Origin of the sequence: Pseudomonas sp. EA_15y_Pfl1_P101 (assembly GCF_963970835.1) — a bacterium.
Lineage (GTDB): Bacteria > Pseudomonadota > Gammaproteobacteria > Pseudomonadales > Pseudomonadaceae > Aquipseudomonas > Aquipseudomonas tritici.
This window is the reverse complement of sequence record NZ_CAXAPA010000018.1, coordinates 1-57,671: the sequence shown is the minus strand read 5'-3', so window position 1 is coordinate 57,671 and position 57,671 is coordinate 1. Positions and strand designations below refer to the sequence as shown.

Below are 57,671 nucleotides of genomic sequence, written 5' to 3'. Positions count from 1 at the left end.
GCAGCGCGCAGTTCGTGATGCATAACGGCGGCCGCGAAGTAACGGTCTTCGTCGACCCGTATCGCGGCACCGTGCTCGGTGAGCAGGACTCGAAATACAACCTGCAAGCCATCGCCCGTGCGCTGCATGGCGAGCTGATGATCGGTACCGTCGGCGACCGTCTGGTGGAACTCGTCGCAGGCTGGGGGGTGATGCTGGTGGTATCGGGCCTGTACCTGTGGTGGCCGCGCGGCAAGTCTTCGGCAGGCGTTTTGTGGCCGCGTTTCAGCCGTCGTGGCCGGGTGTTCTGGCGCGACATGCATGCGGTCACCGGCTTCTGGGGCGCGTCACTGTTGCTGGTGATGCTGCTCAGCGGCATGACCTGGACCGGCTTCTGGGGCAAGCAATACGCTGACCTGTGGAACACATTCCCGGCGGCCATGTGGAACGACGTGCCGCAGTCCGATCAACAGGCGCGCGTGCTCAACACCGCCACTCAACAGACCGTGCCCTGGGCCCTGGAAAACACCCCGATGCCCATGTCCGGCGACCACGCCGAGCACATGAACCACGGCGCGATGCACTCAGCGCCGGCAGCGCCGACCCTGCGCCTGCAACAGGTGGTCGACCTGGCCACCGCGCGCAAGGTCGAGCCCGGCTACAGCATCACCTTCCCTACCACCGCCGAGGGCGTGTTCACCCTTGCGGTGTTCGCCAACGACCCGCGCAACGACGCCACCCTGCATGTGGACCAGTACACCGGCAAGGTACTCGCCGATGTGCGTTGGGCGCACTACAACCTGGTCGCCCGCGCCACCGAAACCGGCGTGATGCTGCACGAAGGCAAGATGTTCGGCCCGATCAACCAGATCATCGTGTTGCTGATCTGCCTGATGATCCTGCTCAGCGCCGTCAGCGGTGTGGTGATCTGGTGGAAGCGTCGGCCACAGGGTGGCCTGGGAGTTCCGCCGTTACGCCATGACCTGCCGAAATGGAAAACCGCGATGGTGATCATGCTCGGGCTGGCGATCATTTTTCCGCTGGTGGGTGCATCGCTGATCGTCGTGTGGGCGCTGGACCGCCTGGTGCTGTCACGCTTTTTTGGCCAGCATCAACCGGTCTCAGGTTCACGATGAAGCGCACAAACGCCGTCATCAAAGCTCATCTTTTTGATGGCCATACCAGAGCTCGCCTGCATCCGGATCTATCGCTGCCCATTCATCACCCAACGGCCCACGCTTTCTCCAGAAAGCATCAGTGACCAGCACCGACAGGCTGCCCAGTCGCCTCAAACGACTGACCAGCGCACTCGGGGAAGGCGCGGGCCGGGCGCTGAGCATCATCGACTCGGCCGCCGTCAGCGCCGGTATGTACTTGAGTAGGGCCCCCCCCTGGCAGGACAGATAAATACGCCCGGCGTCGGGCTGGTTACTCAGCACCACAGACAGGTAGCTGTTCAGTACGTCGTGGGAGATAAAATTAGGTAACAGGACGAGGTCAAGCGGCTTGAGGTTGGGCCTCGACGGGATTGACTTGTAGAAGGCATGCACCGCCGCAACTTTGTAATTACGCAGCACATTCTCAGCCGGTACGTCGAACCCGGCATGCCCCTTCCAGAACAGCAACTCCAGCGTACTGTTACCAAAACCGGACCGGTCCTCCACGGGATCGATCGCGACAAACCCGGTCATTTTCGCAGGCATCAACACCGCGCCTAAATACGATTTACCGGCAAAGGGCGCGATCAATCGCTGAGCGTAACGGGCTGCGTCATCGGCATAAAAAAACAACGGCCCGCAGAATGAATGGAAATGGGGGTCGGCAGTGAACGAATGCGGCGACCGCTTGGGCCACCATCGCGTCGTGACCCGCTCCTTGCGGCCCCATATTTCACTGGTGAGCCGGATACGCAACTCCCCCATGGCTGCCAGCCGGCGCACATAGTCGCGTACGGTTAATGAGCCATCGCGCAGTCGCGCCGAATCGTGGCTCACATTCCTTGCCCATTCGGACACGGGCGCGGTCTTGGGCACGGTATACCAAAGCAGTGCACGGTCAGCGCATAGCAGGTACAGCGGCAATGCCTCGCCGTTGCGTGGCGTCGTCATGAATGACAACGCTTTGGAGATGACCGGAGGGGCAAAGAAGTGCTGAGCCATTTCATCGTCGGCGGCAGCGATGGTTTCGGTCGACGCACACAGGTACAAACCCGCCAACACATAGCCTTGGGGGAGTTGGCCCTTGACAAAGACCGGTTTCAAATCGTCATAACGGTCTCTGACAAGCGGCAGGGTCGTCATGTACAACTCCTTGCCAAACGCCTTGAGCACATAACCGACGGCAACCTGAGCCTGTGCGTTCCAATTACGGTAGACATGCCGAACCGCATCGAGTGCGCGAGTAAAGATCGGGCCGCACGGTGAGTCGGCTCCAGCATCGCGCACCTCCAATGGGGCAGCGCGGTACTGATTCGGCACAAACCCGATTTGTATCCGCCTGGGACTGCCCCACACTGCATTGCCTTCCACCACACGCAAATCGCCGGCCCGTGCCGCCTGATCGATAAATGCCTGCGGTAGCAGTGCTCCACTGCGCAGTTGTCGTTCGATAGGGTTATCACTCAAGTCGCCAGCGCCAGGGGATGTAGCGGCCAACTTGTTTCTCAACAGCGTTTCCTCGACATCGTTCGTCAACTGGTAACTGAGGATCGTGCCATTTGGCCCGAACACATACTGGCGTTTAACGTGCGCTTCACGGGTCAGCAGCCTGCACAAAACCGCCGTGGGGATCATGCTTTGATAAAGGGCTTTTTGAGACGCCGACAACAGTATCTGCACCTCCTGTTCCATCCGGGACTGATAGAAAGCCGCAAGGGTCGCGCCCCCTGGATAGAGCCCAGTCGCAATCACGGGGTCAGGGTAGATCCAGTCAAGTGTTGGGCCTTGAGCCGGGACCACCAACGGTTCAGTCGCCACAAACAGGCCATTGGTCAGCCTGAGGATGACGCCGCCGTAGGTCCGGCGTTGCCTGCTGCCAACCGCAACCGCGGCATGGCGTGCCGCATCATCCGCTGAGGCAAACGCCGGGCTCAGGCGTCGAGGCGCCAGCGTTTCATAGCCGCTCCACGTCGGCTTGACCTGCCCGCTCGTATCCCAGAGCTGACTGCCGCGCACCACGTAAAGCATGCCCTTGGCGATCCATTCCCGGACAAACTCCAACGCCGTTTTCTTGCCGGACTCCAACTGCATGCTTGCGAGCCCCAGCAGGTTGTCCGCCAGGCCACCGACTTTCACGTCGATCAATGATGGCTGATAGCGCAAAAGCGCACCGTCCAAGTTGGAAAAGTAAACCGGCAGACTCTGCGCTCTATCGCGCAGGCCTTCGGTCAACGCGGCCAGCAATACTCCCGGCCTTACAAAATACAGCGTCAACCACGCATTCGCCCCCTTCAGCCACGGCGGCGACCAATGCTGCGACCGGAACAAGGCGTGCATCTCATAGCCCTCGGGCAATATCGGCTCATTACGTAGGTTGCGAGAGAACAAGCGATTGAACTTAAACAGCTCACCTGCGTTGACGGCGCCTACCGCTTCGGTCGCAATGTACTGCGGCAGGTCTTTATGCTTAAGGATGTACGCATAGCAGGCCGGCTCGGGAACTGTGCGTCCCTGCAAACGCGCATGCAGGTTACGCGCAGCATCATCGCCACTGGAGAACACGGCACTGTAGAGGACGTAATCGAGTGGTCCGAACCTGGCTGCATAGGTGAAGTTGGGCGACCAATCACTGTAGACGGCCCCACGTGGGCCCCACAACTTGTTGCCCTGGATGATTTTGAACTCCCCTGCAACCGCCAGTCTCCGCACCCAATCGGCCGGCCTGATATCACCGCGATCGAGTCGCCGCCCGAGTCGGTTCTCCCCAGCCAGCGGGCCAATATTGGCCAGCAGCAACTTTTCCTGAGGCGAATGATTCGGGGCGAACTCCAACAAACAATCTTGCGCCCCGGACAGGTAGGCCACCCTTTCATCCGAGATGATCGAGTACATCTCGTCATCGGAAAACACTTGCAGGTTGATCAGCGCTTCTTCCTGCGTCCAGCCACGTCGCATAACCCAGTTCGGATGGACCATCGACAGCGCCACATGCGAGCCGTAGCGGGCGTGCAGCTCATAACCCTCCATCGGGATCAGCGCCCCTTGGTCACCCGCGGGAAAAAACAGCGTGGACGAAAACGGATGTCCCATGCTTTCCAGGGGCGGCGTGACCACGAAACGGCCGTCTACCCCCTTGAGCACATACCCGCCGTAATAGAGGCTGCGTCGGCTGCCGATTTGTTCATGGGCGTGCAGAGCCGCATCACGAGCACTGAGAAACGAGCGGCCAAAGGCCGGCGGATACTCCGGGGCCAACAGCGGCGAGTGCGTATCCACGCGCCCGACATCACGCCATAACTTACCCGCCTGCACCACCCACAGTTCAGTGGCTTCGATCACCCTGCGTAAATAGTTGCGCGGTGTCAGCGTACCGGCGACCAGTGCAGCCTGGGCGCCGTTGTCACTGATTACGCCGTCGCTATCTGACTTGAACAGTTCGGTAACCCGTGCTGTCGACGGCACCTTGAGTTTAAGCAACGCGTCGTCATGGGCACGCATGTAGAGGTCAAGACCGCGACTGGGGTTTTGCAGGGCCAGCGTACTGTGCCCCTGACGAATAGCGGCCACCACCTGTGCAGGAGAAAAGAACGCGCTGGCCAGCCAGCGCTCTTTCGCCGCCACGGCATCCTTCTCGTACCAGTCATTGAAGTAAATGGCCTCCAGACGATACTGGGCAGGCAACACCAACGCTCCGCCAGGCCCCTTTGGAAACAACGCATCCAGCGCAAACAAAGGCTCACGCTTGGGCGACGCGAGGGTCGCGATATAACGGTCCTTGCTGATGTGCTTGAGCACAACGCCAACGTGCGGCTCCGCAGGCTGTGCCGACGGTGTAGAGAGCGCCGCCGCCAGCGCCAACGGCACCTGGTCGAAGACGGCAGTGAACAACGGCTGCTCGGTCAGCGCTGATGACGTAAAGGGTTCGAAAACCACCCAATCGGCCGGCACTCGGCCCACGGAGCCACCCCACAATGCGGTAGGCACAACCAGGCTTAACGAGCCGAAGCTGGAAACTTTTTTGACGAACTGATCAAAGCTGCCATACACCCCAACCGGGTTGTTGGGCGGTTTTCCAGCCTGCACCCACAACGCAAAGCTGAACTCCGCCGGTGAACCGGCGGGGGTATGGCAAATCAATGAACCATCCGGGCCGGACAAGTAGGATGACGGGAAAAAATCGCGGTCATGCACATCCCGGTAAAAGTCCACTCCAGACAAGAACCCCAGGAAAGCCTTGGCCATGCGCTCATCAAAACTGGGGTTTTTCTGCAGAATCGCAGCGTGCTGCGCGGGGTGCGAATGGTAGCTGGCGACACAGGTATAGCCCGCTGGCTGAAGATAGTAGCCATCGGCACCGATGCCCAATACCGCGCGCAGATCAAACTGCATCCCCCCACCCGGCACCGGCTGAGTCGCGAAATAGTCACCGGCGGGGTTGCGCACAATCACCCCGCCGTATTCGACGTCGCGCCGGTCGCCGATTGCCTGGTGTGCCCAGTAGGCGGCGTCCGCCTCATTCACAAACGCAGGGCTCAGCGGCGGCAACGTGGCCGCCCCCCGGTTCGAACTCGCAGCGCGTTCTTCACGTGACAATCTGATAGCCATTTCAACTCCTTGAAAGAATGCCTGGGCATAGCGCCCGGCCCCTCATTCTTGCGGCGGGGGGCGTCTTCCAATCGGTAGATAAGTAGCCACCGGGATCAGCGCTCACCGTTGTCCGGGCGTTGGCAGCGCACCATTACGGCACAGACGCGTGCCCAACCGCTGCAACCGGGAGCCACATTGGTGCGCTACGCAACCTTGCGCTACCCCTCCACGCCGTCTGTTCAAGGCTTTTGCGACTTCGGCACACCCCTTGCTATCACCTGTGCAACGTCCCTCATCTGCCACCCATAAAAATATCGGTCACGGAGATCGCACCATGAAGCGTCGCAGCTTGATCAAGGCTTTCACTCTTTCGGCATCCATTGCCGCCATGGGCATGACCTGGACGATCCAGGCTGCCGAGACCATCAAGGTCGGCATCCTGCATTCGCTGTCCGGCACCATGGCGATCTCCGAAACGTCGCTCAAAGACATGGCGTTGATGACCATCGACGAGATCAACGCCAAGGGCGGGGTAAACGGCAAAATGCTCGAACCTGTGGTCGTCGACCCGGCGTCGAACTGGCCGCTGTTCGCCGAGAAAGGCCGCCAGTTGCTGACTCAGGACAAGGTCGCCGTGGTGTTCGGTTGCTGGACATCGGTGTCGCGTAAGTCGGTATTGCCGGTGTTCGAAGAACTCAATGGCCTGCTGTTCTACCCGGTTCAATACGAGGGCGAAGAGATGTCGCCAAACGTGTTCTATACCGGTGCGGCGCCGAACCAGCAGGCGATTCCGGCAGTGGAATACCTGATGAGCGAAGAAGGCGGCAGCGCCAAACGCTTCTTCCTGCTGGGCACCGACTACGTGTACCCACGCACCACCAATAAAATCCTGCGCTCGTTCCTGCATTCCAAAGGCGTAGCGGATAAAGATATCGAAGAGGTCTACACCCCGTTCGGCCATGCCGATTACCAAACCATCGTGGCCAACATCAAAAAATTCTCGGCGGGCGGCAAGACCGCGGTGATCTCCACCGTAAACGGCGACTCCAACGTGCCGTTCTATAAGGAGCTGGCCAACCAGGGCTTGAAAGCGACCGACGTACCGGTGGTGGCGTTCTCCGTGGGTGAAGAAGAACTGCGCGGCATCGACACCAAGCCGCTGGTGGGCAACCTCGCTGCCTGGAACTACTTCCAGTCGGTGGAGAACCCGGTCAACAAGAAATTCGTCGCCGACTGGAAAGCCTACGCGAAGAAACACAACCTGCCGGGCGCCGACAAAGCCGTGACCAACGACCCGATGGAAGCCACTTACGTGGGCATCCACATGTGGGCGCAGGCGGCTGAAAAAGCCAAGTCCACCGACGTCGACAAAGTGCGTGAAGCACTGGCCGGGCAGACCTTTGCTGCGCCGTCCGGCTTCACGCTGACCATGGACAAGACTAACCATCACCTGCACAAACCCGTGATGATCGGCGAGATCCAGGCTGACGGGCAGTTCTCGGTGGTGTGGCAGACCCAGGAGCCGATCCGGGCGCAGCCGTGGAGCCCGTATATCCCTGGCAATGACAAGAAGCCGGATTATGCGGTGAAAAGTAACTAAGCCCGACCCGGTCTAACTGTGGGAGCGAGCAAGCTCGCTCCCACAGTTAGACCACGCATGATCAGGACACTTTGTTATGCCCACTGCCCTCTACCGCTTCATTCTCGCCGCGCTGCTGTTGCTGCCCTTGGCCGCACACGCCAGCGACGCCGAAGACTTCCTGTCTGCCAACCCGACCCAACAAGCCAAGCTCCTGAAGGACTGGGCTGCGCAGCCTGACCCGGCGCGTATCGAGTTGGTGGACGCCTTGCAACAAGGCCAACTCACCGTCAACGGCGAGATCAAAACCGTCCGCCTGAACAACCGTCTGCGCGGCTTGATCGACAACGTACGGGCCAGCCAGCAACTGCTCGCCGCCGACCCCAAGGTGCGCCTCGCCGCCGCGCAAACCCTGCAAAAAAGCGCGCAACCTGCGCAGCTGAAATTCCTCGACAAGCAGGTCGCCGCCGAAACAGACGAGGACGTGCACACGGCACTCAGCCTGGCGTTGGCCAATCTGCAACTGGTCGACCCCGATCCCGTGGTGCGCCTTGCCGCCGTGCGCTTACTCGGCAACACCGGCGACCCGCTGGCCCGCACCCGCCTTGAGGCGCTGCTGGCCCCAGGCGTCGAAACCGATGCCGCCGTGCACACCGCCGCCGAAACCAGCCTGGCCCAGGTCAAACGCAAGTTGATGGTCGGCGAGCTCCTCGGCCAGGCCTTCAGCGGCATGTCCCTGGGCTCGATTCTGTTGCTGGCGGCCCTGGGCCTGGCGATCACCTTCGGCCTGCTCGGCGTGATCAATATGGCCCACGGCGAGATGCTGATGCTCGGCGCCTACTCCACTTACGTTGTGCAAATGCTGATGCAGCGCTACGTGCCGCAAGCCATCGAGTTCTACCCGCTGATCGCGCTGCCGGTGGCGTTTTTTGTCACCGCTGCCATCGGCATGGCGCTGGAGCGCACGGTGATTCGTCACCTGTACGGTCGACCGCTGGAAACCCTGCTGGCCACCTGGGGCATCAGCCTGATGCTGATCCAGTTGGTGCGCCTGGTGTTCGGCGCGCAGAACGTCGAAGTGTCCAACCCCGAATGGCTGTCGGGCGGGATTCAAGTGCTGCCCAACCTCGTGCTGCCGTACAACCGCATTGTGATCATCGCTTTCGCCTTGTGCGTGGTGCTGCTGACCTGGCTGCTGCTGAACAAAACCCGCCTGGGCCTCAACGTGCGTGCCGTGACCCAGAACCGCAGCATGGCCGCGTGCTGCGGCGTACCGACAGGCCGCGTGGACATGCTTGCGTTTGGCCTGGGTTCCGGCATTGCCGGGTTGGGCGGTGTGGCGCTGAGTCAGATCGGCAACGTCGGCCCGGACCTGGGCCAGAGCTACATCATCGACTCGTTCCTCGTCGTGGTGCTCGGCGGCGTCGGCCAGTTGGCCGGGAGTGTCATGGCCGCCTTCGGGCTGGGCATTGCCAATAAGATCCTGGAACCCCAGATCGGTGCCGTGCTCGGCAAAATCCTGATCCTCGCGCTGATCATTCTGTTTATCCAGAAACGCCCGCAGGGACTCTTCGCACTGAAAGGACGGGTGATCGACTGATGAACCAGCCATTGATGCTTACGGCCGCGCAAAAGGCCGGCCCCAAGGTGACGGTTGCCGTCGGCGCAGTGATCCTGACCCTGCTGCTGTCGCTGCCGTTGTGTTCCTTGCTGTCGCCGGAACACCCGCTGCATGTGTCGGCCTACACGCTGACGCTGGTGGGCAAGATTCTCTGCTACGCCATCGTCGCCCTCGCGCTGGACCTGGTGTGGGGCTATGCCGGTATGTTGTCTCTCGGCCACGGTTTGTTCTTTGCCCTGGGCGGCTATGCGATGGGCATGTACTTGATGCGCCAGGCGTCCGGCGATGAATTGCCGGCGTTCATGACCTTCCTCTCGTGGACCGAATTGCCCTGGTACTGGGTCGGCACCGAGCACTTCCTCTGGGCCATGTGCCTGGTGGTGCTGGCGCCCGGTCTGCTGGCACTGGTCTTTGGTTTCTTCGCCTTCCGCTCGCGGATCAAGGGCGTGTATTTCTCGATCATGACCCAGGCCCTGACCTTCGCCGGGATGCTGCTGTTTTTCCGCAACGAGACCGGTTTTGGCGGCAACAACGGCTTCACCAATTTCCGCAGCATTCTCGGCTTTGGGATTACAGAGCCGGGCACGCGGGCGGTGTTGTTTGTGGCAACGGTGCTGCTGCTGGTGGCGAGCCTGTACATCGGCTGGCGCCTGGCCAAGAGCAAGTTCGGTCGGGTGCTGACCGCCCTGCGCGACGCCGAGAACCGCCTGATGTTCTGCGGCTACGACCCACGTGGCTTCAAGCTGTTCGTGTGGGTGTTGAGCGCGGTGTTGTGTGGGTTGGCCGGGGCGTTGTATGTGCCGCAAGTGGGCATCATCAACCCCAGTGAAATGTCGCCGACCAACTCGATCGAAGCGGCGGTGTGGGTGGCCTTGGGCGGGCGCGGGACGTTGATCGGCCCGCTGCTGGGCGCAGGGGTGGTCAATGGCATGAAGAGTTGGTTCACCGTGGCCTTCCCGGAATATTGGCTGTTCTTCCTCGGGGCGCTGTTCATCATCGTCACCCTGTACCTGCCCAAGGGCGTTATCGGTCTGCTGAAGAAATGAGGAACGTCATGCTTGAACCTATTTTCGACGCAGGCAGCGGCCGCGATGCCATCGGCATTGGCCAGGCCGCCGGCAAGGGCCTGAACACCCGCCACGGCACCATCCTGACCCTGGAAGACATCAGCGTCAGCTTCGATGGCTTCAAGGCACTCAACGATTTGAACCTGTACATCGGCGTCGGCGAATTGCGCTGCATCATCGGCCCCAACGGCGCGGGCAAGACCACGCTGATGGACGTGATCACCGGCAAGACCCGCCCCAGCCATGGCACCGCCTGGTTTGGCGAAAACCTCGATCTCACCGGTATGAGCGAAGTGCAGATCGCCCAGGCTGGCATTGGGCGCAAGTTCCAGAAGCCCACGGTATTCGAAGCCCTGAGCGTGTTTGAAAACCTGGAGCTGGCGCAGAAGACCGATAAATCGGTGTGGGCCAGCCTGCGCGCACGCCTGAGCGGCGAGCAGAAGGACCGTATCGATGAAGTGCTCGACACCATCCGTCTCACCGCGTCGGCACAGCGCCCGGCCGGCTTGCTGTCCCACGGCCAGAAGCAGTTCCTGGAGATCGGCATGCTGCTGATGCAAGACCCGCAACTGTTGCTGCTGGACGAGCCGGTAGCGGGCATGACCGACGCCGAAACCGAATTCACCGCCGAACTGTTCAAGCGCCTGGCGGGTAAGCACTCGCTGATGGTGGTGGAACATGACATGGGCTTTGTCGGTTCGATTGCCGACCACGTGACCGTGTTGCACCAAGGCAGCGTGCTGGCCGAAGGGTCGCTGGAGCAGGTGCAGGCCGATGAGCGGGTTATTGAGGTGTATTTGGGCAGATAAATCGGCCAGCTTTGAGTCGCAAGCCGCTTGAAGCCTAACTAACGGAGTTCCAATGCTACAAGTACAACACCTGCACCAATACTACGGCGGTAGCCACATCCTGCGCGGGCTGTCTTTTGACGTGAAGATCGGCGAAGTCACCTGCCTGCTGGGCCGTAACGGCGTAGGCAAGACCACTCTGCTCAAATGCCTGATGGGTCTGCTGCCCTCCAAGGAAGGCGTGGTGAATTGGGAAGGCAAGGTCATCACCGGGGTCAAGCCGCATCAGCGTGTGCATGCCGGGATTGCCTACGTGCCCCAGGGCCGGGAGATTTTTGGCCGGCTGACAGTGGAAGAAAACCTGCTGATGGGGCTCTCGCGTTTTCCGGGCTCAGAAGCCAAGGAAGTGCCCGCCTTCATCTACGAATTGTTCCCGGTGTTGCTGCAAATGAAGCATCGCCGTGGCGGTGACCTGTCCGGCGGCCAGCAACAACAGCTGGCCATCGGCCGGGCGCTGGCCAGCCGTCCGCGCCTGTTGATCCTCGATGAGCCCACCGAAGGCATCCAGCCGTCGGTGATCAAGGAGATCGGCGCGGTGATCAAGAAACTCGCTGAGCGTGGCGATATGGCAATCCTGCTGGTCGAGCAGTTCTACGACTTTGCCGCGGAACTGGCCGACCAGTATCTGGTGATGTCCCGGGGTGAAATCGTGCAGCAGGGCCGTGGTGAAAATATGGAAAACGAGGGTGTACGCGGCCTGGTTACGATCTAACCTGTAGCGTCCTGACGATAAGCACACACCATGAACCTGCCCCTTACTTGCGCCCTGTTCACCCCCAGCTGGCACGCCGAGCTGGAACTCGGCTACGCGCGTTTCGGCGACACCACGCGCCCGGTGATGCGTCGCCACCTCGGCCCGCTGCGCGTGCAAAAACACCTGTACGCCGAAGGCCCCGAGGTGTGCCAGCACATCATCGTGCACCCGCCGGGCGGGATTGCCGGTGGCGATCGCCTGGACATCAGCGCCCACGTCGGTGCCGGTGCCTGGGCGCAGCTGACCAGCCCCGGCGCGGCCAAGTGGTACCGCGCCAACGGGCCGGCGTTTCAGCAGCTCGACCTCAGGGTCGAAGCCGGCGCGACGCTGGAGTGGCTGCCCCAGGAAACCATTGTATTCAGCGCCGCCCAGGCCGAACTCACCACGCGCATTGAGCTGCAAGGCGATGCGCGGCTGTTCTACTGGGACGTGGTCGCCCTCGGTCGCCCGGCCAGTGGCGAGCGTTTTGACCTGGGCCACTTCCAGTCGCACCTGGATATACGCCGCGACGGCCAGTTGCTCTGGCATGAGCGCCAGCGCATTGTGGGCGCCGACGGTTTGCTCGATTCACCTATCGGCCTGGACGGGCAACCGGTGTTTGCCACGCTGTTGCTGACCGCCGATATTGACCCTCAATTACTGGAAACCTGCCGCGCCCTGCCCAACGCGGTACGCGGCGACCTCACCCAATTGCCCGGCTTGCTGGTGGCCCGTTGTTTGGCCAGCGAAGCGCTGCTGGCACGGGGGTGGCTGATCGATTTATGGCGCGTGTTGCGCCCGGCCGTATTAGGCAGGGAAGCGGTATCACCGAGAATCTGGAGCACATGAAGATCAAACATGTGGGAGCGGGCTTGCTCGCCCCCACACGGGATCTCCATTGTTGATAAGAATGCTGCCTAAGAGAGACCTTGAACCATGGACCTGACCCCACGGGAAAAAGACAAACTGCTGATTTTCACCGCCGGCCTGGTAGCCGAGCGCCGCCTGGCGCGCGGGGTGAAGCTCAACTACCCGGAAACCATCGCCTACATCTGCGCCGCCTTGATGGAAGGCGCCCGCGACGGCCGCACCGTGGCCGAGCTGATGCACTACGGTACCACCCTGCTCAGCCGCGAGCAGGTGATGGAAGGCATCCCGGAAATGATCCCGGATGTCCAGGTCGAAGCCACCTTCCCCGACGGCACCAAGCTGGTCACCGTCCACCAACCCATTGCGTAAGAGGCCGGCCATGATTCGTGATGCAACCGAGCAGGACCTGCCTGCGATTCGCGACATCTACAACGATGCGGTGCTGAATACGACGGCGATCTGGAACGAACAACCGGTGGACCTGGCCAACCGTAAAGCCTGGTTCAGCGCGCGCCAGGCTCTGGGATATCCGGTCCTGGTGGCGGTGGAAAACGGCGAAGTCACGGGCTACGTCGCGTTTGGCGACTGGCGCCCGTTCGAGGGCTTCCGCTACAGCGTCGAACACTCGGTGTATGTGCGCAGCGACCAACGCGGCAAGGGCCTGGGCCCGCGCCTGATGGAAGGCTTGATCGAACGCGCGCGCACCTGCGGCAAACACGTGATGGTCGCCGCCATCGAAAGCAGCAACCAGGCCTCGATCCGCCTGCATGAACGCCTGGGGTTCATCACCACCGGGCAGATGCCGCAAGTGGGTATCAAGTTTGGCCGCTGGCTCGACCTCACCTTTATGCAGCTTGCCTTGAATCCGGGCGCAGAACCGCCCCAGGAGTGACATCGATGAACGCGGCTCAACTGCGTCGAGTCCATACTGAAAGTTTTGCCCACTACCGCCTGGGCTTGATCGAGCTGTTGCTGGACGCGGTCAAGCATGGCGCTTCAGTGGGTTTCATGGCCGATTTCGATGAGGCTCAAGCGCGTGCGTATCTGAACGGCGTGCAGGCGAGTATTGAAGACGCCAGCCTGCTGCTGTGGGTGGTGGTGCGCGACGAGCAGGTCATCGCCAGCGTGCAGTTGGCGCTGTGCCAGAAAGCCAACGGCCTGAACCGCGCCGAAGTACAAAAACTGCTGGTGCACAGCCGCGCACGGCGCCATGGCCTGGGCCAGCAACTGATGAACACCCTGGAACTCGCTGCCCGCCAGCACAAACGTGGCCTGCTGTACCTGGACACCGAGGCTGGCTCCGGCGCCGAAGCCTTCTACCAGTCGCTGCGCTACACCAAGATCGGCGAACTGCCCGACTACTGCCAACGCCCGGACGGGCGCTACAGCCCGACCGCTATCTACTTCAAGACCCTGGGGCAACCTGCATGATTCCTGGCGAATATCAGATCCAGCCTGGCGACATCGAACTCAACGTGGGCCGGCGCACCGTCACCCTCAGTGTGGCCAACAGCGGCGACCGGCCTATCCAGGTGGGTTCGCACTACCATTTTTTCGAGACCAATGACGCGCTGACGTTTGACCGCGCGGCAAGCCGTGGCATGCGCTTGAATATTCCGGCGGGAACGGCGGTGCGGTTTGAGCCGGGGCAGGCGAGGACTGTCGAACTCGTCGACCTGAGCGGAATGCGGCGAGTTTATGGGTTTGCGGGAAGAGTCATGGGCGAGCTTTAGGTCGACTGCAAGCATCAAGCTGCAAGCTGCAAGAAAGAGCAGCTTGTGGCGCCACACCTGCTTTTTCTTGAAGCTCGCAGCTTAAAGCTCGCAGCTCATATCCGAGGACCGAGGCTATGAAAATCACCCGTCAGGCATATGCCGACATGTACGGCCCCACCGTCGGTGACAAGGTCCGCCTGGCCGACACTGACCTGTTCGTGGAAGTCGAACAGGACTTCACCGTCTACGGCGAAGAAGTCAAATTCGGCGGCGGCAAGGTCATCCGCGACGGTCAGGGTCAAAGCCAATTACTCGCCCATGAAGTCGTCGACACACTGATCACCAACGCGTTGATCATCGACCACTGGGGCATCGTCAAGGCCGATGTGGGCCTGAAGAACGGGCGCATCCACGCCATCGGCAAGGCCGGCAACCCGGACATCCAGCCCGGCGTGACCATGGCCATCGGCGCCAGTACCGAAGTGATCGCCGGTGAGGGCATGATCCTCACCGCCGGCGGCATCGACAGCCATGTGCATTTCATCTGCCCGCAGCAGATCGAAGAAGCACTGACCAGCGGCGTCACTACCATGATCGGCGGCGGCACCGGCCCGGCCACCGGCACCAACGCGACCACTTGCACCTCCGGGCCCTGGCACCTGGCGCGCATGCTCCAGGCCAGCGATTCGTTTGCGATGAACATCGGCTTTACCGGCAAGGGCAACGCCAGCCTGCCGGAGCCGTTGATCGAACAGGTCAAGGCCGGCGCCATCGGTTTGAAGCTGCACGAAGACTGGGGCACCACGCCCGCGAGCATCGACAACTGCCTGAGCGTCGCCGACCAATACGATGTGCAGGTGGCGATCCACAGCGACACCCTCAACGAGTCCGGCTTTGTCGAAACCACATTGGCCGCGCTCAAGGGCCGCACCATCCACACCTACCACACCGAGGGTGCCGGTGGGGGGCACGCGCCGGATATCATCAAGGCCTGCGGCTTCCCCAACGTGCTCCCCAGTTCCACCAACCCGACGCGGCCGTTCACACGCAATACCATCGACGAACACCTGGACATGCTGATGGTCTGCCATCACCTCGACCCGAGCATTGCCGAAGACGTGGCCTTCGCCGAAAGCCGCATCCGCCGCGAGACCATCGCCGCCGAAGACATCCTGCACGACCTCGGCGCATTCTCGATGATCAGCTCCGACAGCCAGGCCATGGGCCGCGTGGGCGAGGTGATCACGCGCACCTGGCAGACCGCCGACAAGATGAAAAAACAGCGCGGCGCCCTGCCCGGCGACGGCCCCGGCAACGACAACTTCCGCGCCAAGCGCTACATCGCCAAGTACACCATCAACCCGGCGATCACCCACGGCCTCAGCCATATCGTCGGTTCCATCGAAGTCGGCAAATGGGCCGACCTGGTGCTGTGGCGCCCGGCATTCTTTGGCATCAAGCCGACCCTGATCCTCAAGGGCGGCGCGATTGCCTCAAGCCTGATGGGCGATGCCAACGCCTCGATCCCCACGCCGCAGCCGGTGCACTACCGCCCGATGTTCGCCAGCTTCGGCAGTTCGTTGCACGCCACCAGCCTGACCTTTATCAGCCAGGCCGCGCAGGACGCCGGATTGCCCGAAGCCCTGGGTTTGAAAAAGCAGATCGCCGTGGTCAAGGGCTGCCGCGACGTGCAGAAAACCGACTTGATCCACAACGATTACCTGCCGGATATTGAAGTGGACCCGCAAACTTATCAGGTCAAGGCCGACGGCGTGCTGCTGTGGTGTGAACCGGCGGACGTGCTGCCGATGGCCCAGCGGTATTTCCTGTTTTGAACGTCAGCCCAGCGGCTGCACTTCAGCCCGCGATGGGCCGGGCTGGTCCCCGGCCTGGGCCACCACCTCACGTTGCGACAAGTCGAGCAGGGTTTGATAGCGCTCCTCCTCCACCTGACTGTAGAGCGCGTTCAAGGCATTCGTGTAATCCTGATCGAACTGTGGATGGGCGCTTTCCAGTGCATCCAGCCTCGAGTCACGGCTGCGCTGCCACTGCGCGAACGTCTCGGGGTATTTCTGCTGTAAGTAATCAACCCAGTAGCCACGCGCGACCAGTTCGTGGAAAAACGCCTGGGTGCTCTCCGCGGCCAATACGCTCTGGACCGCAGCCTCCAGCTGCTGCCTCGGGAGCGGCATGCCATAGTTCATATGCGCGGGCTGGGCCGGCAGGTCCAGTCTGGACTGCAATCCCACACGGTATTCCAGGCGAATCTCGGCCTCGTCAGGGTGGGCACGCCGTGCAATTTCTGCGGACGCCAACGCTTCAACCTGCCCTAGCCGAAACAATTGCCGGGACAGCTTCAACAGCGCCGGCCCCTTGAGATCCAGCCGCGACGGGTCGATCCCAAACAGAGTGTCGTGCTCGTAAACCTTCACCTCCAGCCCGCTGAAGGTAAGAATACGTCCGTCGACGCAGGTGCCATGAGTATTAGAGATGCCGAATAGGGTTTGCCGCAGCTCAGTGTCAGCGCCCGCGGCCTTGAGTACCCGCCATACGCGTCGTGTCAGGTCGGCGCGAGCCACCCTGAATTCCTTGGTGTCCTGCAACATCTTCAGCAGATTAAAAAACGCCGCGCTGTCCGGCTCCGCCTCTAACTGATCCCAAAGCCCGCGATGTTCTTGCAGCGTTTCAGATTCCAGTGTTTCAAACCACGGATCGCGCTCTGCTGGCGTGGCTTGCACCGGTTCAAGCACTTCATCGGGTTCGGCCGGCGCGTCCTCGTCTTCGCTGCTCGTCGGGCTGTCAAGTTGCTCAAGCATTTGCCGCAACTCGCGCCTGGAAAAGCCCAGCGCATGAGTGCGCTCGGTGCGCTCGGCATAGTCTTGCAGCCGCTCCAGCGCCTCGCGCGGCAGTTGCATGTTGCCGGAAAGATCGGTACCGAACATCAATGCGTCATGGCCACCCTCAAGCGCCAGGGGCGGAATTACATCGATTTCGTTGAGGCTCAGATTCAGTCGGTTCAAGGCCGCATGCTGCAAGACGCCTGCGGGCCAGTCTGTCAGTCGGTTACTGGCAATATCGAGTGTTTGCAGATGCGGGAACGCCTGCATATCGAACGTTTCCAGGTTGCAATGGCTGAGATCCAGCCACCGCAGTTGTGGCATCGTGGCCAATGCGCGGTACAGGCGCGCGGGGTCTATCAGTGGGTTGGTCGACAGTTCCAGGCGCTGCAGATGTTCCATGCGGCTGACAGCCTCGGGCACCTCCACCAGCAGGTTGCCGTTGAGCATCAACGTACGCAGCTGAGGAAATGCGTGCAGAAAACCGTTGGAGCCGTCCTCGGTCAACCTGACGCCCGTCAGGTTCAAGCTTTCAACGTGGGTGAAGCCGGTGGGCAATCCAGGCAAATCGCCGACCTGGACGCCCTCCAGTACCAGCGCGCGCTGAACGGCCTCGCCCGGCAACAGGCTGCTGCGCCAGGACTCAAGAATGCGTTGCGCCGCCCATCGGCGTGTCTGGGACGAAACCCGCCAGCCGTGACCGTGGGCTTCGCGGATAAACATCCAATCATTCAGTTCACGGGTCAACGTCTGCGACGAACGCTCCCACTCCAGAACACGCAAGTGAATGCTCAGCTCGGTGGCGCCATCGGCCTGCAGATGCTGTGCCCAGGCGTGCAAGGCGTCAGGTTGCAGCGCAGGGTTAAGGCGTTGCAGGCGCTGCTCAACCGATAGCGCGCGGCCTGCGGCGTCCGATGGCAGAGGCAGTAACCGCTGGATAACCGTCATACCGGTCTCGATCGGTGGAAACGCGTCCGGAACGTCCTCCAAGGCAAACCGGCCCAGGGCGCCATGCGCCAGACCGTAAGCGTCCTCAACCCGCTGCTGCGCCGCCGCGAATGCCGACTGGGTGGCGGGGTCCAGCGGCGCCCCGGTCAGGTTGCTGGCAATGACCAATCCATCGCGGTCCAGAGCGACCTGCGGCACGTGGGTGAGCTGGCTATCACGCAAATCCAGCCAAGACAGTTGCGTCAGGTTTTGCGCCCCGATCGGCCAACTCTGCAGTTTTGTGCGGCTAAGATTAAGCGCTTGTAAACCCGGCATGGCGCTCACATCCAGCGCGATGATCGGGTTATCTGCCAGGTTGAGGTGCGCAAGCGACGGCAGCGCACCCGGCGCCAGCGGCGACTCGACGAGGGCGCAATTGCTGAGGTCCAGTGTGCGCACGTTGGCAAAATTCTGAATGAACCGGGCCAACTGTGCAGGCGGCACGCGTGCACCGATCAGTTGCAACGTCTCGACATGGGCAAAGCCCTCGGGCGCCAACTCGGGCAGTTCGCTCACGGCCAACGCGCGCACGACCAATTTTGATGACCGTTGCGCGGTACCGAAGCGCTTGAGCAGGCCGTTGTACCAGCACGCCCGCAAAGTGAAGCGCAAATTGGAGCGCCGCATGCCTTCGCCCGAGGTGTCGAGGGTGTGGCTCCAGTCATCCAGTGTGCGGTTCAATTCGGCGTATTCGGTGCTCAAGGCTTCCATGGCATTAAACCGCGCCTGAAAGCCGCTCACCTGTGCCTTGAACGCTTCGAACAATGCCTGACGCTGCTCCATCAGACCCATATAGCTCAGTTCGTCGTGGCCCTGCCATTGCAGCCGGCTCAGTTCGCCCTCGCAGTAACTGCGGACCATTTGCTCCAGGTCCAACAGGTGTTCGGCGTGACGGGTCACGTAGGCGAACGCCGGTAGGAACTGCTCTCGGCTGATGTGCGACCAATTCATGGTCAGCCCCGACCACAGCCGCTCACGCCCCGGCTGGAACATCTCGGGCGGCAGCGTACTGATCGATGAGCTGGAAAAGTCCAGACGTTCCAGCAGAGGCAATTGAAATACGCCGGTCGGGAACCTCCACTGGAAGGCCCTGCCGAGTTTTAACCTGCGCAGTTGGCTCAGACGGCTGACATCCAGCACCTGCCCGGACGTCAACGCACACTCCAGGCTGAGTTCCCGCAAACCGGTGAGATTGCCCAGGCGCATTACCTGCATCTGTTCCAACGGAAAATTCGAGGCGATGCTCAAATTCGTCAGGTGCGGCATGTGCTCCAGCGCCGCGGGAACCGCACTCAGATCGGGAGTGTTGGCCACCAGCCTGAGGGTTTCAATCTGCGGAAAATAGCCGAGCACCTGCTCAACCGTGGCATTGGTGATCCCGCGACCGCTAAGGGTCAAGGTGCGTACATGGGAAAAGTCTGCGGTTAACGCCGGTAAGGGCTCATCGGTAAATATCTCCAGTTCGGCAAAACGCGCTCGCTCGGCCAGGGGCGAACGCCGCCAGCAGGCTTTGATCGCCTGAACGACCTGTCGCTTGCCGCCCATTGCCGCGAAAAATCCCTGCATCAATTCGGCCGAAGGCGCGCCGGCCCATTGGTCGAGGGTACTCTCCAGCGTTTGCCATTCGCGCATACGATTATTGAGCAGGTTGTAGATTTGCGATTCGTCGTCTCCTGCGGTCATGCGCCTGAGGATGAATCCATTGGCTTCGTCCTCCGTGAGTTGTGGATAAACCGCCCGCACCCGGCTGGCCAACGACGCCATCATGCCCTCGCCGCGACCGCTGGCGGGGTAGCCGATCAGCCTCGGCGAAATCCGCTGCGGCGGTTTGAACCAAGGTTGACCTCGCACATGGCCTTCAACGATCTGCGCCGACGCCTGGCGATGCTCCACCGCGTAGTCGATGATTGCTCGACGTAACGCCAGGCTTTGGCTGACCTGCGGCATACCCAGCGCCTGACGCGCATCATCCGGCAAGGCGTGCATGATCGAATCGTAAAAACTATCACCGTGCTGCGTGAGGCTGTTAAGGGCCTCACCGCGCGCGTTGAATGCTTGGTAGCGCGGCCCTTTCTTGACCAAGTATTTGCGTTGCGCGGCGGTCTCGCTGCCGATGCTGTCAAGCAAAGCGCCGTCGATGCTGCCTTCGCGCACCTCAAGTCGCAGTTGGCCCGACCAGCCCGGCAAGTGTCCCAGGGTGTGCAAGGCCAAGCGCTTGCTGTCGGCCGAGGTCAGGTTTTCCATGTGCAGGCCAGCAAACGCGTGGCCGACCCGGCCCTGGCGCACATACCAGCGCGCGCGCTCTTGCATCTCCAACGGCACGCGCCCGGTATCGTGCAGGCGGATCAATTGTTCGGTGTCGGTTTCGTCGAGCAGGGTATGCGCGGCGGATTCGCTCAGGCCAGGGTAAAGCCGTTGCAGTTTGGCCACCCTCGGCGGCGTGCGCCGGGTGCCGGTGTACAAGCTGTCGAATATTGCCGGTTGGCGGGTGCGGGCGTAGTCAGCCAGTTGTTTGCTGAACTCCAATGCGCGGTTATCGCGCACCCGCGCCGGCTCGCTGCCAAGCAGGTCGACCACTTCCGACTCATCCAGCGCCGCCAGGATATGCGACGGTAATTGACCGTTCAGTACGTCGGCACGGCTGATGCGAATCGTCGGTCGCTGCTTCAAGGCATTGTTGATGCGTTCTACACCATAGGTCTGTGAGCGTCCGCTCAGGCCCGGCCCGTCAAACACGCGCAGCGTCCTGCCCGCAGGCCAGCGCGGCAACTCGGTGACCAGTGGCAATACATACAGATAACGGCCATCGACCGCCCGACCGCTGCTCACTTGCTCGATCACTTGTGCCACATCCCGCTCCACGCTGAACAACCGCAAGGCGTCTGCCACTTCAGGCGGCGGCGGTTGGTTGTCCAAGTGCATTTTGCGCAACGTGTGATCGCCGGCCCCAGCGATGTCGGCGATGGCCAACAATTGGTCATCGGTGAAACCGTCCGTCACCGGCCCCATGCGGCGCAACAGCGTGACCCGGTTCCAGCTCGACGGCTGTTCATGGGTCAGGCGCCAGGCCCCGGCGCCATTGTGCGTGAGTGGCGGTTGATAGGCGTCGGGGTCGGCAGGGTGCTTGATCCGCCAGCGTTGCAGGCTTTCGTCGTAGGTTTTTTCGTAGACCTTACCCGACTGACGGATGTAGGTCTTGCCCGCCTGATGATACTGGCCCGCCGCGTTGGGCGCGGCATCCGCGAGCAATACGTCAGGGCTTTCGTAGCCGTCGAATGCAGGTTTCCACAGCCGCCCCTGCCCCCCAGGCAAGGTCACCGGTGCCAGCGCTTCGATCACCGGTTCGGGTTTGGCCGCAAGCAGTTTGCCCGCGACTTTACCGCCTGCCGCCATCGCCCCGAGCAGTGCCAGGTTTTCGGCCACGTCCACCAGGTGGACCTTGGCAGCCTGGCGATCCCCCTCACTCCATTCCAACGAACCTTCAAGCGTTTCGTACAACAACTGGCCCGCCATCACCCCCATCATCACTTCGCCCAGCACCGGGACGAACATCGAGACCGTGTTCAACACCAGCATGCCGATGTTGAGCAAGCGCGCCAGCTTCTCCGAGCGCACCCGCGCGTCCACGTCTGCCGTGGGGACGGCATGGCTGCGCGCGTCGCCGATCATTTTGTCGCGGTGTTGCTCGAAGAGGTAGTGCCACAGGTCGACGTTGGCCGCCCAAATGCCGTGGCCCGCGCGCGTCAACGCGGTGGGCGCGAGAAAGGGGTCAGGGTTGGCTTCCCTGACAGGCGGTGGGCCGGGTGGCAGTTCCTTGATATCGGTGAATACGCGAAAGGGATTGAAGCCCTGGGCCAACTCCGTCAACAACGATACATGAGGTAACAGGGCCTCGCCAAAAGAGCGGGCCGGTGCGTCTTCCGTGAATTGGCTGAAATACGCAGGTCGGTCGCTGTAAGCCACGAACTGGCTGAAAAACCGCTGGTAGGCCGTCGGGCTACCGTCATCTGGGGCTGTGGCGTCGCGCGCAGTAAAGCGCTGCTTGAAGGTGGCCGTCAGTTGCGCCCAGGTAAAGCGCTTGAGCGGGTGCTGCGGGTCGTTGGGGATGTAGAGAATGACGTCGTCGCTGTAACGATATTTTTCGCAGATGACAAAGGCGAGGCAGCCGGTCATGCGCTTATTCATCAAGCCAAGGTCGCGAAACCACACGGGCTTGCCGTTGACTTTGGGGTTGAGCGACCCTTCGATCACGCTCTGCATCAAGCGGTAATCGGCAGGCTCGATATCGTTGCTCAGCAGTGCCTGCTCGGCTGCGGCAGCCAGGGCCGCTTTTTGGGCGCTGATGAATGTGTCGCGCAACGCTTGCTCCGCGCCCGGCTCGGCAGGTTGCAGGTAGTTTTTCAGGTAGCGCTGATATTTCGCACCCACGTCCAACGTGCGGCACAGACGGATGAACTGCGTCACCGTCAGCGGGGTGGCAAGTGTTTCGAAGTGGCCCGGCGTCGCCCCCGGCACCAGAAACCCCGACGAATGATGAAAGGCGCCCGCTTCGCATTCACGGGCTTCAAAACTGTGCAGCGCCGCCTGCAACAAGGGCAGGCGCGACACCTCGAAACGGCTGATCTCGATAGCGAGTATGCCGACCTCGATCGGTTTATTGAGGCACAACAAGGTGGTGTTGAGGTCCAGTTCGACCTTGTAGGTGTCTTTCAAGGCCTTGGCCAATAAGGGGGCGGCAAAGGTGTCGATGTCTTGCAGGGTCGACATGGCTTTGTCGAGCGCGGTCTGTGCAGCAAAGCGCTGAGTGAAACACGCGCGCACGGTCTTGCGCTGGGACGCCGATGCCTGGCGATAGAAGTCGGGCAGTGCGGCCGGGGCTGCTTTTAGGGCAGTGCGACGTTCGGGGGTGGCATTGATCAACCAGGCGGGGCTTGATTGCTCAAGAAAGGTGCGGTGCAGGCTCTGAGTAGCCGGCGGCGTCGCCGAGAGGTCGGGCATGATGTCGCTCCTGTGAAATGGAGCGTCAGCACATCATGCCCACTCGGGCGTTCGACGGTAGATAAATGTAGCGATGAAGGTTTAGAAGTGTTCTCGTGGATTGAACGCAGCTTTTTTCGCCAATTCCTGCCACAGGGCGATGGTCTCGTCATCCGCCTGCTTGGGCATCACGGCCTTGAGCTGTATGTACAGGAAGCCGCGCTCCCCGGCCTTGTTCAACAAGCCATGCCCCTTGGCGCGCACGCGCTGACCATTTTGGCTGCCGGCTGGAACCTTGAGGTTGATCTTGCCGGTGAGGGTCGGGACTGCCACTTCCGTGCCCAGCGCCAGCTCCCAAGGTGCCAGCGGCAAGTTGATGATCAGGTTTTCACCTTCCACTTCAAACTTCGGGTGCGGCGCAAACTTGATGATCAGGTACAGGTCGCCATTGGCCCCACCGCCAATACCCGGCGCGCCTTGCGCCTTGAGGCGGATGCGCTCACCGTCGGCCACGCCGGCGGGGATCTTCACGTTCAGGCTCTTGGTGGTATTGCTCACATGCCGGCCCGAGGCGTCGTATTGCGGCACCTGGAAGCTGATCGGCTTGGACTCGGTCGACAGCGTCTCTTCAAGCGACACGGTGAGCTGCATCTCCACATCCTGGCCCTTGCGCCCGGCAGGGCGACGCTGGCCGCCACCAAAGGCATCGCCGCGGGAGCCGAAGATGGAGCTGAAGAAGTCCGAAAAATCCTCACCGCCACCACCACCGCCATAGCCACCACGGCTCTGCCAGCCTGGTGGCCCCTGGAATGGCTGGCCATGCTGGCCGTATTTGCGCAGCTCGTCGTACTCGGCGCGCTTGTCGGCGCTTTTAAGCGCTTCATAGGCTTCGGACGCGTCCTTGAACTTGGCTTCGGCGTCTTTCTCCTTGCTCACATCCGGGTGATATTTGCGCGCGAGTTTGCGATACGCGGCCTTGATTTCTTTGTCATCGGCCGTCGGCTCGACACCCAGAATCTTGTAGTAGTCTTTGAAATCCATCGGCGGTTCACCCTCCTAAATCGAGATCGCACAGCCCGGGGCACAACGTGCGCTGTATTGCACCTGTAGAGTCTTGTGGCCTGGGGGTGCGTCAAAATGTTTTCGGCACTTGCCGTATGCAGCAGATATTGGGGCAAATCCCCAGGTTTCAAGCTTGATTAAACGGATGGCCGGCCTACGCATCCGCCTTCGACTCGCATACACTGCGCGGCCGTTTTTCGACCGGAACCTGATAGACATGAAAAACCCATCCCCAGCCCGTGCCTGCGGTATCGACTTTGGCACGTCCAACTCCACCGTCGGCTGGATCCGTCCCGGCATGGAAACGCTTATCGCGCTGGAGGACGACAAAATCACCCTGCCGTCGGTGGTGTTCTTCAACTTCGAGGAGCGTCGTCCGGTCTACGGCCGCCTGGCCCTGCATGAGTACCTGGAAAACTACGAAGGCCGGCTGATGCGCTCGCTCAAGAGCCTGCTGGGTTCCAAGTTGATCAAGCACGACACCAGCGTGCTCGGCACCGCAATGCCCTTCACCGACTTGCTGGCGCTGTTTATCGGCCAACTCAAGAGCCGCGCCGAAGCAAACGCCGGCCGTGAGTTCGAAGAAGTGGTGCTGGGCCGCCCGGTGTTTTTCGTCGATGACGACCCGATGGCCGACCAGGAAGCGGAAAACACCCTGGTCGACGTTGCGCGCAAGATCGGCTTCAAGGACATCTCGTTCCAGTACGAACCGATTGCCGCCGCCTTCGACTACGAGTCCACCATCGAGAAGGAAGAGCTGGTACTGATCGTCGACATCGGCGGGGGTACGTCAGACTTCTCGCTGGTGCGCCTGTCGCCGGACCGTCGTCACAACGACAACCGCCACGACGACATCCTCGCCACCGGCGGCGTGCACATCGGCGGTACCGACTTCGATAAACAACTGAGCCTGCAAGGCATGATGCCGTTGTTTGGCTACGGCAGCCGCATGAAAAGTGGCGCCTACATGCCCACCAGCCATCACATGAACCTCGCCACCTGGCACACCATCAACTCGGTGTACTCGCAGAAATCCCAGCTGGCGTTGGGCAGCATGCGCTATGACATCGAGGACACCGGTGGTATCGATCGCCTGTTCAAGCTGATCGAACAGCGCGCCGGGCACTGGTTGGCGATGGAAGTGGAAGAAACCAAGATCCAGCTGACCCATGAAGACAGCCGCCATGTGGCGCTGGACCGGGTTGAGCCGGGGCTGAGCGTGGAGCTGAGCCGGGCGCTGTTCGAGTCGGCCATCGACGGCTTGCTGGAGCGCGTGCGCGGCAGTGTGACGCAGTTGCTCAACGATGCATCGGTCAGTGTGGCGCAGGTAGACACGGTGTTCTTTACCGGCGGTTCCAGCGGGATTCCGGCACTGCGTCACAGCATCTCGGCCATGCTGCCAAATGCGCGGCATGTGGAAGGGAATATCTTTGGCAGCATCGGCAGCGGGCTGGCGATTGAGGCGAGCAAGCGATACGGCTGCTGAAACACTGCGGTTCAAATGTGTGAAGCGGGCTTGCTCGCGAATAGGGAAGTGTCAGTCAAAGCTGACTCTGACTGATCCACCGCATTCACGAGCAAGCCCGCTCCCACATTTTGACCTGCGTACATCTTCCCCCCTACTCAGTAGTGACGCCGTAGCGCTCCACGACTTCGCACAACTGTTGCGGGATGGGTGCGATTGGCCCCAAGCAAACGCAAACCCGCTTTTACTTGCCGCTTGCCGCTTGCAACTCGCCACTCGCAACTGCCCCTAAACCATCCCGCCCAGCTTCAGCTCACTCTTCAAATACGCATAATAAATCGGCCCCGCCACCACCCCCGGCAAACCAAACGCGGCTTCAAACACCAGCATCGCCAGCAACAACTCCCACGATTTGGCACTGATCTGCCCACCCACGATCCGCGCGTTGAGGAAGTACTCGACCTTGTGGATAACAATCAGATACCCCAACGCCGCCACCGCCACCCAGATCGACAGCGACAGCGCGACGATGGTGATCAGGGTGTTGGACATCAGGTTGCCGATCACCGGCAGCAAGCCGAGCAGGAAGGTGAGCACGATCAGGGTTTTGGTCAGCGGCAGGTGAATCCCGCACAGCGGCAGCACCACGGCTAGGAATACAGCGGTGAATGCGGTGTTGAGTGCGGCGATTTTGATCTGGGCGAAAACAATGTTGCGAAAGGCCTGGACCAGCAAGTGCAGGCGATCAAACAGGGCGGCGGCCAAGGGTTTGCGTTTGGTCAGGTCGGGCACGCGCTGCAAGGCGATGATCGCGCCGAGCACCATGCCGATCAGCAGGGTGACGAACATATGCGCGGCATCCTTACCAACAAGCTGCAGTTCGCTCAGGTGTTTACTCAGCCAATCGCCGATGGCCACGCGGAATTCGGCAGCGCTGGCGGGCAGGTAAGCATCGAGAAACGGCGGCAGTTGGCCGCGCGCGCGGTCGACCACGCCCATGAATTTGTCGAGGGAAGCTCCGGGATTTTCCGCTTCGTGGAGCAGGAAGCTGATGGCGCCGGCAAAGATCAGCGTCAGTACGCTGACGATCAGGGTGCCAAGCAGAGCCACCGCCAGCCAACGCGCGCGCCGACCTTCGATCAGCCGTTGCAGTTGGGGGGTGAGCATGTTGACCAGCTCATAGACCAGCAGGCCGGCCAGCAGGCTGGGCAGCAATTTGAGCGGCAGTACCAGCAGCAATCCGCCGAAAATGATGATGTAGCTGGCCTGCAACAACACATGACGCTGAGAAAACGTTGGCATACAGCCTCAAAACGAACGGCGTTAAAGGATGGGCAGTCTGCCAGCCTTGGGGAAATCAAGCGAGAGGTCTTAGTGTTGTGAACACGGCCAGTGTGGGAGCGGGCTTGCTCGCGAAGGCGGTGGTTCAGTCACTGATGTGTTGAACGAAAAACGGCTTTCGAAAGCAAGCCCACAGGAGATTCGCGTACTCAGCTGCCTTTCAGGCAAGTGCTCATAAAGGTTTTGCGCGCATCGCCCGTCAGCGTCTTGGTTTTCGCCGATGCATTGCAATCCTTCATCTTCTGCTGCTGCGGGGTCAGGGTCTTGGCGTCGTTGGCCGCCGGGGCGGACAGGCAGGTTTTCATGAAGGCCTTGCGCTCGTCGCCCTTGAGCGTCTTGGTGGAGGCTTCAGCGTTGCAGGTGGTCATTTTGTTTTGCTGGGCGGTGGCGGCAAAGCCCTGGGAACACAACAGCAGGCCCATCATCAACAGCGGAATTCGCAGCATCTTCATGGAGTTTTCTCCCTGTTACCGTGCCGGAGAGCACGGCCTTCCAGCAGTGTAGTCAAAACCTGCTACATCTTCACCGACTGCGTATATGCGTGCGCCGATAATGCTCCGGGGTACAACCCGCCTGGCGTTGGAACATGGCGATAAAAGCCGAGGCGGTGCTGTAGCCCAAGTCGAATGCCACATGTTGCACGCTGCGCTCGCTGTCGAGGGCTTCGATGGCCGCCAGGTAGCGCAGGCGCTGGCGCCATTCACCAAAGCTCATGCCGAGTTCGCGCACAAACTGACGCGCCAGGGTGCGTTCGCTCACGTGTATCTGCTCGGCCCAATGTGCCAGGGGGCGGTTGTCTGCGGGGTCGGTCTGCATGCCTTCCAATACTGCGAGCAACCCGGGGTGGCGGGCGTAGGGCAGGAAGCACTCGTGGATCGGCGCCTGTTTGAGCTGGTCCACCAGCACTTGGGCCAGGCGGATATCGGATGCGGTCTGCGGCATATGCACGTCGCGCTGTGCGAAGTCGCGAAGGATGGCCTTGAGGATATCGCTGATGGCCAGGGTGCAAGGCTGTTGCGGCAGTGGCTCGCAGAGTTCCGGGGCAAGGCCCACCGAGTGGTAGACAATCGCCTCGGCGTTGTAGGAGCTGTGTTCGGTGTGCGGCGGCACCCACACCGCGTATTGCGGCGGTGACATGAAGCGGCTGCCGGCCACTTCCATGCGCATCACGCCGCTGGCGGAGTAATCCAGCGAGCCCCAGAAATGCTGGTGCGGGGTGCATTCAGTGTCCGGGGCGAAATCAGAATAGCGCAAGTACACCGGGCTCGGCAGCTGGGGGAAATCCTGAAGGCGTACGTTGTGCTTGGCCATTTTGTCTGGATACAGCGGTCACTTGTCTGGATCGAAGTATAAGCTTCAATCCAGACAAGGGATAATCCTGCCTCATCAACACGCCTGGTTTCTTTCGATGCAATACGCTTATCCCCTGCTGGCCATTTTTATCTGGGCCGGCAACACCGTGGTCAACAAACTGGCGGTGGGTTCGATCTTTCCCGCTGAAATCGGTTTTTACCGCTGGTTGCTGGCCGCGCTGCTGTTTACGCCGTTCATGCTCAAGCCGGTGATTGCCAACTGGCCGTTGATCCGCCCGAACCTGGGCAAGATCTTCATCCTCGGCGTGCTGGGCATGGCGGTGTACCAGAGCCTGGCGTATTACGCCGCTACGCTGACCAGCGCCACCAACATGGGCATTATCCTGTCGCTGATGCCGTTGATGGCACTGACGGCGGCCATCATCAGCCTTGGCCAGCGCCTGACCTACGGCGCACTGACCGGTGCTGTGCTGTCGTTTGCCGGCGTAGTCGTGGTGGTGTCGGCGGGCAGCCTGGGCGTACTGCTGCAACACGGGGTCAACCTGGGTGACGGCATGATGCTGGTCGCCACCCTGGCCTACGCGGTCTACAGCACCCTGCTGAAAAAATGGCAACTGCGCTTGCCACCCTTGGTGTTGCTGTATTTGCAGGTGCTGGTGGCCGTGGTGGTGCTGTTTCCGCTGTTCCTGTTCTCGGCAAAAGCCGGCCTTGGCTGGGCGAATATTCCACTGGTGCTGTATGCGTGCCTGCTGGCCTCGATGCTGGCGCCGCTGGCGTGGATGCATTCAGTGAAGACCTTGGGCCCGAGCCGCACCACGCTGTTTTTCAACCTGCTGCCGTTGATCACCGCGCTGATTGCGGCGGCGGTGTTGAAGGAAAAGTTGGCGCTGTACCACTTGGTGGGCGGTTTGCTGACGTTGGGCGGGGTGATTTTGTCGGAGCGATGGACTACCCCCGTCAGTAATGCCTGAACACAGCCTGCTCTCACAGCTACACCCCAGCAGCCTTGAGCCTTTGTGCATGCTCGACAAACAACCGAATAGGCTCGGCCCCCTTTCCCACTAGGCCCAGCGATTGGTTGACGATATCGAAATGGTCCAAGGGGTAGTCATCACCGATCACCAACCCCAGGTGTGAGCTATAGCGCCCTACCATGCCATCGCACTGACCCTTTTCCCGCACAAAGCTGCGGGCGAACAAACGGCAACTGCGGTGCGTACCGTCGAACAGGTTACGACCACGGTCAGTGATGCCCGGCTGCAAGGTGCCGGACCACGAGTAATAGCGCACCCCATTGACCTCTTCGGCGCCCTGCCCGCCCCAGGTCTCGGGCAATCCTTGTGGATATTGCTGATTGAACAGCGCCACACCCGCGCTGGTCAGGGACCTATGGGACGCCTGCAGATCCGTCTTGAAGCGCGGACCGCGATAGCCGGTTTCCAGCACGCCCATCACCCAGGCAACCAGGTGAAACAGCGCGCTCATGATCCGGCCCTTGGCGCCGTCGACGGGATAATGGGTGTGGATATGGTCGGCCAGCTCCGAACCATGATTAGGCCCAGCCACCGACGTCACCGACGCCACCCACTCCGGTCGCTTGGCCGCCGCATATCGCGCGGTGAGCGAGCCCTGGCTGTGGCCGATCAGGTTGACCTTGGCGGCTCCGGTTTCGCGGCGGATGCGCTCGATCTGCACCAGCAATTGCTCGCCGCGCACTTCGCTGGAATCGAGCGGCGCCACCTGCACTGGATACACTTGGGCGCCCCCCGCGCGTAGTGCAGGAACAATGCCGTACCAATAGGGAAACAGTCCCAGGCGCACAAAACCGAGCATGCCGGGTACTAGCACCAACGGGTAACACGTGGCTAACGACTTCGGCATGGTGCGAACGGCCTCGAAAATGCGCAGTTGCCCTGCAGCGTAGGCCAACCTCAAGTCATGTAGATGAAGCCCAGGGTAAATTCGATAAAACTTTTTGCTTCAGCCAACACTCACAACGTGGAGCGATCACGCCGGTAGAGCGTGGCGTAAAACCGGATTAGCACCAGGAGATTGAGATGACTGAAGCAAACTTGACTGACGTAGCAACCCTGCGCCAACGCGCCCGCCAGAACGTCGAAAACGGTGCCGTGACCGAAGGCTACGACGCCGACCGCGAAGAAATCATCCGCTTGCTCAACGGCTCGCTCGCCACTGAATTGGTCTGCGTACTGCGCTACAAGCGCCATTACTTCATGGCCAGCGGCGTCAAAGCCCATGTAGCCGCAGAAGAATTCCTCGAGCACGCCACTCAGGAAGCCGAGCACGCCGACAAACTCGCCGAGCGCATCGTGCAGTTGGGCGGCGAACCGGAGTTCAACCCGGATCTGCTGTCGAAAAACTCCCACGCTCAATACGTGGCAGGTAACAGCTTGAAGGAAATGGTCTACGAAGACCTGGTGGCCGAACGGATCGCGGTGGACAGCTACCGTGAAATCATCCAGTACATCGGTGACAAAGATCCGACCACGCGCCGTCTCTTCGAGGAGATCCTGGCCCAGGAAGAAGAGCACGCCGACGACATGGCGGATATTCTCGAAAGCCTGTAATACCAAAAAACCGGAATACCAAAAAGGGCGCGCTGGATAACCAGCGCGCCCTTTTTGTCTGTGTGGGCGGCGGTGAGTCAGCGTTGGTTTTTTTCAAAATGACTCACCGGCGTCCAATGTGTCTAGCAACCACTGGCCACGCTGCCAAAGTGCCTGCTGTTTGGATTCAGCCATACGGTCGAGATTTTTATAAATCATGCTCATGCGTTGATTGCCGCGTAAGCGGTCACCGTGACGCATCAGAAAGTGCCAATACAGCGCGTTGAAAGGGCAAGCATCGTCGGTGGTGCTTTCGCTCACCTTGTAGGCGCAGCCCCGGCAATAGTCGGACATCCGCTTGATGTATTGGCCACTTGCGCAATAGGGTTTGGAGCCCAGGTAACCGCCATCGGCGTGCATCACCATGCCTAAGGTATTGGGCAATTCCACCCAGTCGAAGGCGTCCATGTAGATGGCCAAGTACCATTCGCAAATCTGACTCGGTGCGATGCCGGCGAGCAGAGCGAAATTGCCGGTGACCATCAGCCGCTGGATATGGTGAGCGTAGGCATGCTCAAGGCTTTGGCTGATTGCTTGGCGCATGCAGTTCATCTGTGTCTCGCCTGTCCAGTAGAACGCTGGAAGCGAGCGTGTGTTGCCGAACACATTGCCATCGGCATAGTCAGGCATCTTCAGCCAGTAGACGCCTCGGACATATTCTCGCCAGCCGATCAGTTGTCGAATAAAGCCTTCGGCAGCGTTAAGTGCAATGCTGCCCGACTCGTAGGCTGACGCCACATCGCCGCACAACTGACGCAGATCGAGCAGGCCAATATTCAGCGCAGCGCTGATACGGGCATGAAACAGAAAAGGCTCGTCGCTGGCCATGGCGTCTTGATAGTCGCCGAAGGCTGCCAAGCCCCAGTCGAGAAAGTATTCCCACAGGGCCTGGGCGTCGGCGTGGGTGACCGGGTAGTCGAATGCGTCGAGGGAGCCGTAGTGACTGGCGAAATGTTTGCCCACCAACGCCATCACTTCCTGGGTGATCGGGTCGGGCGCAAATCGGGCGGGTGAGGGAGGCCTAACCCCCTTCGGTAGCGCCTTGCGGTTTTCTGCATCAAAGTTCCAGGCACCTCCGACCGGGCTGCCATCACCCTTGAGCAACAATCCACTCTTGCGCCGCATTTCTCTGTAGAAGAATTCCATGCGCAGCTGCTTTTTGCCGTGTGCCCAATTGGAGAACTCGGTGCGTGTGCAGAGAAAACGACTGTCGCAATGCCACGTTATGCCTAAGCCACAGTCCCTGAGCGATTGCTCCAAGCGCCAGTCGCCGCATTCGGTGATGTGTATTTCGTCTGCTTGCATCAGCGCCTGCCACCGCTGTAACTCGCTCGGCACTGACCCCGTGTTGTCTGGATCATCGAGCGCAACGTACTGCACGCGAACGCCCCGCTGCTGTAGCGCCTCGGCGAAATGGCGCATGGCGCTGAAGATCAGGGTGATTTTTTGCGGATGATGAGGGACATGGCTGGCTTCCTCCATCACCTCGACAAGCAGCACGGTATCGCTTTGGGCATCCAAGCCCTGCAACGAGGCGAGATCGAACGATAGCTGATCACCCAAGATCAGGCACAAACGGTTAGCGTTCTTCATCAATAACTCTGACCGGCGGCGTCCGGCTGCCAGGGGGGGGTTGGGGGGCTGGCACTGCACAGCGCCCACTGCGACAGCGAACGCTGCCATCCGGATGAGGCAGCCAGGCCAAATGCGGACGCCAGCGGCAAAAAAGACGATAGCCCACGTTAAAAAATGGCCGGGTCAACCGCCACGATAACGGTGCTGCCCAGATACCGAGCCCCGCTGCTCGCCAGCTCCAGAGCGTAGCGTCCAGCCCGGTGACCCAGGTTCCATCGTCAAACCTGGCGTGCAGTGATGCCTCCATTTGTGCACGCGTGAACCCCAGCGCGTTGGCGTCGAAGGCAGCATCGCTGATATCCACAAATAGAAGGCGTTCGGGTGTAGCGCGCGCACTCAGAAGCTTGATTTCTCGAGCGCAAAGTGGGCACTCGCCCTCAAAATAAAGCGTCAGTGGCCACCGCGAATTCTTGTACAATGAGTCGCTTCCTGTATAAGTTTTATAGCACGATATGCTCAAAATCCATCGCTGACAACGGGCACCCACACCGCTGCGAATTTAGTTTTTTGATGGAGCCAGCTCGGCGGCCTCGCCTGATAGCACATAGCTATCAATGCAGTGAGTATTGCTAACTGGATGGACCCTATTGCGTCGACGTATCGTCAATGAACTCAACGTGAGTGGCTAATAGTGCCACTCGCATCAACTCAGCCCAGTGCAGGGCGAATTTCCGAGCTAGCCATGAAAAAAACGCTTTCGTTGGCCACACGTATAGGGCTGAGCTTCGCGGCCATACTGGCGCTTCTCGTAGTGATCACTGCCATCGGCATTCAGCGCGTGGCGTTTATTGATTCCACGTTGGGCGACGTCAGCGAAAACGCCGCGAAGGTACAGCGCTACGCAATCAATTTCCGTGGCAGCGTGCATAACCGTGCCATTGCGATCCGGGATGCGGTGCTGGTGGCGAACAAAGCGGACCTGGAAAAACACTTGGATGAGATTCGAGCCCTGGAAAAGGCCTACTCCGACTCGGCGGCCCCTATGGACCAGCTGTTCAAAGGCACCAGCGTGACCGCCGAAGAGGTTCGATTGCTGAGCGCCATCAAGGCCATCGAACAACAAACCCTGACATCTACCCAGGCGATAATCTCCCTGCGCCAAGCGGGCGATATTCCGGGAGCCCAAGCGCTGCTGATGCGTCAAACGTCTTTGGAATACAGCGAGTGGCTCAAGCGCGTGAATGCGCTGATCGACTATGAAGAGGCGTCGATCAAGGCGAAGCTTGGCGCGGTGCAAGCCACTGCCAGCCAGTTCAGTACGCTGATGATCATCGCGACCGGCATTGCCCTGTTGTTGAGCATTATGTTGTCGGCGGTGATTATTCGCTTCGTCAACTCCACGCTGGGCGCAGAGCCTACGGAAGTTGCATTAGCCATCGCGCGGTTGGCTGCGGGTGATCTGAATCAGACGATTGCCACGAAGTACCCCAATAGCGTGATGGGCGTATTAAAAGACGCACTTAGCCACCTGGCAGAGACTATCCAGCAAGTGCGCAGGGCGGCCCAAGAGGTCAATCACTCGTCGACTCAATTGTCTGCCACCTCATCGGCCAACAATGACCAGATCAGCCTGCAAACCCGTGAAGCCGAGCAGGTGGCCACCGCCATCACGCAAATGGCGGCAACGGTGAATGAAGTCTCAGGGTATGCCGCGCAGGCAGCTGAGGCGTCCCGGTTGGCTGATATAGAAGTGGAAAGCGGCAATCGATTGGTGGCTAGCACCACACAGGCCATCGAACAACTGGCCGTCACGCTGGAGCAGACCACAGGCACCGTGAACCAGGTGTCCAAACACAGCGAAAAGATCGAGTCAGTGATCGATGTTATCAACGCCATCGCTGCGCAAACCAACTTGCTGGCCCTGAACGCCGCCATTGAGGCTGCGCGGGCTGGAGAACATGGGCGCGGGTTTGCGGTAGTCGCCGATGAGGTGCGCTCGCTGGCCAACCGGACTCAGCGGTCGACCGAGGAAATTCGGGAGATGATCAGCACGCTGCAAGTGGGCACTGAAACCGCCTCGCGAACCATGCGTGACAGCTGCGAGCTGGCAAGCCAAACCGTGGCGCAAACCCGCAGGGCGCAGAGTGCGTTAGCCAAGATCAGCGAGCAGGTGGGTGCGATCAGCGACATGAACGCCCAAATCGCCAGTGCCTCCTCGCAGCAGAACAGCGTGGCCGAAGACGTGGCGCAAAACATCAACCGTATTCACGGCTCCACCGTGCAGTCCGCCACCGGCTCACGCCAAGTGGCAACGGCGAGCATGGCACTCGCGCAGTTGGCGGATCGCCTTACTGCGAAAGTTGCGTTTTTCAGCGCTGCTTAGGCGTCACAAAGGACTCAACAAGCTGCTGACTTTGCCGATAGCCTTATCAAGACCCAACAGGCGGTTTCCCCATGTTCAATACCAAAATCAAGAACCAGCTTCAATCTCAGACAGCCGAGCTGGCGCAGCTGCGACAACTGCGTGATGGACTCAGCCATGAAATGCTGACGTTGAGTATCGATTCGACATTTAAAATTACCGCCTGCAACGACAACTTCGCACAGGCCTTGGGCTATACCCAGAATCAGCTTCTGGGCCGTGCCATGGCCGATATCGTCCCCCAGTACGTCTCCAAGCTGCCGTGCTTTCACAACTTTCGAGCCGCCATCGCCGCAGGTAAATCGATCTCTGACGAATACCGTTACCTGCATGCTGACGGTTCGTTAGTGTGGATTCATGCTCATTGGCAGCCGATAACCGATGCGACTGGCCTGTTAAGTCATATCGCTTGCTATGCGACCAACATTACGTCCCGCGTAGAAAAAGCCTCGGAAAACGCCTCGTTCATTGACGCGCTGCTGCGTTCGACGGCGGTGATCGAGTTCGATCTATCCGGGCATGTGCTCACCGCGAATGATCAGTTCTTAAAAGCCATGGGCTACAACTTGAGCCAAGCGAAAGGCAGTCACCACCGTATTTTCTGCAAGCCAGAAGAAATCTCGTCGCAGAACTACAAGGATTTTTGGTCAACGTTGAACAAGGGTGAATTTGTTGCTGGCCGCTTCGAACGAATTGACAGTCGCGGTCAGACTGTATGGCTGGAGGCGACTTATAACCCGGTGTACGACACCGAAGGCACACTCTGCAAGGTCGTTAAGTTTGCGACGGTTGTCACCGACCAAGTGGCCCGTGAACAAGCCGTCAGTGAAGCCGCCCAAACTGCATTTGAAATCTCCCAGCAGACTGACGTGACGGCTCAGCGCGGCGCCGTCGTGGTGAACGACACGATGCACACCATGCGCAAAGTCGCTGTTGATATGCAGGCGGCCTCTGGCGGCGTTGAAGCGCTCGGCAAGCAGTCATTGTTGATCAGCTCGATCATTCAGACGATCAGTAGTATTGCCCAGCAAACCAACTTGCTGGCATTGAACGCTGCGATTGAAGCTGCGCGCGCAGGTGAGCAGGGGCGCGGTTTTGCGGTCGTGGCGGATGAAGTTCGGCAATTGGCTGGGCGCACCAGCACGGCTACCGAAGAAATTGCATCGGTTGTCTTGCAGAACCAGAAGCTGGTGGATGAGACCGTCGCCGAGATGGCAAACAGCAAATCCCAAGCAGAGCAAGGCCTTGAACTCGCCACCCAGGCTGGCCACGTCATTGTTGAGATTCAGGATGGCGCCAAACGAGTGGTCGATGCGGTGGGCAGGTTTGCGACCCAGGTTGCCTAGGGTCGCAACAGCGCTGGCGCAGAATGTTCGCTAGCGCTGTTGCGACACATCGTTTGATTAATGGGCAAGCGGGTGATTTTCAGCAATCACCCTTTGACTGTTTTCGGTGCTTTGCCTTCGCGCATCTGTTGCAGCAAAGGTGCGCACTGGTTAGGCGCGTCGGCGCTGGGTGCGATCAGTGCCAGCAAACCGGCCGCAGGCCCCGCGATCACACCCAGCGCCACCATGCCCGCGCCACGCAGCGCCAGAGGAATGGCTTTCACACCGGCATTCGGCTTGATAAACGGCCCGTTGACGTACAGCGGTGAACGCAGGGAGAACAGTCGAAAACCTTTCGATTCGGGGTTGATGGTCAAGTCCAGTTGCTCCGTGGCCATGTTCGCCGTGCCATCGATATAGATAATGGCGTTCTCGGTATCAAACACAAACAACCGCGTCGTCGCCAGGCCAGTCTTGATGCCGAAGTCCGCCGCGGCGCAATTGATCTTCACTTCCTTGTCGCCAAACAATCGGCCCACCACGTAGTTGCCCACGTTGAGCCCGGCGATTTCCATCAGGCCCCGGCTGATGGCGCCGTCGTTGATCAGCATCTTCAGGTCACCGTTGGAGGTGCCCAGCAATGCCGCCACGGAGTTGCCGCGACCGGAAATCTCGGCGTCGCCGTTGAGTTCACCAAAGCTGGTTTTCATCGGTTCGAATGTCGGGAACAGCTGCTTGAGCTTGAAGTTACGCGCAGTCAGTTTGGCACGACCTTCCATCGGTGCGGTGCGCCCGTTCAGGCGAATCTGTGCATCCAGCTTGCCGCCGGCCACGCCGAAACGCAGGGGCTCCAGGCTCAGTTCGCCGTCATTGAGCACCAAATGGGTGTAGAGGTCGGTGAAGGGTAGATCGGCACTGTGCACGATGCGCTTGCCGGTGAACGCCACATCGGCATCCATGACACGCCAGCGCTCAGTGCGGAACTCTTCCACCGGCAGCACTTTGGTCGCGGGTTGTTTGCTATCGCCGCCACGGGCTTTTTGCTTGGCATTCGAGTCGGCGCCGATCAGGGGGGCGAGGTCGGTCATCAGCAGTTGGTTGGACACCAACGCGCCGCTGAGTTTGGGGCGCGGCTGGCTGGCAACGTAGCCAAGGCTGCCGTGAATATCGCTGTTACCGATCTTGCCGTTGAAGTTTTCGTAGCGGAACGACGCGCCGTTGGCTTCGTGCAGCTTGGCGATCAGATGGCCATCGGTGGAATAGGCCGGCGAATCCGGCAAGGTCACGCCGGTCAGTGGGTAGAGGTTGCCCAGGCTGGAACCTGCGAGTTTCAGGCGCAGGTCCAGGGCCCCCAGATTCAGCGGATCCGTGAGGGTGCCGGCCAGGGCGATGCTGGTGTCCGCAATCTTGACTTGAGCCTGCAAAGGAAACGGCTTGGCCGCGTCTTGCAACGCCAGCAGGCCGCCGATCTTTCCGGTGCCGTCGAGTTTCTGGCCGTGGTACTGGCCTTTGACCTTGAGGCCGAACGCATAGTCCTGCGGCGCCGAGCCCTTTTCCAAAGCCTTCTTGGCATCGGCGTCGCCGACGATTTCACCAAAGGGCACGGGTTTGCCCAGCGGGTCGATGATGACATCCAGCTGGGTCTTGAGGGTCTGGTCGTCGAGGGTCACGTGGCCCTTGTCGAAGCCGATGGCGCCAATGTCCACCACCCAGTTGGAGGGTTCGGCGTTCGGGTCCTTAGGGTCGAACTTGAAGGTCCAGTTGGCGCGGCCGTCGGCCAGGCGCTGCAATTGCGCACTCGGCTCAGTGAGGTCAATGCGCGGGATCACCACGCGCTGCACCAGCAACGCCAGCGGCGAAATGCGCAGTTCGACCTTTTTAAGCGTGACCATCTGCGGGGTTTTCGACCAGTCGGGGTTACCCAGGGTCAGGTCTTCGGCAATCACATGGGGCCACGGCACCCAGGCGCGCCAACCGCCTTCATCGGGCTCACGTGCCCACACCACCGCGAGGTTGCCGTTGATGGCAAAAGGTCGATGCAGCTCTTCGGAAACCTTGGCATTGAGGGGCGGCTTGATGCGGTTCCAGTCAAAGAACACCAGAACCAATACCACCCCGGCAATTAACAGAACGACGCTGGCGCAGCTCCAAGCGACGATTTTACGAGTGCGCGTCATTGCACGGGACTCCTGAATACGACTGGCTGGTTCACAGCCTTTATGGACAGCTTATACGACTACGACTGGCAAACCGTCTGGGGGTTTAACCCAATCGGTCACTTGCCGGGAAAAACATCAATTTCTGACCACTTCGACAGAATCCACCTACGACAGCGCACCATTGTTACCCACGGGCGTGTCGAAAATACCCACACCGGTGCAAAACCGCGGGCTTGAGAGGCCCGGCCTAGAGCCTCCGCTCAGAACAATCAATTCTGTTGATTATTACCATTGCGTTTATGAACTTTTATATCGACTTATCGAGAGTAGCATTAGCCCTGTACCCACTTTATCGCCCTCCCAAGGAGCAACCCATCATGAAACGCCAAGTACTCGCTACCGTCCTGTTATCCATCCTGGCTTCCAGTGCCTTTGCCCTGCCAGCCGTTGAACAGGCCACCCCACAAGTCAAAGCCGATGCCGTTCATTTCAGCCAGACCGTCGCTCGCAGCGGCTCGCAAGAAGAAGAGAACCGTGACTACGCCAAAGGCGCTGTTGCTGAAAATGGTTCGGAGCAAGCCAACAAACGCGCTTACACCGAAGGCCTGACCGAAAACGGCCGCGACCGCCTGGAAGAGAAAGGCCTGGTTGAAGGTGGTGCTGATCGCCTGCTGGAACGTAATGCTGTCGCCGAAGGTGGCCGTGATCGCCTGGAACAGAAAGGCCTGGTTGAAGGCGGTGCTGACCGTTTGCAAGAACTGCATCAAGCACAGAGCTAACCCTGTGGTGGCCCAGAAAAAAGCCCGATCTGTCGATCGGGCTTTTGCTTTCCTGTAGATCGCGTCACGTACTTCCCGCGCCAAGTTCGACGCCGGCAAAGCTGTTTTGCTAGAGTGCGTCGCTGTACTTGCCAACAAAGTCTGCCCGCCCATGCTGCCCCGCGCCGAACAGAAGCAACAGACCCGCCTCGCCTTGATGGACGCAGCCCGCCATCTGATGGAATGTGGCCGTGGGTTTGGCAGCCTGAGCCTGCGCGAAGTGGCGAAGACAGCTGGCATCGTGCCCACCGGTTTTTATCGCCACTTTGCCGATATGGACCAGCTTGGGCTTGTGTTGGTGAGTGAGGTCGGCCAGACCTTTCGCGCTACGATCCGCCTGGTGCGCCACAACGAATTCGTGATGGGCGGCATTATCGATGCCTCCGTGCGGATCTTTCTCGATGTGGTTTCGGCCAACCGTTCGCAATTCCTGTTCCTGGCCCGCGAGCAATACGGCGGCTGCCTGGCCGTGCGCCAAGCCATCGCGGCGTTGCGCGAAGACATCACTCGCGACCTGGCGGCTGACCTCACCTTCATGCCCAAACTGCAGCACCTGGACGCCGAAGGCTTGCACGTGATGGCCGACCTGATCGTCAAAAGTGTGTTCGCCACCCTTCCCGACATCATCGACCCGCCAGCCCAAGCCCTGCCCGCCCACCTCACGCCGCAGGCGAAAATCACACAACAATTGCGCTTTATCTTTATCGGTTTGAAGCACTGGCAAGGCCTGGGCAGCACCGAATAACGCAATCAGCCTGCCGAATGGAAACGCTTGGCCATGGTGTAGTGCTTGTTCCAATAGCGGTTGCTCAGTGAATCGATACGGATGTTTTTGCCGCTGCGCGGTGAATGGATAAATTTACCCTCGCCTATATAAAGGCCCACATGGCTGACCTGGCCGCTTCCGTTTCCTCTGAAAAACACCGCGTCGCCGGGCTGGAGCGCGTTGCGCTTGACCGTCGCAGCCGTCGAACGTTGCATTGCCGTTGTGGTGCGCGGTATTCGGATGTTGGCTTGAGTCTTGAACAGATACACCAGCAGGCTGCTGCAATCGAAGCCCTGCTCTGCCGAGGTGCCACCCCATTTGTAAGGCGTACCCAGCAGTTCGTGGGCGCGGTCGACCACATCGTCGATAGTCGCTTTTTTGTGTGAAGCGCTGAAAGGGGGATGGCCTTTCAGATTGGCCGAAGCCGATGAAAGGGCGAAAGACAGACTGACAATAACCAGGCAACAAAATGACTTGAACATGATGAACGTCGCAGTGGAGTAAACACGGCGCACAGACTAATGATCTCGCAGGTAACCGGATGAATGCCGAATCCTCATGCCCTGTAGGGAAAATCTGAAAACGCCCATCGCGCGTGCAATCAGTAAAATCGCGCACCACTTTGGCGCACGCAGAGAATCCTTCCTCGCTCCATTTAGTGGCGCTACCGCCCTTGCCTACAGGCAATTCCTACTCTCTATCGACATTGGCAAGGCCCTTGCTCTAGCTGTGCTATCGCTCATAGCTGGAAGCTTCCTGATGCTGGTGATCCACCGCCGAATAGCCCCTCAAGCCCTCTGGGCCGCCGAGTTGCTGCTGAATTTCGAAGCACGCAGCAAAAGTCGCCTGCGCTGTTTCAGTGCCGACGGTGAAGACGTTGGCCTTTTCCTGGAGCGCGGCCAGCCGCCGCTGCACGATGGCGAATTCCTACAGGCTGAAGACGGACGCGTCGTACGCGTATGCGCCCGACCTGAACATCTGCTGCACGTCACCTGCAGCAGCGCATTTGAACTGACTCGCGCGGCGTATCACCTGGGTAACCGCCATGTGGCGTTGCAGGTAGGGGACGGCTGGTTGCGCCTGCTAGACGACTACGTGCTCAAGGCCATGCTCGAACAGCTGGGTGCGCAGACCGAAACCATTGAAGCGCCCTTCCAGCCGGAGCACGGTGCTTACGGCGGCGGCCACCATCACTCGCGCCATGGCGATGAAGATTTCAACTACCCACCCAAGCTGCATCAGTTCGGCGTGCGTCTATGAACCCAGCCTGGGCGCTGTTGCGTCTGGCCAGTCCGCAATTGCCGATTGGCGGCTACAGCTATTCCCAGGGCCTGGAAATGGCGGTGGAGAACGGTCGTGTCAATGATGCGGCCACTGCACGACGCTGGATCAGCGATCAGTTGCTGCTCAACCTTGCGCGTTTCGAAGCACCGTTGCTGCTCGCACATTGCCAAGCGGCCTTTGATGAGGATTGGCCGCGCCTGGCGCAATGGTGTGATGAGCATCGCGCCAGCCGCGAGACCCGCGAGCTGTATCAGGAGAGCCGGCAGATGGGCTACTCGCTGCAGCAATTACTCAGCGGCTTGCCGGAACTGGACGACGCCGCCCGCGCATTTCTTGAGCGGTGCGCCGAGCCGCATCTGGCCCTGGGCTGGGCCCTGGCCGCTCGCGCCTGGAGCATCAGCCCCGCTGATGCCCTGGCGGCGTGGTTGTGGAGCTGGCTGGAAAACCAATTGGCCGTGCTGATGAAAACCCTACCCCTCGGCCAGCAAGCCGCCCAGCGCCTGACCAGCGAACTGCTGCCGCTGCTGCAACAAGCCCAGCAGGACGCCAGCCGCATCGACCCTACCCATTTCGGCAGCGCCGCTTTCGGCCTGTCCCTGGCGTGCATGGCCCACGAGCGCCAGTACAGCCGCCTGTTCCGTTCCTAGGAGAACACAGACATGAACTCACAACCTTTACGTGTTGGCATCGGCGGCCCGGTGGGCTCCGGCAAGACGGCCCTGACCCTGGCGCTGTGCCTTGCGCTGCGTGATCGCTACAACCTGGCAGTGGTCACCAACGACATCTATACCCGCGAAGACGCCGATTTCCTGGTGCGTAACCAAGCCCTGGCGCCGGAGCGCATCATCGGCGTGGAAACCGGCGGCTGCCCGCACACGGCGATCCGTGAAGACGCCTCGATCAACCTCGAAGCCGTGGATCAGCTCAACCGCCGTTTCCCCGGCCTGGACCTGATCCTGGTGGAGTCCGGCGGCGACAACCTTTCGGCCACCTTCAGCCCCGAGCTGTCGGACCTGACCATCTATGTGATCGATGTGTCTGCCGGCGACAAGCTGCCACGCAAGGGCGGGCCTGGTATTTGCAAATCCGACCTGCTGGTGATCAACAAGATCGACCTGGCACCGCTGGTGGGCGCCTCGCTGGAGCTGATGAACAGCGACACCCAGCGCATGCGCAACGGTAAACCCTTTGTGTTCAGCAACCAGAAAACCGGTGTCGGCCTGGATGACATCGTCGCCTTTATCGAACGCCAAGGCCTGCTGACCGCCGCCTGACCAACCCTCAAGGAGCCTGTTTATGAGCCTCAAGAAACTCTTCACCGCCGCCGCCCTGCTGCTGGCCCCTGCCCTCGCCTTCGCTCACCCGGGCCACGGCGACAACGGCCTGGTGGCCGGCATCAGCCATCCCTTGGGTGGCATTGACCACTTGTTGGCCATGGTGGCCGTCGGTTTGTGGGCCGCCCAACAAAAAGGCGCCGCCCGCTGGGCATTGCCGTGCACCTTCGTGGGCACCATGCTGATTGGCGGCGTGCTGGGTTTTGAAGGCTTGGCACTGCCAGCGCTGGAAAGCGGGATTGCTGCATCGGTGCTGGCCCTGGGCCTGGCGGTGGCGCTGGCGGTGCGGCTGCCGTTGTTTGTGGCGGTGGGGGCGACAGCATTGTTCGCGCTGTTCCACGGCGTAGCGCACGGATTGGAGCTGCCGGACATGTCCAACCCTTGGGCGTATGCGGCTGGGTTTGTGGGCGCAACGGCAGTGTTGCACGCGGCGGGTTATGCGGTAGTGCGTTTCCTGCCGGCGGCTGCGGCGCCGTTGGTACGGGTTGCGGGGGCGGCGTCGGCGGCGACTGGGGTTTGGTTGCTTGCCAGTTAAAAGCCGCAAGCTACAAGCTGCAAGTAGACGCCGATTTGCGCCAACTTGCAGCTTGTAGCTCACAACTTACAACTGCCCCTCTGCTACCATGCGCGCCTACACCCCTGCCGTGACGACGCCAGCCAATGCCCAGCGCTTCCCAACCCTCCTTGAACACCGTGCTCACGCACTTCCACAGCCTGATCGTGCCGCTCTGGCAAGGCCCGGGCTGGAACGCCGAGCTGGCGCTGCCCTATGAGGCGCTGGATGCCGATCACCGGCCGCTGCCCCCACAACGCTACCGCGCCATGGCCTGCGCGCGGCAGCTGTACCTGTTTGCCAGTCTGATCGACGAGCCTGGCGCAGCCTTCGCCGAGGAGCGCGCAGCTGTTCTGTTCCGTTCGCTGCAACAGCACTTCCACGACGCCGAGCACGGTGGCTGGTTCTACAGCATCGATCCCACCGGCCAGCCGCTCGACAAGCGCAAAGACCTGTACACCCACGCCTTCATCATCTTCGCCTGCGCCCATTACTGGGCCAAGGTGCGTGCGCCGCTGGTGGAATCGGTGCTCAATGCGGCCCTGGAAGTGGTCGCCGAGCGGTTTTCCACAGGCGACGGCCTGTATGAAGCCGTGCTGGAGCGCAACTGGTCATCGCTTAAATCCGGCCCGCTGCAAAACCCGTTGATGCACTTGGCCGAAGGTTTCCTCGCCACCCTCGCGGTGCGTGAAGATGCCCACGTGCAGGCAGCCCTGCTGGCACTGGCGACAGCCATGCAACAGCGTTTCATCGACCGCCAGCACGGCGTGATGATGGAAAAACCGCTGGGCGCTGTGGATAACTGGTTCGAACCGGGACACCAGTTCGAGTGGTTCTTCTTGCTGGAATCTTCAGATGTACTGCGCGGTACGCCGCTGCATGCGTCGCTGACCCGGGCTTTCGCCTACGCCGAGCAACAGGGTGTGGATAACGTCAGCGGCGCAGTCAGCGGCATGCTGGCGCTGGACGGCACGATGCGTGACGGCACCCAACGTATCTGGGCCCAGGCCGAATACCTGCGGGCACTGACCTTGCGGCCGGACAGCGAAGCGGTGCTACAGCGCCAATTGCTGGCGCTGCAACAGCATTTTCTGCATGAGAAGGGTTGGAATGAATGCCTGGATGCCGAGGGCGTCGTGAGTCGACGGGATATGCCGTCGACTACGCCTTATCATTTGGCAACGTGCTATCAGGGTCTGACCCGGTATCTGGCCTGACTTTCAGGGCCTCTTCGCGAGCAAGCCCGCTCCGACATTTGACCGCGTCCTACCTTTGGAATGCAGGCGAATGTGAGAGCGGGCTTGCTCGCAAAGCAGGCGGCGCTATCTAGAGCTTTACTTGGCCCCGCGCTCAATCGCAAACCCAGCCCAAGTCTGGCTCACCGGCATCAACTCCAACCGGTTGATATTCACATGCGCCGGCGTATTCATGACCCAAAAAATCGTGTCAGCAATATCCTGCGGCTGAATCGGCTCGGCACCAGCATAAGTCGCGTCATACCGCGCCTGGTCACCACCAAAGCGCACCAACGAAAACTCGCTCTCGCACAGGCCGGGCTCGATGTTGGTCACGCGCACGCCGGTACCTTGCAGGTCGCAACGCAGGTTCAACGAGAACTGCTTAACAAACGCCTTGGAGCCGCCATACACATGGCTGCCTGGGTACGGGTAGCTGCCGGCGATGGAGCCCAGGTTGATGATCCCGGCGCCACGGCCATGCGCGATCAGGCGCGGCAGCAGCAGGCTGGTGGTGGTCAACAAGCCCTTGATGTTGGTGTCGACCATGGTTTCCCAATCGTCGAGGCTGCACTTGGGCGCCGGGTCAGTGCCCACGGCCAGGCCGGCGTTGTTGATCAGCCCGCGCAGCTTGGCGAACGACGGCGGCAGGTTGGCGATGGCGTCTTCCATGCCCTTGCGGTCACGCACGTCCACCACCAGGCCATGCACTTCGGTCTGCTTTGAAAGCTCTTCGACCAGCGCATTCAGGCGGTCGGCACGCCGGCCAGTCAGCACCAGTTTCCAGCCGGCGTCTGCAAAACGACGAGCACAGGCTTCGCCGAAACCTGAGGTTGCGCCAGTAATAAACAGCGTGTCGGACATGGTGTTCTCCTTGCGGGCATCGGGAAAAAATCAGCCAGCAGAATGCCCTGACGCCGCAGTGGCGGCAACCGCTAAGCGCATAACTTCATGCGCGACTGATCACTTTTTAACCATTGCGCGCAAAGCCTCATGAACCGTGGCTTGCAGCCATATACGCGCAGGTTATCCACAACTGCGCCCACAGTCTTTGGGGGCAAGTGCAAAAAGCCCCAGGCCTCTATACACAAGGGTTACAAGGGGGTTTAGAAAGTTTTTTGCTTGACCTTAGACGGGGCGTATGTAGACCCACCGACAGGCCGGAAAGCAGAACGATGGCTCCAGGCCAGTCATTCCGGCCTCTGCGGCCGTCTTTCCAGAGTTTAGTCACAGACTTATCCACAGGCTGGCGGGACATATTTCGGTCATATACCTGTGTCTATAAACAGGTTGACAAAGCCCTCGGGCGGTTGCGAAAAAGCCGCTGATCAAAAAACAAGCGACTCGCTGCAAGTCACGGTTTTAAAGGCTTTCAGCCAGCTACTACCACGTTACCCACAGCCGGTTCCACAGTGGGTGGGGACAAGTCAAAACTGTGACAAAACAGGGATTTGTGGCGGCTATATGTCGCGCTTTAGAGGGCGGCTGGATTTGTTTTCCACAATTTCCAGAACCGTCTGTGGATAGCACTAAAAAGACTGCGGGAGCCGCTTTTATGTGGGCTCCCACAGTGGGTGCTGCGTCGTTATTTAGATTAGTGCCCGCCGAGGTAGGCGTTGCGCACTTCCTCGTTTTCCAACAATTCCTTACCAGTACCCGTCAGGCGAATCTCACCGTTAACCATCACATACGCCCGATCCGACAGACGCAACGCATGGTTGGCGTTCTGCTCCACCAGGAAAATAGTCATCCCGGTCGCCGCCAACTCGCGCAGGGTCGAGAAGATCTGCTTCACCACAATCGGCGCCAGCCCCAGGCTTGGCTCGTCCAGCAGCAACAACTTTGGGCGGCTCATCAACGCGCGGGCGATGGCGAGCATTTGCTGTTCGCCACCCGACATGGTCATAGCGCGCTGGTTGCGCCGCTCCTTGAGACGTGGGAACAGCTCGAACATGCGCTGCATGTCTTCCTGCGCGAACTTGTCGCCAATCGGGATGGTGCCCATCAGCAGGTTTTCCTCGACGGTCATGTCGGGGAACACCCGCCGCCCTTCCGGCGACTGCGCAATGCCGTTGGAGGCGATGTAGTGCGATGACTTGTGGGTAATGTCGACGCCGTTGTAGAGGATCTGCCCCGACTCGGCCCGTGGCTGGCCAAAGATCGACATCAGCAGCGTGGACTTGCCCGCGCCGTTGGAGCCGATCAGGCTGACGGTTTCGCCTTCGTTGATATGCAGCGAGACTTTTTTGAGGGCCTGGATCGGACCGTAGTACACGTCCAGGTCCTTCATTTCGAGGATAGGTCCGCTCATACCAGCTCCTCTTCGTCGGCGCCCAGGTAGGCGGCAATCACTTTCGGGTCGTTTCGGATCGCTTCCGGCCCGCCTTCGGCGATCACGTTGCCGTGGTCCAGCACCACGATGTGGTCGGAAATACTCATCACCATGCCCATGTCGTGTTCGATCAGCACTACCGTGAGGTCGTGTTCGTCGCGCAGCAGGCGAATCATCGCGCTGAGGGCTTCGGTTTCCTGGGGGTTGAGGCCAGCTGCCGGTTCGTCGAGGCAGATGATCTGAGGCCGCGTGCACATGGCACGTGCGATCTCCAGGCGGCGCTGCTGGCCGTAGGAGAGTTCGCCGGCCAGGCGATTGGCACAGTCCACCAGGTCCACCACCTCCAGCCAGTAGAAGGCGTGGTCAAGGGCATCGCTTTCGGCTTTGCGGTAGCCCTTGGTGTTGAGAATACCGGCGAGCATGCTGCGGTTGACCCACATGTGCTGGGCGACCAGCAGATTTTCCACCACCGACATTTCCTTGAAAAGGCGAATGTTCTGGAAGGTTCGCGCCAGGCCAGCACGGTTCACCAGATGGGTGCCGCCGAACATCTTGTAGTAGACCCGACTGAGGAAGCTCTTCGGCGAGACAAAGTCGACGGCTTTGAAGCGCTCCCCGAGCAGTTGGATCACGTTTGTCTGCTTGCCACGCACATTGAGTTCAATCTTGCCGCCGCTGGCTTTGTAGAAGCCGGTGAGGCAGTTGAACACCGTGGTCTTGCCTGCGCCGTTGGGGCCGATCAGGGCGAAGATCGAGTTGCGTTCGACCTTGAGGCTCACATCACTCAAAGCCTTGATGCCACCGAAGTGCATCATCAGGTGTTCCACCTGGAGGACGACTTCCTTGCTCATGGCGCTACCCCCTTACGTGGCGTCACACCGGAACGGCTGATCCGCATCAGGCCGCGTGGTCGCCAGATCATCATCACCACCATCAACACGCCAAACAGCAGCACGCGGTATTCGGAGAAGCTGCGCAGCAGTTCAGGCGCGACGGTCAATACGAAGGCCGCAATCACCACGCCGACCGTCGAACCCATGCCACCCAAGACCACGATGGCCAAAATCAACGCCGACTCAAAGAAGGTAAATGACGACGGGTTGACGAAGCCCTGGTAGCTGGCAAAGAACACCCCGGCCAGGCCCGCGGTAGACGCGCCGATGGTGAACGCCGAGAGCTTGACCAGTACGTGGTTCAGGCCCATGGAGCGGCAGGCGATTTCATCTTCGCGCAGCGCTTCCCAGGCACGGCCGACCGGCATGCGGGTCAGACGATGCTTGATGTACAGCACCAGCATCACCACGATGAACAACACGATGTAGATAAAAATGAACTTGAAATTAGGGCTGTAATCGATGCCGAAAAACTCATGAAAGGGCACCCCACCATCCTTGGCCTTACGCACGAACTCCAACCCCATGAAGGTCGGTGACGGCACGGGCATGCCATTCGGACCGCCGGTAAACGACAGCCAGTTGTTAAGCACCAAGCGGATGATCTCACCGAAGCCCAGGGTCACGATAGCCAGGTAGTCACCGTGCATTCGTAATACCGGAAACCCGAGGATGCACCCCGCCAGCGCCGCCGCGATGGCCGCCAGTGGCAGCACCGTCCAGAAACCCAGGCCCAGGTATTGATAACCCAGCGCCAGGCCGTAGGCACCGATGGCGTAGAACGCCACGTAGCCCAAGTCGAGCAAGCCAGCCAGGCCTACCACGATGTTCAAGCCCAACCCGAGCAACACGTAGATCAGCCCGAGGATCACCACGGTCAGCAGGTACTTGTTGGCGAAGATCGGGAACACGATGGCGATCACGATCAGTGCCGGAATGATCCAGCGCAGCCGCGATTTATAGTCCGGTTTCTGCACGTGCACGCCGGAGCCGCTGCTCTCTAATCCCTGCAGGATTCTTATACCCTTGGGCGTTTGCAGGAACAGGCTCATGGCGAACCGGCCGAGCATTACAATCGCGACCATCACGCCGACGCGGGCCGGTTCCAGGTTGAAGCTGTAGCCATCGAGGACAACACCGACGATGGGCCCGAAGATGATCAGCGAAATCAGCCCGGCAAGGACTGCATCGACCACACTTTTCTTGATATCGATTGGTTTGGCAGCAGACATGTTTACACCTTAGCCACGAGTGGGCGACCAAGCAGGCCCTGAGGACGGAAAATCAGAATCACCACCAGCAGGGAGAAACTGAACACGTCTTTGTAGTCAGAGTTGATCAACCCCGAGAACAGCGACTCGGAGATACCCAGGATAATCCCGCCCAACATCGCCCCTGGCAGGGAGCCGATGCCGCCGAGTACCGCTGCGGTAAACGCCTTGATGCCGATGATGAAGCCGGCATAGAAATCGAAGGTGCCGTAGTTGAGGGTGATCAGCACGCCGGCCAGGGCCGCCATGGCGGCACCGATGACGAACACATAGGAGATCACCCGGTCGGTGTTGATGCCGAGGATCGAGGCCATCTTGCGGTCTTGCTGGGTCGCGCGGCACATGCGGCCGAGCTTGGTGTACTTGATGATGTAGGTCAGCAACGCCATCCCGGCAAACGCCGCCACGAGAATGAACACCTTGGTGTACGTGAGCTGCACGAACCCGGTGCCGATGTCGACACGCCAGGCGCCTGCCAGCAAGGTTGGAATACCTTGTTGCTTGGCGCCCTGGGCGATCTGCGCGTAGTTCTGCAGGATCAGGGAGATCCCGATGGCGCTGATCAGCGGTGCCAGGCGGGTGGAGTTACGCAGCGGTTTGTAGGCGACACGCTCGATGACCCAACCGTAAACGCCGGTGACGACGACGGTGAAGACCAAGGTGCCAAGAATGAGCAGCGGAAAGGATTCGATGCCGAAGTAAGCCAGCAGTGCCAGACTGATCGCCGCGAGGTAAGCGGAAATCATATAAACCTCGCCGTGGGCGAAGTTGATCATGCCAATGATGCCATAGACCATTGTGTAGCCGATGGCGATCAGGCCATAGACCGACCCGAGGGTCAGGCCATTGACCAGTTGCTGCAGGAAAATACCATCCATAACGCAATCTCACGCGGTGAGCACCTGCACACCGGTGGGTGTGCGGCGCTTCTGGAGGAAAAGACAGATATCGATCACGACACCACTCCCCTGTGGAAGCGGCGGTTCGACGCTTCGACTTGCTCGCGAATGCGGTGTATCAGTCAACACATTTGCTACCTGACAGACCGCTTTCGCGAGCGAGCCCGCTCCCACATTGGTTAGGTGCTGACTAGCCTTACTTCTGCTTTTCCAACTGGTGGTATTTACCTTCCTTGTCCCACTGGTAAACCACATAGTCGGAGACTTTCAGGTCGCCCTTGGCGTCCCAGGTCTTCTCGCCCATCACGGTTTTCACAGGGTTGGCCTTGAGCCACTTGGCGGCGTCTTCGCCTTTGTCGGACTTGGCGCCGTTGAAGCCGGCGGCCAGGGCCTGGAGCGAAGCGTAGGCGTACAGGGTGTAGCCTTCAGGCTCGTAGCCGGCTTTGCGGAACTCTTCCACCACGGCCTTGCTTTCGGGCAACAGGCGCGGGTCGGCGCCAAAGGTCATGTAGACGCCGTCCACGTATTGCTTGCCGCCTGCGGTGGTGACCAATTCGTCGGTCACTACGCCGTCATCGGACATGAACTTCACATCTTTCAGGCCGGCTTCACGCAGTTGGCGAACCAGCGGACCGGCTTCCGGGTGCAGGCCGCCGAAGTACACGACATCAGCGCCGGTAGAACGGATTTTGGTGACCAGCGCACTGAAGTCTTTCTCGCCACGGGTCAGGCCTTCTTCCAGCACCGGCTTGACGCCGCGCTTGGTCAACTGGGCAGCAGTGGCGTCAGCCAGGCCTTTGCCGTAGGTGTCCTTGTCATTGATCACGGCAATTTTCTTGCCCTTGAGCACGTCGACGATGTAATCGCCGGCGACGATGCCTTGCTGGTCGTCACGCCCGCACATACGGAACATTGCGCTCATGCCGCGCTCGGTCACTTGTGGGTTGGTGGAACCTGGGGTGATGGCGATCACGCCCGCGTCGTTATACACCTCGGACGCCGGGATGGTGTTCGACGAGCAGAAGTGCCCGACCACGCCGATCACTTTGTCCTGGTCGACCAGCCGGTTGGCGACGGCTACGGCCTGCTTGGGTTCGCAGGCATCGTCGCCGGCAACCAGCTTGATCTGTTCACCGTTAATGCCGCCGGCCTTGTTGATCGCATCGGCTGCCGCTTGGGCACCCTTCATGTACTGCTCACCGAATGAGGCGTTGGCGCCAGTCATCGGCCCCGCAACGCCAATCTTCACATCAGCTTGAACAAACGTAGAAACACCCAGCGCCGCTGCAACGGCGAGGGCCAGGAAACCTTTCTTGTAAAACGTCTGGGACATGAGTAGTGCTCCGATATTTTTGATTTTTGGCACGACAACTTGCGTTCAAACTTTTCACTGAAAGCTCAGAGCAAGGCGCGTGCCACTACGTTTTTATTCTTCAAAAAGACACGGTGTCATTGTTATTGCAGGTGTTTCAGCGCCATTCGCAAGGACGTGCAACCGTCTAGCATCAGAAGGTGCAACCAGCGGATCGAAAAAGTACAACCTCGGCAGGTCGCACCTGCAACCAACCCGATAAACGACAGTTCCTACAGCTGTAACAAATGACGTAACGGAACTGCACATTTACAGTGCGTGACTGCTACGACTTGCACCAATACAGATTAGTAGCCGACTAAGAAAATGCAGGCTTTTGAGCGGTACTTCGCTGATCAGATCACGATCCTCAGACATTGGCCTGCGTGATACAGCGAAAAACCGGCCTCATAAAGACAGCTGCGCAGACCGACCCCGGCCAGCGGTTGCATGGGCGCGAAGGGAATCGGCAATGCCTGTGGATTCTGGTGACACAAGTAGTCGGCAAACGCTTTGCCGACCACGCTGCCGGTGGTCACGCCGCGTCCGTTATAGCCCGTTACTGCCACCAGGCCAGGGGCGGGTTCGAATAGGCGCATCAAGTGGTCCGGTGTGAAGGCAATGCAGCCGGTCCAGGTATAGTCCCACTGCACCGATTTGAGGTACGGGAAGTAATGCCGCTGCACCCGATCGGCCCACGCCTCGAGGAACCAAGCCGGTTTCTGGTTTCCGTTGCCCAGGCTACCGAGCAACAGGCGGCCATCGGCATCGCGGCGAATGCTGCTCAGCACTTGGCGCGTATCCCACGAGCCTTGGCCGCCGGGAAGGATTTGCTGGGCGGCGTCCCCCGTCAGCGGGACCGACGCGACCTGGTAGTAGTAACCGGGGAAGAAATTGCGCCGCAGTTCGGTCCATTCGCCTTCGGTATAGGCATTTGAGGCGATGACCACCTGTCCAGCCTGCACTGAGCCTTGGGCCGTCTGCACCGACCAGTGCGCACCTTGGCGCTCGAGTTGGGTGACCGGGGAATGGTCGAACAACTGTCCGCCTAGGCCGACAGCCGCATTCGCCAAACCACTGGTGTAAGCCATTGGATTCAAGGTGCCGGCGCGCCGATCCAGCAAGGCTGCCGCGATTTTCTGAGTGCCAGTGGCTTGCTCGCATGCCTGGCCGGTGAGCAATTCCACCGGCGCGCCCCGGCGCTTCCATTGTTCTTCACGACTGCGCAAATCCGCTTCGCCACGGGCGTTGTGCGCCATGTGCAACGTGCCCTCGCGGCGCAATTGGCAATCGATGTTGTATGTGTCGATCAGGCTGAACACCAGCGACGGCGCCGCGCCCAGCATGCGGTTAAGCTGGCTGCCCACCGCCTCGCCGAAACCGGCTTCGATCTCGTCCGGCGGGATCCACAGGCCGGCGTTGACCAGCCCGACGTTACGCCCCGAGCCGCCATGGCCGGTGCGATGGGCTTCCAGCACGGCAACGCTTTTACCCTGCTCCAGCAAGTGAACGGCCGCCGACAGCCCGGTGATCCCGGCGCCGATCACGCACACATCCACGTTGACCTCGCCCTTGAGCGCGACGCGATCCGGCCTGCCAGGGGTGAGGTGTTCCCACAAACATGTTTCGCGCAGTGCCATTGCCAGACTCCGATGAGACCTAACAAACAACCATTTCAGGGTTGTAAACCCAATCAACTGTGGGAGCAGGCAAGCCAGCTCCCCCATTTTGACCTCACTCCGACTGAGAGATCAGTCGAAGGTAATACCCTGGGCCAATGGCAGCTCCAGCGAGTAATTCACCGTATTGGTCTGCCGCCGCATATACCCGCGCCACGCATCCGAGCCCGATTCACGCCCACCGCCCGTCTCTTTCTCACCGCCAAACGCACCGCCGATTTCCGCGCCGCTCGGGCCGATGTTGACGTTGGCGATGCCGCAGTCACTGCCCACGGCCGACATGAACTGCTCGGCTTCGCGCACATCGGTAGTGAAGATGCATGACGACAAACCTTGCGGCACGGCGTTGTTCAGACGCAGGGCTTCAGCGAAATCGGTGTAGCCAATCACGTAAAGAATCGGCGCAAACGTTTCAGTGCACACCACGTCGCTTTGCTCGGGCATTTCGACGATGGCCGGCGACACGTAGTAGGCGTTAGGGAATGTGTCTTGCAGTTGGCGCTTGCCGCCGAACACCTTGCCGCCTTCGCTCAAGGCTTGCTCCAGGGCGTCCTGCATGTTCTCGAAGCCGTGTTTGTCGATCAGTGGGCCGATCAGGTTGCCTTCCAGCGGGTGGCCGATGCGCACCTTGGAATAGGCGGCCTTGAGGCGGGTGACGATTTCCTGCTTCACCGATTCGTGGGCGATCAGTCGGCGCAGCGTGGTGCAACGCTGACCGGCGGTGCCGACGGCGCTGAACAGGATGGCGCGCACGGCCATGTCCAGGTCGGCGCTTGGGCCGAGGATCATTGCATTGTTGCCGCCCAGCTCCAGGATGCTGCGGGCAAAACGTGCGGCGACTTTCGGTGCCACTTCGCGGCCCATGCGGGTGCTGCCGGTGGCGCTGATCAACCCGACGCGCGGGTCATCCACCAGAGCGGCGCCGGCGTCGCGGCCGCCGATGATCACTTGGCTGAGGTACTCGGGAGCGCCGTCGAATTTCTTCAGCACACGCTCGAACAGCGCCTGGCAGGCCAAGGCGGTAAGCGGGGTCTTTTCCGAGGGTTTCCAGATCACCGCGTTGCCGCACACCAGCGCCAGGGTGGTGTTCCACGCCCACACGGCGACCGGGAAGTTGAAGGCGCTGATCACGCCGACCACGCCCAGTGGGTGCCAGGTTTCACGCATATGGTGGCCCGGGCGTTCGGAGGCGATCGTCAAACCGTACAGCTGGCGCGACAGGCCGACGGCGAAGTCACAGATGTCGATCATTTCCTGCACTTCGCCCAGGCCTTCCTGGGTGATCTTGCCGGCTTCCCAGGACACCAGCTCGCCGAGATCGGCCTTGTACTCGCGCAACACATCACCGAACTGACGCACCAGTTCGCCGCGGCGCGGTGCGGGCACGTTGCGCCAGGCCTGGAATGCATGCTCAGCGCGACTGACCTGTTGCTCTACCTCGGCGGCGCCTTCCCAGTTCACGCTGCCGATACGGCTGCCATCGATCGGCGAATGCACGGGTTGTTTCCCAGACTGGTACAGCGCCGGGTTTACCCCGAGACGATCAAGCAATGCGGCAACCATGGGTCACTCCTTCAATGTTCAAAACAGAAAATAGCGCCGCCGACAGACACGGCGATCCAGAGCTTATTTGTAGCTGGCCCAAGACGTGCCAACAAACGACGATTAGGCGAGATATCATTCCGTTTATTCATGCAAAGAATAAAAAGAGGCGTGCCGTGCTCAATAAAAGACATTTGCCCTCGATCACTGCCTTGCAGTGCTTCGAAGCCGCCACCCGCCACCTGAGTTTCACCCGCGCCGCCGAGGAACTGAACCTCACGCAGAGCGCGGTGAGTAAGCAGGTGGCGCAGTTGGAAGAGTTGTTACAACACCTGCTGTTTCGCCGGGTGCGCCGCCGCTTGCAGATGACGCCAGCGGGCGACCTGTACCTGGTGGAAGTGCGCAAGATCCTCACGCAGGTGGAGATGTCCACCCACTACCTGCGTTCCTACGGCGGCGAGACCGAAGTGTTGCGGGTGTCTACGCCCTACACCTTCGGCGCGCGCTGGCTGGTACCGCGCCTCAAGGGATGGCGGCTGCGTCACCCGCAGATCCATCTGGACCTGTGTAATGAGCAGGCGCCGGACGAGCTTTTGCAAGGCAAGGCCGACATGGCCTTCTACTTTGGCCAGGGCTCACGCCCCGGCACCGAGAGCCTGAAGCTGTTCAGCGAAGAGCTTGTACCTGTCTGTGCACCGGAAAGCCTGCCCGCGCAGCCGTTCACCGATCCCACGCAACTCAGCGATCTGGTCCTGCTGCAAAACGCCTCACGGCCGCAGGGCTGGCATGACTGGTTCGCCAGCCAGGGCTATCAGACAGAGCACAGTTACCACGGGCCACGATTCGACACGTTCTATATGTGTATTCGTGCAGCGCAGGTGGGCTGTGGCGTGGCGTTGTTGCCGCGCTTTCTGGTGGAAGAAGAGTTGGCCGAAGGCAAGCTGGTGATCCCCTGGCAGCATGCGCTGCCGAGCCAGGATGCGTATTACTTGGCCTACCCCGAACATTCGGCGGAAGTGCCCAAGGTGCGTGAGTTTGTGAAGTGGATGATGGAGCAGGTGCTATAGCGCCTGCGATGGCGCCAGTGGCCTTACCGAAAAAATCACTGGCAAAACAACACAGGTCTATGCGCCACTAGCCCTCTTCCCTAATTGTGCGTAAAGGTCGGCGCCCATTGCCGACCCGTCTGGAGATTCCCGCTATGAGCGAGAGTGTGTTTGCCGATCGCATCGTGCAGAACTTGCTCGACACCGACTTCTACAAGCTGACCATGATGCAGGCGGTGCTGCACAACTACCCCAACGTGGAAGTTGAATGGGAGTTTCGTTGCCGAAACAGCGAAGACCTGCGCCCGTACCTGGCGGAGATCCGCTACCAGATCGAACGCCTCGCCGAACTGAGCCTGAGCCCGGACCAGCTGGGTTTCCTGGAACGCATCAGCTTCATGAAGCCGGATTTTTTGCGCTTCCTCGGCCTGTTCCGTTTCAACCTGCGCTACGTGCAAACCGGCATCGAGAACGGCGAGTTGTTCATCCGCCTGCGTGGGCCGTGGCTGCATGTGATCCTGTTTGAGGTGCCAATGCTGGCCATCGTCAGCGAGGTGCGTAACCGCTACCGCTACCAGACCGTGATCATCGAACAGGCCCGCGAGCAGTTGTATCGCAAATTCGACTGGCTGACGGCGAATGCCAGCAGCGATGAGCTGTCGGAACTGCAAGTGGCCGACTTCGGCACGCGCCGGCGCTTCTCGTACCGCGTGCAGGAGGAAGTGGTCAGTGTGCTCAAGCACGATTTCCCCGGGCGTTTTGTCGGCACCAGCAACGTGCACCTGGCCCGTGAATTCGATATGAAGCCGCTGGGCACCATGGCGCACGAATGGATCATGGCGCACCAGCAACTCGGCCCACGCCTGATCGACAGCCAGATCGCCGCACTCGATTGCTGGGTCCGCGAATACCGTGGGCTGCTGGGCATTGCCCTGACCGATTGCATCACCACCGACGCGTTCCTCGGCGACTTCGATTTGTACTTCGCCAAGTTGTTCGACGGCCTGCGCCATGACTCCGGCGACCCGGTGCAATGGGCGGAAAAAGCCATCGCCCATTACCATAAGCTGGGCATCGAGCCGATGAGCAAGACCCTGGTGTTCTCCGACAGCCTGTCGCTGCCCAAGGCCCTGGAGATATTCCGCGCACTGCGGGGTCGGATCAATGTGAGCTTTGGCATTGGTACCAACCTGACCTGCGATATTCCAGGTGTCGAGCCGATGAGCATCGTGCTTAAAATGACCGCCTGCAATGGCCAGCCCGTCGCGAAGATCTCCGATGAAGCGGGCAAGACCCACTGCACCGACCCGAATTTTGTCGCCTACTTGCGTCATGTTTTCAAAGTACCTGCCATCTCTAGCAAGGAGTGAATCATGCAAGCCGTACAGCGTGAGATTGCTGAACAGCTCAAGGTCCAAGCGCCGTTCAAAGACCAGGCCGCCCTCGAGGCCGAAATCTCCCGGCGCGTGACCTTTATCCAGAACTGCCTGCGCAATGCCGGGCTCAAAGCGTTGGTGCTGGGCATCAGCGGTGGCGTCGACTCCCTGACCGCCGGCCTGTTGGCCCAACGCGCGATGCAGGAACTGCGCGCCAGCACCGGTGATGACGCCTACCGTTTTATCGCCGTGCGCCTGCCCTACGAAACCCAGTTCGATGAAATCGACGCCCAGGCCTCGGTGGACTTTATCGAACCGGACGAGCGCCACACCGTGAACATCGGCCCGGCAGTGAAAGCCCTGGCCAATGAAGTGGCGGCGTTTGAAGGCAAGGCTGCCGTATCCCGCGATTTCGTGCTGGGCAACACCAAGGCGCGCATGCGCATGGTGGCGCAGTACACCATCGCCGGCGCGGCCGGTGGCCTGGTGATTGGCACCGACCATGCAGCAGAAGCGGTGATGGGCTTTTTCACCAAGTTTGGTGATGGCGCGTGCGATCTGGCGCCATTGAGCGGGCTGGTGAAGAACCAGGTGCGCGCAATTGCACGGCACTTTGGTGCGCCGGAATCGTTGGTGGAGAAAGTGCCGACGGCGGACCTGGAAGACCTGTCGCCGGGCAAGCCGGACGAAGCGTCACATGGCGTGACCTACACCGAGATAGATGCATTCCTGCACGGCGAGCCGGTGCGTGAGGAAGCGTTCCGGATTATCTGTGAGACGTATCGCAAGACTGAGCACAAACGGGTGATGCCGTTTGCGCCGTGAGGTGAGCCAGATAGGCTTGTGTTGACTGTCAGACCGCTATCGCAGGCAAGCCAGCTCCCACAGTTGACCGGGTTCCAGCATGAAAATGCGGTTGAATGTGGGAGGCCCCACTACATCTTCGACGTAGCGCTGTCGCGCATCAAACTGGTTCATCGTAAGGTTATAGAACGCGTGCGGGGCAAAGGCCGTAGCCAGCACTGGTGTGTCAGCACCCGAGTGGG

At 60.3% G+C, this 57,671-nt stretch carries 47 protein-coding genes and 2 pseudogenes (1 of these 49 running past the window's edge); 29 read left to right on the top strand and 20 right to left on the bottom strand.

Annotated elements, in window-relative coordinates:
• Window positions 1-1,115, top strand: the 3' portion of a protein-coding gene (locus AACY36_RS24180) for a PepSY-associated TM helix domain-containing protein (protein ID WP_339415736.1). 268 nt of this gene lie to the left of the window's left edge; 1,115 of the gene's 1,383 nt are visible here — the last part of the coding sequence; the start codon falls outside the window, past its left edge; the stop codon is at window positions 1,113-1,115.
• 18 nt (window positions 1,116-1,133) lie between these two features.
• Here the strand turns inward: AACY36_RS24180 and AACY36_RS24175 are convergent, their stop codons facing one another.
• Window positions 1,134-5,741, bottom strand: a complete 4,608-nt coding sequence (locus tag AACY36_RS24175) for a DUF4329 domain-containing protein (protein WP_339438029.1) — start codon at window positions 5,739-5,741, stop codon at window positions 1,134-1,136.
• A 316-nt stretch (window positions 5,742-6,057) separates the two neighbouring features.
• Here AACY36_RS24175 and urtA point away from each other — a divergent pair, with 316 nt between their 5' ends.
• The 11 genes from urtA (at window position 6,058) to ureC (ending at window position 15,991) form a co-directional block, all read left to right on the top strand.
• A complete protein-coding gene (gene urtA / locus AACY36_RS24170) occupies window positions 6,058-7,323 on the top strand; it encodes an urea ABC transporter substrate-binding protein (protein ID WP_065874307.1) in 1,266 nt (421 codons plus the stop codon).
• Between the two features lie 76 nt (window positions 7,324-7,399).
• Window positions 7,400-8,902 (top strand): urea ABC transporter permease subunit UrtB, encoded by a 1,503-nt coding sequence (urtB, locus tag AACY36_RS24165; RefSeq protein WP_339415732.1) that lies wholly within the window; start codon window positions 7,400-7,402, stop codon window positions 8,900-8,902.
• Window positions 8,902-9,969, top strand: coding sequence for an urea ABC transporter permease subunit UrtC (gene urtC, locus AACY36_RS24160; protein WP_339497658.1), 1,068 nt, complete (start codon window positions 8,902-8,904; stop codon window positions 9,967-9,969). Before urtB ends, urtC begins: the two co-directional genes overlap by 1 nt.
• Window positions 9,966-10,799 carry an urea ABC transporter ATP-binding protein UrtD gene (gene urtD, locus AACY36_RS24155; RefSeq protein WP_339415728.1) on the top strand — a complete coding sequence of 278 codons (834 nt, stop codon included), beginning with the start codon at window positions 9,966-9,968 and terminating at the stop codon, window positions 10,797-10,799. The genes urtC and urtD overlap by 4 nt, the downstream gene beginning before the upstream one ends.
• Window positions 10,800-10,851: 52 nt before the next feature.
• Complete coding sequence (urtE, locus tag AACY36_RS24150) at window positions 10,852-11,550, top strand: urea ABC transporter ATP-binding subunit UrtE (RefSeq protein WP_339427231.1); 699 nt, start codon at window positions 10,852-10,854, stop codon at window positions 11,548-11,550.
• Window positions 11,551-11,580: 30 nt separating this feature from the next.
• Entirely contained in the window at window positions 11,581-12,420 is an 840-nt protein-coding gene (locus AACY36_RS24145) for an urease accessory protein UreD (RefSeq protein ID WP_339415726.1), read from the top strand.
• A gap of 87 nt (window positions 12,421-12,507) precedes the next feature.
• Window positions 12,508-12,810 carry an urease subunit gamma gene (ureA, locus tag AACY36_RS24140; protein WP_339415724.1) on the top strand — a complete coding sequence of 101 codons (303 nt, stop codon included), beginning with the start codon at window positions 12,508-12,510 and terminating at the stop codon, window positions 12,808-12,810.
• Window positions 12,811-12,820: 10 nt separating this feature from the next.
• Window positions 12,821-13,333 carry a GNAT family N-acetyltransferase gene (locus tag AACY36_RS24135; protein WP_339497656.1) on the top strand — a complete coding sequence of 171 codons (513 nt, stop codon included), beginning with the start codon at window positions 12,821-12,823 and terminating at the stop codon, window positions 13,331-13,333.
• A gap of 5 nt (window positions 13,334-13,338) precedes the next feature.
• Entirely contained in the window at window positions 13,339-13,872 is a 534-nt protein-coding gene (locus tag AACY36_RS24130; RefSeq protein WP_339415720.1) for a GNAT family N-acetyltransferase, read from the top strand.
• Complete coding sequence (locus AACY36_RS24125) at window positions 13,869-14,174, top strand: urease subunit beta (RefSeq protein WP_339415718.1); 306 nt, start codon at window positions 13,869-13,871, stop codon at window positions 14,172-14,174. Before AACY36_RS24130 ends, AACY36_RS24125 begins: the two co-directional genes overlap by 4 nt.
• A gap of 116 nt (window positions 14,175-14,290) precedes the next feature.
• Window positions 14,291-15,991, top strand: a complete 1,701-nt coding sequence (gene ureC, locus AACY36_RS24120; RefSeq protein ID WP_339415717.1) for an urease subunit alpha — start codon at window positions 14,291-14,293, stop codon at window positions 15,989-15,991.
• A 3-nt stretch (window positions 15,992-15,994) separates the two neighbouring features.
• On the opposite strand, the gene AACY36_RS24115 is transcribed toward ureC, so the two are convergent.
• Window positions 15,995-22,978 (bottom strand): NEL-type E3 ubiquitin ligase domain-containing protein, encoded by a 6,984-nt coding sequence (locus AACY36_RS24115; protein WP_339497654.1) that lies wholly within the window; start codon window positions 22,976-22,978, stop codon window positions 15,995-15,997.
• 81 nt (window positions 22,979-23,059) lie between these two features.
• The gene (locus AACY36_RS24110; protein ID WP_339415715.1) at window positions 23,060-23,998 is read right to left on the bottom strand and encodes a DnaJ C-terminal domain-containing protein; all 939 of its coding nucleotides are present in this window, start codon (window positions 23,996-23,998) and stop codon (window positions 23,060-23,062) included.
• Between the two features lie 238 nt (window positions 23,999-24,236).
• Between AACY36_RS24110 and AACY36_RS24105 the strand changes: the two genes are divergently transcribed.
• The gene (locus tag AACY36_RS24105) at window positions 24,237-25,505 is read left to right on the top strand and encodes an Hsp70 family protein (protein WP_339415713.1); all 1,269 of its coding nucleotides are present in this window, start codon (window positions 24,237-24,239) and stop codon (window positions 25,503-25,505) included.
• 267 nt (window positions 25,506-25,772) lie between these two features.
• Here AACY36_RS24105 and AACY36_RS24100 read toward each other — a convergent pair whose 3' ends face one another.
• The 3 genes from AACY36_RS24100 to AACY36_RS24090 all read right to left on the bottom strand — a co-directional run bounded on the left by AACY36_RS24100 (window position 25,773) and on the right by AACY36_RS24090 (window position 28,136).
• Window positions 25,773-26,786 carry an AI-2E family transporter gene (locus AACY36_RS24100; RefSeq protein WP_339415712.1) on the bottom strand — a complete coding sequence of 338 codons (1,014 nt, stop codon included), beginning with the start codon at window positions 26,784-26,786 and terminating at the stop codon, window positions 25,773-25,775.
• 188 nt (window positions 26,787-26,974) lie between these two features.
• Complete coding sequence (locus tag AACY36_RS24095) at window positions 26,975-27,277, bottom strand: PsiF family protein (RefSeq protein WP_339415711.1); 303 nt, start codon at window positions 27,275-27,277, stop codon at window positions 26,975-26,977.
• 70 nt (window positions 27,278-27,347) lie between these two features.
• Window positions 27,348-28,136, bottom strand: a complete 789-nt coding sequence (locus AACY36_RS24090) for an AraC family transcriptional regulator (RefSeq protein WP_339435825.1) — start codon at window positions 28,134-28,136, stop codon at window positions 27,348-27,350.
• A 97-nt stretch (window positions 28,137-28,233) separates the two neighbouring features.
• On the opposite strand from AACY36_RS24090, the gene AACY36_RS24085 reads away from it, so the two are divergent.
• Entirely contained in the window at window positions 28,234-29,109 is an 876-nt protein-coding gene (locus AACY36_RS24085) for a DMT family transporter (RefSeq protein WP_339427239.1), read from the top strand.
• Window positions 29,110-29,128: 19 nt separating this feature from the next.
• Here AACY36_RS24085 and AACY36_RS24080 read toward each other — a convergent pair whose 3' ends face one another.
• A complete protein-coding gene (locus tag AACY36_RS24080; protein WP_339415706.1) occupies window positions 29,129-30,019 on the bottom strand; it encodes an esterase/lipase family protein in 891 nt (296 codons plus the stop codon).
• 176 nt (window positions 30,020-30,195) lie between these two features.
• Between AACY36_RS24080 and AACY36_RS24075 the strand changes: the two genes are divergently transcribed.
• Complete coding sequence (locus AACY36_RS24075; protein ID WP_065874325.1) at window positions 30,196-30,726, top strand: ferritin-like domain-containing protein; 531 nt, start codon at window positions 30,196-30,198, stop codon at window positions 30,724-30,726.
• Window positions 30,727-30,819: 93 nt separating this feature from the next.
• Here the strand turns inward: AACY36_RS24075 and AACY36_RS24070 are convergent, their stop codons facing one another.
• Complete coding sequence (locus tag AACY36_RS24070) at window positions 30,820-32,358, bottom strand: cryptochrome/photolyase family protein (protein ID WP_339415831.1); 1,539 nt, start codon at window positions 32,356-32,358, stop codon at window positions 30,820-30,822.
• Window positions 32,345-32,818, bottom strand: a complete 474-nt coding sequence (locus AACY36_RS24065; protein ID WP_339415705.1) for a thiol-disulfide oxidoreductase DCC family protein — start codon at window positions 32,816-32,818, stop codon at window positions 32,345-32,347. The genes AACY36_RS24070 and AACY36_RS24065 overlap by 14 nt, the downstream gene beginning before the upstream one ends.
• A gap of 264 nt (window positions 32,819-33,082) precedes the next feature.
• Here AACY36_RS24065 and AACY36_RS28445 point away from each other — a divergent pair.
• The 4 genes and pseudogenes from AACY36_RS28445 to AACY36_RS28430 form a co-directional block, all read left to right on the top strand.
• A pseudogene (locus AACY36_RS28445) lies at window positions 33,083-33,592 on the top strand (MCP four helix bundle domain-containing protein); the annotation flags it as partial.
• A 72-nt stretch (window positions 33,593-33,664) separates the two neighbouring features.
• Window positions 33,665-34,723, top strand: coding sequence for a methyl-accepting chemotaxis protein (locus AACY36_RS28440; protein ID WP_370467831.1), 1,059 nt, complete (start codon window positions 33,665-33,667; stop codon window positions 34,721-34,723).
• 71 nt (window positions 34,724-34,794) lie between these two features.
• A pseudogene (locus AACY36_RS28435) lies at window positions 34,795-35,571 on the top strand (PAS domain-containing protein); the annotation flags it as partial.
• A 99-nt stretch (window positions 35,572-35,670) separates the two neighbouring features.
• Window positions 35,671-36,108 carry a methyl-accepting chemotaxis protein gene (locus AACY36_RS28430; RefSeq protein ID WP_370467830.1) on the top strand — a complete coding sequence of 146 codons (438 nt, stop codon included), beginning with the start codon at window positions 35,671-35,673 and terminating at the stop codon, window positions 36,106-36,108.
• 86 nt (window positions 36,109-36,194) lie between these two features.
• Here the strand turns inward: AACY36_RS28430 and AACY36_RS24050 are convergent, their stop codons facing one another.
• Window positions 36,195-38,264 carry an AsmA family protein gene (locus AACY36_RS24050; protein ID WP_339435822.1) on the bottom strand — a complete coding sequence of 690 codons (2,070 nt, stop codon included), beginning with the start codon at window positions 38,262-38,264 and terminating at the stop codon, window positions 36,195-36,197.
• Between the two features lie 359 nt (window positions 38,265-38,623).
• Between AACY36_RS24050 and AACY36_RS24045 the strand changes: the two genes are divergently transcribed.
• Together AACY36_RS24045 and AACY36_RS24040 are read left to right on the top strand one after the other, a co-directional pair.
• Window positions 38,624-39,025, top strand: a complete 402-nt coding sequence (locus AACY36_RS24045; protein ID WP_339415700.1) for a hypothetical protein — start codon at window positions 38,624-38,626, stop codon at window positions 39,023-39,025.
• A gap of 151 nt (window positions 39,026-39,176) precedes the next feature.
• Window positions 39,177-39,809 (top strand): TetR family transcriptional regulator, encoded by a 633-nt coding sequence (locus AACY36_RS24040; protein ID WP_307387336.1) that lies wholly within the window; start codon window positions 39,177-39,179, stop codon window positions 39,807-39,809.
• A 5-nt stretch (window positions 39,810-39,814) separates the two neighbouring features.
• On the opposite strand, the gene AACY36_RS24035 is transcribed toward AACY36_RS24040, so the two are convergent.
• Window positions 39,815-40,312 (bottom strand): C40 family peptidase, encoded by a 498-nt coding sequence (locus AACY36_RS24035; protein WP_339415693.1) that lies wholly within the window; start codon window positions 40,310-40,312, stop codon window positions 39,815-39,817.
• Window positions 40,313-40,589: 277 nt separating this feature from the next.
• On the opposite strand from AACY36_RS24035, the gene ureE reads away from it, so the two are divergent.
• From ureE to AACY36_RS24010, 5 genes are all read left to right on the top strand, one after another.
• Entirely contained in the window at window positions 40,590-41,090 is a 501-nt protein-coding gene (gene ureE, locus AACY36_RS24030) for an urease accessory protein UreE (RefSeq protein ID WP_049710268.1), read from the top strand.
• A complete protein-coding gene (locus tag AACY36_RS24025; protein WP_339415692.1) occupies window positions 41,087-41,761 on the top strand; it encodes an urease accessory protein UreF in 675 nt (224 codons plus the stop codon). The genes ureE and AACY36_RS24025 overlap by 4 nt, the downstream gene beginning before the upstream one ends.
• Before the next feature lie 12 nt (window positions 41,762-41,773).
• Window positions 41,774-42,388: an urease accessory protein UreG gene (ureG, locus tag AACY36_RS24020; RefSeq protein ID WP_065874333.1), complete on the top strand. Its 615-nt coding sequence runs from the start codon at window positions 41,774-41,776 to the stop codon at window positions 42,386-42,388.
• A 22-nt stretch (window positions 42,389-42,410) separates the two neighbouring features.
• Window positions 42,411-42,983, top strand: coding sequence for a HupE/UreJ family protein (locus tag AACY36_RS24015; RefSeq protein ID WP_339415691.1), 573 nt, complete (start codon window positions 42,411-42,413; stop codon window positions 42,981-42,983).
• 125 nt (window positions 42,984-43,108) lie between these two features.
• The gene (locus AACY36_RS24010; RefSeq protein WP_339415689.1) at window positions 43,109-44,218 is read left to right on the top strand and encodes an AGE family epimerase/isomerase; all 1,110 of its coding nucleotides are present in this window, start codon (window positions 43,109-43,111) and stop codon (window positions 44,216-44,218) included.
• Between the two features lie 117 nt (window positions 44,219-44,335).
• On the opposite strand, the gene AACY36_RS24005 is transcribed toward AACY36_RS24010, so the two are convergent.
• The 8 genes from AACY36_RS24005 to amaB form a co-directional block, all read right to left on the bottom strand.
• Window positions 44,336-45,100: an SDR family oxidoreductase gene (locus tag AACY36_RS24005; protein ID WP_339415687.1), complete on the bottom strand. Its 765-nt coding sequence runs from the start codon at window positions 45,098-45,100 to the stop codon at window positions 44,336-44,338.
• Window positions 45,101-45,830: 730 nt separating this feature from the next.
• Window positions 45,831-46,547 (bottom strand): ABC transporter ATP-binding protein, encoded by a 717-nt coding sequence (locus AACY36_RS24000; protein ID WP_339415685.1) that lies wholly within the window; start codon window positions 46,545-46,547, stop codon window positions 45,831-45,833.
• On the bottom strand, window positions 46,544-47,419 hold the full coding sequence (locus tag AACY36_RS23995) for an ABC transporter ATP-binding protein (RefSeq protein WP_339415684.1): 876 nt from the start codon (window positions 47,417-47,419) through the stop codon (window positions 46,544-46,546). Before AACY36_RS23995 ends, AACY36_RS24000 begins: the two co-directional genes overlap by 4 nt.
• Complete coding sequence (livM, locus tag AACY36_RS23990) at window positions 47,416-48,693, bottom strand: high-affinity branched-chain amino acid ABC transporter permease LivM (protein WP_339415683.1); 1,278 nt, start codon at window positions 48,691-48,693, stop codon at window positions 47,416-47,418. Before livM ends, AACY36_RS23995 begins: the two co-directional genes overlap by 4 nt.
• Before the next feature lie 2 nt (window positions 48,694-48,695).
• The gene (locus AACY36_RS23985) at window positions 48,696-49,610 is read right to left on the bottom strand and encodes an ABC transporter permease subunit (RefSeq protein WP_048727385.1); all 915 of its coding nucleotides are present in this window, start codon (window positions 49,608-49,610) and stop codon (window positions 48,696-48,698) included.
• 217 nt (window positions 49,611-49,827) lie between these two features.
• Window positions 49,828-50,964, bottom strand: coding sequence for a branched-chain amino acid ABC transporter substrate-binding protein (locus tag AACY36_RS23980; RefSeq protein WP_339415680.1), 1,137 nt, complete (start codon window positions 50,962-50,964; stop codon window positions 49,828-49,830).
• Window positions 50,965-51,338: 374 nt separating this feature from the next.
• Entirely contained in the window at window positions 51,339-52,622 is a 1,284-nt protein-coding gene (amaA, locus tag AACY36_RS23975; RefSeq protein WP_339415679.1) for an L-pipecolate oxidase, read from the bottom strand.
• A gap of 111 nt (window positions 52,623-52,733) precedes the next feature.
• Window positions 52,734-54,224, bottom strand: coding sequence for an L-piperidine-6-carboxylate dehydrogenase (gene amaB / locus AACY36_RS23970; RefSeq protein WP_339415678.1), 1,491 nt, complete (start codon window positions 54,222-54,224; stop codon window positions 52,734-52,736).
• 155 nt (window positions 54,225-54,379) lie between these two features.
• Here amaB and AACY36_RS23965 point away from each other — a divergent pair, with 155 nt between their 5' ends.
• The 3 genes from AACY36_RS23965 to nadE all read left to right on the top strand — a co-directional run bounded on the left by AACY36_RS23965 (window position 54,380) and on the right by nadE (window position 57,450).
• Entirely contained in the window at window positions 54,380-55,270 is an 891-nt protein-coding gene (locus AACY36_RS23965) for a LysR family transcriptional regulator (RefSeq protein ID WP_339415677.1), read from the top strand.
• 134 nt (window positions 55,271-55,404) lie between these two features.
• Window positions 55,405-56,619: a nicotinate phosphoribosyltransferase gene (gene pncB, locus AACY36_RS23960; RefSeq protein ID WP_339427243.1), complete on the top strand. Its 1,215-nt coding sequence runs from the start codon at window positions 55,405-55,407 to the stop codon at window positions 56,617-56,619.
• 3 nt (window positions 56,620-56,622) lie between these two features.
• Window positions 56,623-57,450 (top strand): ammonia-dependent NAD(+) synthetase, encoded by an 828-nt coding sequence (gene nadE / locus AACY36_RS23955; protein WP_339427244.1) that lies wholly within the window; start codon window positions 56,623-56,625, stop codon window positions 57,448-57,450.
• A 36-nt stretch (window positions 57,451-57,486) separates the two neighbouring features.
• On the opposite strand, the gene AACY36_RS23950 is transcribed toward nadE, so the two are convergent.
• Window positions 57,487-57,671: hypothetical protein (locus AACY36_RS23950; RefSeq protein ID WP_339497652.1), on the bottom strand; the 185-nt coding region annotated here is incomplete at its 5' end.

Coding starts and splice junctions, on each gene's coding strand:
- AACY36_RS24175 (WP_339438029.1), bottom strand. CDS start 5,741: ATGGCTATCAGATTGTCACGTGAAGAACGCGCTGCGAGTTCGAACCGG.
- urtA (WP_065874307.1), top strand. CDS start 6,058: ATGAAGCGTCGCAGCTTGATCAAGGCTTTCACTCTTTCGGCATCCATT.
- urtB (WP_339415732.1), top strand. CDS start 7,400: ATGCCCACTGCCCTCTACCGCTTCATTCTCGCCGCGCTGCTGTTGCTG.
- urtC (WP_339497658.1), top strand. CDS start 8,902: ATGAACCAGCCATTGATGCTTACGGCCGCGCAAAAGGCCGGCCCCAAG.
- urtD (WP_339415728.1), top strand. CDS start 9,966: ATGAGGAACGTCATGCTTGAACCTATTTTCGACGCAGGCAGCGGCCGC.
- urtE (WP_339427231.1), top strand. CDS start 10,852: ATGCTACAAGTACAACACCTGCACCAATACTACGGCGGTAGCCACATC.
- AACY36_RS24145 (WP_339415726.1), top strand. CDS start 11,581: ATGAACCTGCCCCTTACTTGCGCCCTGTTCACCCCCAGCTGGCACGCC.
- ureA (WP_339415724.1), top strand. CDS start 12,508: ATGGACCTGACCCCACGGGAAAAAGACAAACTGCTGATTTTCACCGCC.
- AACY36_RS24135 (WP_339497656.1), top strand. CDS start 12,821: ATGATTCGTGATGCAACCGAGCAGGACCTGCCTGCGATTCGCGACATC.
- AACY36_RS24130 (WP_339415720.1), top strand. CDS start 13,339: ATGAACGCGGCTCAACTGCGTCGAGTCCATACTGAAAGTTTTGCCCAC.
- AACY36_RS24125 (WP_339415718.1), top strand. CDS start 13,869: ATGATTCCTGGCGAATATCAGATCCAGCCTGGCGACATCGAACTCAAC.
- ureC (WP_339415717.1), top strand. CDS start 14,291: ATGAAAATCACCCGTCAGGCATATGCCGACATGTACGGCCCCACCGTC.
- AACY36_RS24115 (WP_339497654.1), bottom strand. CDS start 22,978: ATGCCCGACCTCTCGGCGACGCCGCCGGCTACTCAGAGCCTGCACCGC.
- AACY36_RS24110 (WP_339415715.1), bottom strand. CDS start 23,998: ATGGATTTCAAAGACTACTACAAGATTCTGGGTGTCGAGCCGACGGCC.
- AACY36_RS24105 (WP_339415713.1), top strand. CDS start 24,237: ATGAAAAACCCATCCCCAGCCCGTGCCTGCGGTATCGACTTTGGCACG.
- AACY36_RS24100 (WP_339415712.1), bottom strand. CDS start 26,786: ATGCCAACGTTTTCTCAGCGTCATGTGTTGTTGCAGGCCAGCTACATC.
- AACY36_RS24095 (WP_339415711.1), bottom strand. CDS start 27,277: ATGAAGATGCTGCGAATTCCGCTGTTGATGATGGGCCTGCTGTTGTGT.
- AACY36_RS24090 (WP_339435825.1), bottom strand. CDS start 28,136: ATGGCCAAGCACAACGTACGCCTTCAGGATTTCCCCCAGCTGCCGAGC.
- AACY36_RS24085 (WP_339427239.1), top strand. CDS start 28,234: ATGCAATACGCTTATCCCCTGCTGGCCATTTTTATCTGGGCCGGCAAC.
- AACY36_RS24080 (WP_339415706.1), bottom strand. CDS start 30,019: ATGCCGAAGTCGTTAGCCACGTGTTACCCGTTGGTGCTAGTACCCGGC.
- AACY36_RS24075 (WP_065874325.1), top strand. CDS start 30,196: ATGACTGAAGCAAACTTGACTGACGTAGCAACCCTGCGCCAACGCGCC.
- AACY36_RS24070 (WP_339415831.1), bottom strand. CDS start 32,358: ATGAAGAACGCTAACCGTTTGTGCCTGATCTTGGGTGATCAGCTATCG.
- AACY36_RS28440 (WP_370467831.1), top strand. CDS start 33,665: ATGATCATCGCGACCGGCATTGCCCTGTTGTTGAGCATTATGTTGTCG.
- AACY36_RS28430 (WP_370467830.1), top strand. CDS start 35,671: ATGCACACCATGCGCAAAGTCGCTGTTGATATGCAGGCGGCCTCTGGC.
- AACY36_RS24050 (WP_339435822.1), bottom strand. CDS start 38,264: ATGACGCGCACTCGTAAAATCGTCGCTTGGAGCTGCGCCAGCGTCGTT.
- AACY36_RS24045 (WP_339415700.1), top strand. CDS start 38,624: ATGAAACGCCAAGTACTCGCTACCGTCCTGTTATCCATCCTGGCTTCC.
- AACY36_RS24040 (WP_307387336.1), top strand. CDS start 39,177: ATGCTGCCCCGCGCCGAACAGAAGCAACAGACCCGCCTCGCCTTGATG.
- AACY36_RS24035 (WP_339415693.1), bottom strand. CDS start 40,312: ATGTTCAAGTCATTTTGTTGCCTGGTTATTGTCAGTCTGTCTTTCGCC.
- ureE (WP_049710268.1), top strand. CDS start 40,590: ATGCTGGTGATCCACCGCCGAATAGCCCCTCAAGCCCTCTGGGCCGCC.
- AACY36_RS24025 (WP_339415692.1), top strand. CDS start 41,087: ATGAACCCAGCCTGGGCGCTGTTGCGTCTGGCCAGTCCGCAATTGCCG.
- ureG (WP_065874333.1), top strand. CDS start 41,774: ATGAACTCACAACCTTTACGTGTTGGCATCGGCGGCCCGGTGGGCTCC.
- AACY36_RS24015 (WP_339415691.1), top strand. CDS start 42,411: ATGAGCCTCAAGAAACTCTTCACCGCCGCCGCCCTGCTGCTGGCCCCT.
- AACY36_RS24010 (WP_339415689.1), top strand. CDS start 43,109: ATGCCCAGCGCTTCCCAACCCTCCTTGAACACCGTGCTCACGCACTTC.
- AACY36_RS24005 (WP_339415687.1), bottom strand. CDS start 45,100: ATGTCCGACACGCTGTTTATTACTGGCGCAACCTCAGGTTTCGGCGAA.
- AACY36_RS24000 (WP_339415685.1), bottom strand. CDS start 46,547: ATGAGCGGACCTATCCTCGAAATGAAGGACCTGGACGTGTACTACGGT.
- AACY36_RS23995 (WP_339415684.1), bottom strand. CDS start 47,419: ATGAGCAAGGAAGTCGTCCTCCAGGTGGAACACCTGATGATGCACTTC.
- livM (WP_339415683.1), bottom strand. CDS start 48,693: ATGTCTGCTGCCAAACCAATCGATATCAAGAAAAGTGTGGTCGATGCA.
- AACY36_RS23985 (WP_048727385.1), bottom strand. CDS start 49,610: ATGGATGGTATTTTCCTGCAGCAACTGGTCAATGGCCTGACCCTCGGG.
- AACY36_RS23980 (WP_339415680.1), bottom strand. CDS start 50,964: ATGTCCCAGACGTTTTACAAGAAAGGTTTCCTGGCCCTCGCCGTTGCA.
- amaA (WP_339415679.1), bottom strand. CDS start 52,622: ATGGCACTGCGCGAAACATGTTTGTGGGAACACCTCACCCCTGGCAGG.
- amaB (WP_339415678.1), bottom strand. CDS start 54,224: ATGGTTGCCGCATTGCTTGATCGTCTCGGGGTAAACCCGGCGCTGTAC.
- pncB (WP_339427243.1), top strand. CDS start 55,405: ATGAGCGAGAGTGTGTTTGCCGATCGCATCGTGCAGAACTTGCTCGAC.
- nadE (WP_339427244.1), top strand. CDS start 56,623: ATGCAAGCCGTACAGCGTGAGATTGCTGAACAGCTCAAGGTCCAAGCG.